Annotated in this window: 68 protein-coding genes and 1 tRNA gene (1 of these 69 running past the window's edge); 50 read left to right on the forward strand and 19 right to left on the reverse strand. The window is 60.6% G+C overall.

The window, feature by feature from the left end; all coding sequences use genetic code 11:
* From ACR0BA_RS17520 to ACR0BA_RS17585, 14 genes are all read left to right on the forward strand, one after another.
* Window positions 1–184: EF-Tu C-terminal domain-related protein (locus ACR0BA_RS17520; protein WP_480727422.1), on the forward strand; the 184-nt coding region annotated here is incomplete at its 5' end.
* Between the two features lie 235 nt (window positions 185–419).
* On the forward strand, window positions 420–1367 hold the full coding sequence (locus ACR0BA_RS17525) for an aldo/keto reductase (protein ID WP_480729207.1): 948 nt from the start codon (window positions 420–422) through the stop codon (window positions 1365–1367).
* Between the two features lie 222 nt (window positions 1368–1589).
* Complete coding sequence (gene rpsJ, locus ACR0BA_RS17530; protein ID WP_008756422.1) at window positions 1590–1904, forward strand: 30S ribosomal protein S10; 315 nt, start codon at window positions 1590–1592, stop codon at window positions 1902–1904.
* 18 nt (window positions 1905–1922) lie between these two features.
* A complete protein-coding gene (gene rplC, locus ACR0BA_RS17535; RefSeq protein ID WP_170343454.1) occupies window positions 1923–2648 on the forward strand; it encodes a 50S ribosomal protein L3 in 726 nt (241 codons plus the stop codon).
* Window positions 2645–3262, forward strand: a complete 618-nt coding sequence (gene rplD / locus ACR0BA_RS17540; protein WP_170436561.1) for a 50S ribosomal protein L4 — start codon at window positions 2645–2647, stop codon at window positions 3260–3262. The genes rplC and rplD overlap by 4 nt, the downstream gene beginning before the upstream one ends.
* Window positions 3259–3555, forward strand: a complete 297-nt coding sequence (locus ACR0BA_RS17545; RefSeq protein ID WP_093965341.1) for a 50S ribosomal protein L23 — start codon at window positions 3259–3261, stop codon at window positions 3553–3555. The genes rplD and ACR0BA_RS17545 overlap by 4 nt, the downstream gene beginning before the upstream one ends.
* A 197-nt stretch (window positions 3556–3752) precedes the next feature.
* Window positions 3753–4706 (forward strand): hypothetical protein, encoded by a 954-nt coding sequence (locus ACR0BA_RS17550; RefSeq protein WP_170526384.1) that lies wholly within the window; start codon window positions 3753–3755, stop codon window positions 4704–4706.
* Between the two features lie 234 nt (window positions 4707–4940).
* The gene (rplB, locus tag ACR0BA_RS17555) at window positions 4941–5783 is read left to right on the forward strand and encodes a 50S ribosomal protein L2 (protein ID WP_093965344.1); all 843 of its coding nucleotides are present in this window, start codon (window positions 4941–4943) and stop codon (window positions 5781–5783) included.
* Between the two features lie 3 nt (window positions 5784–5786).
* Window positions 5787–6065: a 30S ribosomal protein S19 gene (gene rpsS, locus ACR0BA_RS17560; RefSeq protein WP_005980699.1), complete on the forward strand. Its 279-nt coding sequence runs from the start codon at window positions 5787–5789 to the stop codon at window positions 6063–6065.
* Window positions 6066–6068: 3 nt separating this feature from the next.
* Window positions 6069–6449 carry a 50S ribosomal protein L22 gene (gene rplV / locus ACR0BA_RS17565; protein ID WP_039538267.1) on the forward strand — a complete coding sequence of 127 codons (381 nt, stop codon included), beginning with the start codon at window positions 6069–6071 and terminating at the stop codon, window positions 6447–6449.
* Window positions 6449–7159 (forward strand): 30S ribosomal protein S3, encoded by a 711-nt coding sequence (gene rpsC, locus ACR0BA_RS17570; RefSeq protein ID WP_093965346.1) that lies wholly within the window; start codon window positions 6449–6451, stop codon window positions 7157–7159. The genes rplV and rpsC overlap by 1 nt, the downstream gene beginning before the upstream one ends.
* A gap of 12 nt (window positions 7160–7171) precedes the next feature.
* The gene (gene rplP / locus ACR0BA_RS17575) at window positions 7172–7585 is read left to right on the forward strand and encodes a 50S ribosomal protein L16 (RefSeq protein ID WP_005980704.1); all 414 of its coding nucleotides are present in this window, start codon (window positions 7172–7174) and stop codon (window positions 7583–7585) included.
* 126 nt (window positions 7586–7711) lie between these two features.
* A complete protein-coding gene (locus tag ACR0BA_RS17580) occupies window positions 7712–8113 on the forward strand; it encodes a YybH family protein (RefSeq protein WP_170392163.1) in 402 nt (133 codons plus the stop codon).
* A gap of 75 nt (window positions 8114–8188) precedes the next feature.
* Window positions 8189–8809, forward strand: a complete 621-nt coding sequence (locus tag ACR0BA_RS17585) for a 2OG-Fe(II) oxygenase family protein (RefSeq protein ID WP_170445966.1) — start codon at window positions 8189–8191, stop codon at window positions 8807–8809.
* Window positions 8810–8825: 16 nt separating this feature from the next.
* Here the strand turns inward: ACR0BA_RS17585 and ACR0BA_RS17590 are convergent, their stop codons facing one another.
* Window positions 8826–9461, reverse strand: a complete 636-nt coding sequence (locus tag ACR0BA_RS17590) for a thermonuclease family protein (protein ID WP_170343459.1) — start codon at window positions 9459–9461, stop codon at window positions 8826–8828.
* Window positions 9462–9723: 262 nt separating this feature from the next.
* On the opposite strand from ACR0BA_RS17590, the gene rpmC reads away from it, so the two are divergent.
* From rpmC to ACR0BA_RS17750, 32 genes are all read left to right on the forward strand, one after another.
* Window positions 9724–9930 (forward strand): 50S ribosomal protein L29, encoded by a 207-nt coding sequence (gene rpmC, locus ACR0BA_RS17595; protein WP_093965352.1) that lies wholly within the window; start codon window positions 9724–9726, stop codon window positions 9928–9930.
* Window positions 9931–9934: 4 nt separating this feature from the next.
* Window positions 9935–10165, forward strand: coding sequence for a 30S ribosomal protein S17 (gene rpsQ, locus ACR0BA_RS17600; RefSeq protein WP_170342963.1), 231 nt, complete (start codon window positions 9935–9937; stop codon window positions 10163–10165).
* A 76-nt stretch (window positions 10166–10241) separates the two neighbouring features.
* On the forward strand, window positions 10242–10610 hold the full coding sequence (gene rplN / locus ACR0BA_RS17605; RefSeq protein ID WP_005621870.1) for a 50S ribosomal protein L14: 369 nt from the start codon (window positions 10242–10244) through the stop codon (window positions 10608–10610).
* A 2-nt stretch (window positions 10611–10612) separates the two neighbouring features.
* Window positions 10613–10924 carry a 50S ribosomal protein L24 gene (gene rplX, locus ACR0BA_RS17610; RefSeq protein ID WP_093965356.1) on the forward strand — a complete coding sequence of 104 codons (312 nt, stop codon included), beginning with the start codon at window positions 10613–10615 and terminating at the stop codon, window positions 10922–10924.
* Window positions 10917–11477, forward strand: coding sequence for a 50S ribosomal protein L5 (gene rplE / locus ACR0BA_RS17615; RefSeq protein WP_093965358.1), 561 nt, complete (start codon window positions 10917–10919; stop codon window positions 11475–11477). The genes rplX and rplE overlap by 8 nt, the downstream gene beginning before the upstream one ends.
* 19 nt (window positions 11478–11496) lie before the next feature.
* Entirely contained in the window at window positions 11497–11802 is a 306-nt protein-coding gene (gene rpsN, locus ACR0BA_RS17620; RefSeq protein WP_093965360.1) for a 30S ribosomal protein S14, read from the forward strand.
* 13 nt (window positions 11803–11815) lie between these two features.
* Window positions 11816–12208 (forward strand): 30S ribosomal protein S8, encoded by a 393-nt coding sequence (gene rpsH / locus ACR0BA_RS17625; RefSeq protein ID WP_093965361.1) that lies wholly within the window; start codon window positions 11816–11818, stop codon window positions 12206–12208.
* 11 nt (window positions 12209–12219) lie between these two features.
* Window positions 12220–12753, forward strand: coding sequence for a 50S ribosomal protein L6 (gene rplF, locus ACR0BA_RS17630; protein WP_093965363.1), 534 nt, complete (start codon window positions 12220–12222; stop codon window positions 12751–12753).
* A gap of 11 nt (window positions 12754–12764) precedes the next feature.
* Window positions 12765–13124, forward strand: coding sequence for a 50S ribosomal protein L18 (gene rplR, locus ACR0BA_RS17635; protein ID WP_170361687.1), 360 nt, complete (start codon window positions 12765–12767; stop codon window positions 13122–13124).
* A gap of 114 nt (window positions 13125–13238) precedes the next feature.
* On the forward strand, window positions 13239–13802 hold the full coding sequence (rpsE, locus tag ACR0BA_RS17640; RefSeq protein WP_093965365.1) for a 30S ribosomal protein S5: 564 nt from the start codon (window positions 13239–13241) through the stop codon (window positions 13800–13802).
* Between the two features lie 12 nt (window positions 13803–13814).
* The gene (gene rpmD / locus ACR0BA_RS17645) at window positions 13815–14003 is read left to right on the forward strand and encodes a 50S ribosomal protein L30 (protein WP_093965366.1); all 189 of its coding nucleotides are present in this window, start codon (window positions 13815–13817) and stop codon (window positions 14001–14003) included.
* A 235-nt stretch (window positions 14004–14238) separates the two neighbouring features.
* Entirely contained in the window at window positions 14239–14574 is a 336-nt protein-coding gene (locus tag ACR0BA_RS17650; protein ID WP_170342961.1) for an ArsR/SmtB family transcription factor, read from the forward strand.
* Window positions 14567–15022, forward strand: a complete 456-nt coding sequence (locus ACR0BA_RS17655) for an SRPBCC domain-containing protein (RefSeq protein ID WP_170361684.1) — start codon at window positions 14567–14569, stop codon at window positions 15020–15022. The genes ACR0BA_RS17650 and ACR0BA_RS17655 overlap by 8 nt, the downstream gene beginning before the upstream one ends.
* Before the next feature lie 150 nt (window positions 15023–15172).
* Window positions 15173–15388 carry a DUF1127 domain-containing protein gene (locus tag ACR0BA_RS17660; protein WP_170343462.1) on the forward strand — a complete coding sequence of 72 codons (216 nt, stop codon included), beginning with the start codon at window positions 15173–15175 and terminating at the stop codon, window positions 15386–15388.
* Between the two features lie 184 nt (window positions 15389–15572).
* The gene (locus ACR0BA_RS17665; RefSeq protein ID WP_244952485.1) at window positions 15573–16403 is read left to right on the forward strand and encodes a hypothetical protein; all 831 of its coding nucleotides are present in this window, start codon (window positions 15573–15575) and stop codon (window positions 16401–16403) included.
* A gap of 148 nt (window positions 16404–16551) precedes the next feature.
* The gene (gene rplO / locus ACR0BA_RS17670; RefSeq protein ID WP_170342955.1) at window positions 16552–17025 is read left to right on the forward strand and encodes a 50S ribosomal protein L15; all 474 of its coding nucleotides are present in this window, start codon (window positions 16552–16554) and stop codon (window positions 17023–17025) included.
* A 109-nt stretch (window positions 17026–17134) separates the two neighbouring features.
* Window positions 17135–18499 carry a preprotein translocase subunit SecY gene (gene secY / locus ACR0BA_RS17675; protein WP_093965375.1) on the forward strand — a complete coding sequence of 455 codons (1365 nt, stop codon included), beginning with the start codon at window positions 17135–17137 and terminating at the stop codon, window positions 18497–18499.
* The gene (locus ACR0BA_RS17680) at window positions 18496–19140 is read left to right on the forward strand and encodes an adenylate kinase (protein ID WP_170343464.1); all 645 of its coding nucleotides are present in this window, start codon (window positions 18496–18498) and stop codon (window positions 19138–19140) included. The genes secY and ACR0BA_RS17680 overlap by 4 nt, the downstream gene beginning before the upstream one ends.
* Before the next feature lie 199 nt (window positions 19141–19339).
* The gene (gene rpsM, locus ACR0BA_RS17685) at window positions 19340–19708 is read left to right on the forward strand and encodes a 30S ribosomal protein S13 (protein WP_093965378.1); all 369 of its coding nucleotides are present in this window, start codon (window positions 19340–19342) and stop codon (window positions 19706–19708) included.
* A gap of 15 nt (window positions 19709–19723) precedes the next feature.
* Window positions 19724–20113: a 30S ribosomal protein S11 gene (gene rpsK / locus ACR0BA_RS17690; protein WP_008757289.1), complete on the forward strand. Its 390-nt coding sequence runs from the start codon at window positions 19724–19726 to the stop codon at window positions 20111–20113.
* A gap of 117 nt (window positions 20114–20230) precedes the next feature.
* The gene (locus tag ACR0BA_RS17695; RefSeq protein WP_170342951.1) at window positions 20231–21247 is read left to right on the forward strand and encodes a DNA-directed RNA polymerase subunit alpha; all 1017 of its coding nucleotides are present in this window, start codon (window positions 20231–20233) and stop codon (window positions 21245–21247) included.
* A gap of 118 nt (window positions 21248–21365) precedes the next feature.
* Window positions 21366–21791 (forward strand): 50S ribosomal protein L17, encoded by a 426-nt coding sequence (rplQ, locus tag ACR0BA_RS17700; protein ID WP_093965383.1) that lies wholly within the window; start codon window positions 21366–21368, stop codon window positions 21789–21791.
* A gap of 171 nt (window positions 21792–21962) precedes the next feature.
* The gene (locus tag ACR0BA_RS17705; protein WP_480729213.1) at window positions 21963–23348 is read left to right on the forward strand and encodes a trypsin-like peptidase domain-containing protein; all 1386 of its coding nucleotides are present in this window, start codon (window positions 21963–21965) and stop codon (window positions 23346–23348) included.
* A 4-nt stretch (window positions 23349–23352) separates the two neighbouring features.
* A complete protein-coding gene (locus ACR0BA_RS17710) occupies window positions 23353–24666 on the forward strand; it encodes a replication-associated recombination protein A (RefSeq protein WP_480729215.1) in 1314 nt (437 codons plus the stop codon).
* Window positions 24667–24762: 96 nt separating this feature from the next.
* A complete protein-coding gene (locus ACR0BA_RS17715) occupies window positions 24763–25569 on the forward strand; it encodes a crotonase/enoyl-CoA hydratase family protein (protein WP_480729216.1) in 807 nt (268 codons plus the stop codon).
* A gap of 133 nt (window positions 25570–25702) precedes the next feature.
* Window positions 25703–26746, forward strand: a complete 1044-nt coding sequence (locus ACR0BA_RS17720; RefSeq protein ID WP_480729218.1) for an RluA family pseudouridine synthase — start codon at window positions 25703–25705, stop codon at window positions 26744–26746.
* Window positions 26743–27414, forward strand: coding sequence for an HAD-IA family hydrolase (locus tag ACR0BA_RS17725; protein WP_480729220.1), 672 nt, complete (start codon window positions 26743–26745; stop codon window positions 27412–27414). Before ACR0BA_RS17720 ends, ACR0BA_RS17725 begins: the two co-directional genes overlap by 4 nt.
* A 4-nt stretch (window positions 27415–27418) precedes the next feature.
* Window positions 27419–28126: an ATP12 family chaperone protein gene (locus ACR0BA_RS17730; protein WP_170408093.1), complete on the forward strand. Its 708-nt coding sequence runs from the start codon at window positions 27419–27421 to the stop codon at window positions 28124–28126.
* Between the two features lie 210 nt (window positions 28127–28336).
* Complete coding sequence (locus ACR0BA_RS17735) at window positions 28337–29353, forward strand: amino acid ABC transporter substrate-binding protein (protein WP_093965393.1); 1017 nt, start codon at window positions 28337–28339, stop codon at window positions 29351–29353.
* A gap of 126 nt (window positions 29354–29479) precedes the next feature.
* Window positions 29480–30712: an amino acid ABC transporter permease gene (locus ACR0BA_RS17740; RefSeq protein WP_170361668.1), complete on the forward strand. Its 1233-nt coding sequence runs from the start codon at window positions 29480–29482 to the stop codon at window positions 30710–30712.
* A gap of 3 nt (window positions 30713–30715) precedes the next feature.
* Window positions 30716–32014: an amino acid ABC transporter permease gene (locus ACR0BA_RS17745; protein WP_170342939.1), complete on the forward strand. Its 1299-nt coding sequence runs from the start codon at window positions 30716–30718 to the stop codon at window positions 32012–32014.
* Between the two features lie 12 nt (window positions 32015–32026).
* On the forward strand, window positions 32027–32818 hold the full coding sequence (locus tag ACR0BA_RS17750) for an amino acid ABC transporter ATP-binding protein (RefSeq protein ID WP_170361666.1): 792 nt from the start codon (window positions 32027–32029) through the stop codon (window positions 32816–32818).
* A 49-nt stretch (window positions 32819–32867) separates the two neighbouring features.
* Here the strand turns inward: ACR0BA_RS17750 and ACR0BA_RS17755 are convergent, their stop codons facing one another.
* The 15 genes from ACR0BA_RS17755 to rpmH all read right to left on the reverse strand — a co-directional run bounded on the left by ACR0BA_RS17755 (window position 32868) and on the right by rpmH (window position 46116).
* A complete protein-coding gene (locus ACR0BA_RS17755; RefSeq protein ID WP_170361664.1) occupies window positions 32868–33365 on the reverse strand; it encodes a SixA phosphatase family protein in 498 nt (165 codons plus the stop codon).
* Window positions 33362–34075 carry a ferredoxin gene (locus tag ACR0BA_RS17760; RefSeq protein WP_480729222.1) on the reverse strand — a complete coding sequence of 238 codons (714 nt, stop codon included), beginning with the start codon at window positions 34073–34075 and terminating at the stop codon, window positions 33362–33364. Before ACR0BA_RS17760 ends, ACR0BA_RS17755 begins: the two co-directional genes overlap by 4 nt.
* On the reverse strand, window positions 34012–34806 hold the full coding sequence (locus ACR0BA_RS17765) for a sterol desaturase family protein (protein ID WP_480729223.1): 795 nt from the start codon (window positions 34804–34806) through the stop codon (window positions 34012–34014). Before ACR0BA_RS17765 ends, ACR0BA_RS17760 begins: the two co-directional genes overlap by 64 nt.
* A 52-nt stretch (window positions 34807–34858) precedes the next feature.
* Window positions 34859–35722, reverse strand: a complete 864-nt coding sequence (gene argB, locus ACR0BA_RS17770) for an acetylglutamate kinase (protein ID WP_170361663.1) — start codon at window positions 35720–35722, stop codon at window positions 34859–34861.
* 156 nt (window positions 35723–35878) lie between these two features.
* Window positions 35879–37282, reverse strand: coding sequence for a PepSY-associated TM helix domain-containing protein (locus ACR0BA_RS17775; RefSeq protein WP_480729224.1), 1404 nt, complete (start codon window positions 37280–37282; stop codon window positions 35879–35881).
* Window positions 37283–37348: 66 nt separating this feature from the next.
* The gene (locus ACR0BA_RS17780) at window positions 37349–37705 is read right to left on the reverse strand and encodes a DUF2946 family protein (RefSeq protein WP_480729225.1); all 357 of its coding nucleotides are present in this window, start codon (window positions 37703–37705) and stop codon (window positions 37349–37351) included.
* An 8-nt stretch (window positions 37706–37713) separates the two neighbouring features.
* The gene (gene yihA, locus ACR0BA_RS17785) at window positions 37714–38367 is read right to left on the reverse strand and encodes a ribosome biogenesis GTP-binding protein YihA/YsxC (RefSeq protein WP_480729226.1); all 654 of its coding nucleotides are present in this window, start codon (window positions 38365–38367) and stop codon (window positions 37714–37716) included.
* Window positions 38364–39101, reverse strand: a complete 738-nt coding sequence (locus ACR0BA_RS17790) for an MOSC domain-containing protein (RefSeq protein ID WP_480729228.1) — start codon at window positions 39099–39101, stop codon at window positions 38364–38366. The genes yihA and ACR0BA_RS17790 overlap by 4 nt, the downstream gene beginning before the upstream one ends.
* On the reverse strand, window positions 39098–40924 hold the full coding sequence (gene yidC, locus ACR0BA_RS17795) for a membrane protein insertase YidC (protein WP_480729230.1): 1827 nt from the start codon (window positions 40922–40924) through the stop codon (window positions 39098–39100). Before yidC ends, ACR0BA_RS17790 begins: the two co-directional genes overlap by 4 nt.
* 116 nt (window positions 40925–41040) lie before the next feature.
* Window positions 41041–42378, reverse strand: a complete 1338-nt coding sequence (locus ACR0BA_RS17800; RefSeq protein ID WP_480729231.1) for a putative bifunctional diguanylate cyclase/phosphodiesterase — start codon at window positions 42376–42378, stop codon at window positions 41041–41043.
* Window positions 42379–42659: 281 nt separating this feature from the next.
* Window positions 42660–43553 (reverse strand): tRNA 2-thiocytidine(32) synthetase TtcA, encoded by an 894-nt coding sequence (gene ttcA / locus ACR0BA_RS17805; protein WP_480729233.1) that lies wholly within the window; start codon window positions 43551–43553, stop codon window positions 42660–42662.
* Between the two features lie 42 nt (window positions 43554–43595).
* Window positions 43596–45218, reverse strand: a complete 1623-nt coding sequence (locus ACR0BA_RS17810; protein WP_480729234.1) for an acyl-CoA dehydrogenase family protein — start codon at window positions 45216–45218, stop codon at window positions 43596–43598.
* A 78-nt stretch (window positions 45219–45296) separates the two neighbouring features.
* Window positions 45297–45536: a membrane protein insertion efficiency factor YidD gene (gene yidD / locus ACR0BA_RS17815; RefSeq protein WP_170366389.1), complete on the reverse strand. Its 240-nt coding sequence runs from the start codon at window positions 45534–45536 to the stop codon at window positions 45297–45299.
* Entirely contained in the window at window positions 45533–45955 is a 423-nt protein-coding gene (rnpA, locus tag ACR0BA_RS17820) for a ribonuclease P protein component (protein ID WP_170342922.1), read from the reverse strand. Before rnpA ends, yidD begins: the two co-directional genes overlap by 4 nt.
* A 26-nt stretch (window positions 45956–45981) precedes the next feature.
* Window positions 45982–46116 (reverse strand): 50S ribosomal protein L34, encoded by a 135-nt coding sequence (gene rpmH, locus ACR0BA_RS17825; RefSeq protein ID WP_005980833.1) that lies wholly within the window; start codon window positions 46114–46116, stop codon window positions 45982–45984.
* Window positions 46117–46411: 295 nt separating this feature from the next.
* Here rpmH and ACR0BA_RS17830 point away from each other — a divergent pair, with 295 nt between their 5' ends.
* The 4 genes from ACR0BA_RS17830 (at window position 46412) to ACR0BA_RS17845 (ending at window position 50107) form a co-directional block, all read left to right on the forward strand.
* Entirely contained in the window at window positions 46412–47143 is a 732-nt protein-coding gene (locus tag ACR0BA_RS17830) for a TVP38/TMEM64 family protein (protein WP_480729235.1), read from the forward strand.
* A gap of 3 nt (window positions 47144–47146) precedes the next feature.
* Complete coding sequence (locus ACR0BA_RS17835) at window positions 47147–48565, forward strand: dihydrolipoyl dehydrogenase family protein (protein ID WP_480729237.1); 1419 nt, start codon at window positions 47147–47149, stop codon at window positions 48563–48565.
* An 18-nt stretch (window positions 48566–48583) separates the two neighbouring features.
* Entirely contained in the window at window positions 48584–49966 is a 1383-nt protein-coding gene (locus tag ACR0BA_RS17840; RefSeq protein ID WP_480729239.1) for a sensor histidine kinase, read from the forward strand.
* A 64-nt stretch (window positions 49967–50030) separates the two neighbouring features.
* Window positions 50031–50107, forward strand: a tRNA-Arg gene (locus ACR0BA_RS17845).
* Between the two features lie 111 nt (window positions 50108–50218).
* Here ACR0BA_RS17845 and ACR0BA_RS17850 read toward each other — a convergent pair.
* From ACR0BA_RS17850 to ACR0BA_RS17860, 3 genes are all read right to left on the reverse strand, one after another.
* Window positions 50219–50596 carry a hypothetical protein gene (locus ACR0BA_RS17850; RefSeq protein ID WP_170342917.1) on the reverse strand — a complete coding sequence of 126 codons (378 nt, stop codon included), beginning with the start codon at window positions 50594–50596 and terminating at the stop codon, window positions 50219–50221.
* 496 nt (window positions 50597–51092) lie between these two features.
* Window positions 51093–52247, reverse strand: a complete 1155-nt coding sequence (locus ACR0BA_RS17855; protein WP_480729241.1) for a Gfo/Idh/MocA family protein — start codon at window positions 52245–52247, stop codon at window positions 51093–51095.
* Window positions 52247–53159 carry the 3' portion of a sugar phosphate isomerase/epimerase family protein gene (locus ACR0BA_RS17860; protein ID WP_480729243.1) on the reverse strand. The gene runs 143 nt beyond the window's last position, so 913 of the gene's 1056 nt are visible here — the last part of the coding sequence; the start codon falls outside the window, past its right edge; the stop codon is at window positions 52247–52249. Before ACR0BA_RS17860 ends, ACR0BA_RS17855 begins: the two co-directional genes overlap by 1 nt.

Raw genomic sequence — 53159 nt, forward strand, 5'->3', positions numbered from 1 at the left:
TACGACTGACGTGACCGGCACCGTGACCCTGGCCGAAGGCACCGAGATGGTCATGCCCGGCGACAACGTGTCGTTCGGCGTCGAGCTGATCGCCCCGATCGCCATGGAAAACGGTCTGCGCTTCGCCATCCGCGAAGGCGGCCGCACCGTCGGCGCAGGCGTCGTGTCCAAAATCATCGAGTAAGGCGCGCCTGTCGCGCCGGGTTGCGGCAGGCGGTTATCCAAAGCGAAGCCAGCCGAAAGCAACTCGGTGAGAAACCGAAGAAGGCCGTCCCAATCCGGGGCGGCCTTTTTCGTTAAATCCCCAAAACATTGGTTGCACACATCTTGGTGTTGCACGCGAATACGCCAAGCTTGCGTTGAGTGGCGCCCCTCGACACAATTGCAGTCAGAAATGTCCTGTAGGGGAGGATAATGGGATGACCAAGCATGTTGAGATCGGCCGGACTGGGGTCAGGTTGCCGCAAATAGGGTTCGGTTCAACAGGGCTGGGAAGCATTCCACAGATATATGGATACGAAGTAGACGAAAGCCGTGCACTGGATACCATCAGGACAATTCTCCAACGTCCGGATGGCTTCATTGATACAGCGCGCGGGTATGCGTTGGGCCGAAGCGAAGAACGTATCGGGCAAGTCATTCGTGAGCTGGGCGGGTGGCCCGAGGGCCGGGTTCTGTCCACGAAACTGGACCGCGACATGGAGAGCAACAGGTTTGATGCGACACAAGCGCGAAGGTCGCTTGAAGCAAGCCTTGAAGCCCTTGGCGTCGACCAGGTGGATGTTCTTCACCTTCATGACCCTGAATACGCCGCAGATCTTTCCGAAGTGACCGGCACGGGCGGCGCGCTTGATGAGCTGTTTCGGATGAAGGAAGAGGGCTTGGCCAAAGCTGTGGGGCTTGCCGGTGGTCGAATTGACGTCCTGATGCCTATGCTACGCGATCGTGAGTTCGACGTCCTTCTGACGCACAACAGGCATACAGTCGTCAACATGAATTCCGCTCCGTTGATTGAACTTGCGCGTTCCAAGGGAGTGACCGTTCTGAATGCGGCGCCTTATTCCGGAGGAATATTGGCCAAGGGAAGTTCCGCTCATCATTTCTACGTATATCAGCCTGCAACCGAAGCTGTTCTGGGCCCGGTTCGTGCGGTCGAGAGTATCTGTTCCCGCTACGATGTCCCGTTGGGGGCGCTAGCGTTGCAATTCTCGGTCAAAAACGCAGATATAGCTTCGACAATCTGCGGCGCGACATGGCCGCAGCACGTGGACCAGACATTCGAATGGGCCGACTGGTCTATCCCGGGTGCGGTCTGGACAGAGCTGGCGGAATTGGGGAAATCCCAAATGGATCCTGAAGCCGGGTAGGGTCTTCAAGATTCAGCGCGGCGGCCTATCACTTGTTGGACAATCCGCATTTGGGGCTTGGTGGCATTTCCCCCTTGCCAAACAGCGCCAACCCCACTAAACCGCGCGAGTTCTCGGTGAGAACGTGAAGGCGGGGTGATTCCCGCCTTTTGGGTTCGATGAGGGTTGGCGATGAGCGCCCGTCCTCCTCTCAACTCCAACGCCTGAAAAAAGGCTGTTAATATGCAAAGCCAAAACATCCGTATTCGGCTGAAGGCATTTGACTATCGCGTCCTGGATGCCAGCACGCAAGAGATCGTCAACACTGCAAAGCGGACCGGCGCGAACGTGCGCGGCCCGATCCCGCTGCCGAACAAGATCGAGAAGTTCACGGTTCTCCGTGGCCCTCACGTTGACAAGAAATCCCGCGATCAGTTCGAGATCCGTACGCACAAGCGTCTCTTGGACATCGTAGATCCGACCCCCCAGACCGTGGACGCGCTGATGAAGCTCGACCTGGCCGCTGGTGTGGACGTCGAGATCAAGCTGCAGTCGTAAGATCGGAGGGTATTGATGATGCGCTCTGGTATTATCGCAAAAAAAGTCGGCATGACCCGCCTGTTCATGGAAGACGGCAAGCAGATCCCTGTGACCGTTCTTCACCTGGACAATCTGCAGGTCGTTGCACAGCGTACCGCTGACAAAGACGGCTACACCGCCGTTCAGCTGGGCGCCGGTGCCGCCAAGGCAAAACGCACCTCGAAGGCCATGCGCGGCCACTTCGCCGCCGCCAAGGTCGAGCCCAAGCGCAAGCTGGCCGAGTTCCGCGTGTCGGAAGACGCGCTGATCGAAGTGGGCGCCGAGATCTCGGCAGATCACTTCCTGGCTGGTCAGAAAGTTGACGTTTCGGGCACCTCGATCGGTAAAGGCTTTGCCGGTGCAATGAAGCGCCACAACTTCGGTGGTCTGCGCGCCTCGCACGGTGTTTCGATCAGCCACCGTTCGCACGGTTCGACCGGTCAGTGTCAGGACCCGGGCAAGGTGTTCAAAGGCAAGAAGATGGCCGGTCACATGGGTGCTGCCCGTGTTACCACCCAGAACCTCGAGGTTGTCAAAACCGACGCCGACCGTGGTCTGGTCTTCATCAAAGGCGCCGTTCCCGGACCGAAATCGGGCTGGGTTACCGTCAAGGACGCCGTCAAGAAGAAAGCACCGGAAGGCCTGCCTTTCCCGGCTGCTGTGAAATCGGCTGCAACCGAAGCACCTGCGGAAGAAGCACCCGCGGAAGGTGGTGAAGCATGAAACTTGATGTAATCAAACTGGACGGCAAGAAAGCCGGCAACATCGAGCTGGATGCGGACCTGTTCGGCCTGGAGCCGCGCGCGGACATCCTGCACCGTGTGGTCCGTTGGCAGCGCAACAACGCGCAGGCTGGCACCCACAAGGTGAAGACCCGCTCGGAAACCAGCTACTCGACCAAGAAGATCTATCGCCAGAAGGGCACCGGTGGCGCACGTCACGGTGACCGCAACGCGCCGATCTTCCGCAAGGGTGGCATCTACAAGGGTCCGACCCCGCGTTCGCACGGCCACGACCTGCCGAAGAAGTTCCGCAAGCTGGGCCTGCGCCACGCACTGTCGGCCAAGGCCAAAGCCGGTGAGCTGGTCGTGATCGAAAGCGCCGAAGCCGAAGGCAAGACCGCCGCACTGGCCAAGCAGGTTGCAAACCTGGGCTGGAAGCGCGCTCTGGTCATCGACGGCGCCACCGTGAACGAAGGGTTCGCCCGCGCAGCCCGCAACATCGAAGGTCTGGATATCCTGCCGTCGATGGGCGCAAACGTCTATGACATCCTCAAGCGTGACACCCTGGTGCTCACCAAAGCGGCTGTCGAAGCACTGGAGGCTCGACTGAAATGAGCGCGAAGGCAGAACACTACGACGTGATCCGCAAGCCGATCATCACCGAGAAAACGACCATGGCCTCTGAGAACGGCGCGGTTGTCTTTGAAGTGGCGATCGACAGCAACAAGCCGCAGATCAAAGAGGCCGTCGAGGCGCTGTTTGGTGTGAAGGTCAAGGCGGTGAACACCACCGTGACCAAAGGCAAGGTCAAGCGATTCCGCGGCCAGCTGGGCAAGCGGAAAGACGTCAAAAAGGCCTATGTGACCCTGGAAGAGGGCAACACCATCGACGTGACCACCGGTCTCTGATCGGATCCGTCTTTGGAGAGAGATGAAGCCCCCGCCGAAAGGCGGGGGTTTTTTTGTGTATGCAAATGTATCTTCCGGTTTGAAAAAATCCTGGTTTTCGTGCATTCGAGCATTGTGCGTCAAACTGACAAAGTTTTACGTCGTAAACGACTCGGGTGTGTGAAGAGGCACTTTGGTGTCAGAGAAAATTGGCAGGCATGGACATAACCCGGAAAACAAAAGTAGTTTTCTTGCATCGCAAAGGGCAGACCGGTGCCGGGTCAAAAATCATGCGTTGCGACCAGTTGAGCGAAATGTGCCGGCAACACTTAGGGGACGCATTTGAGTTTTCCGTAGTTTCACAGCGCCCGCTGCGCAACGACGCAGCGATCCGGGAGACATGCAAGGCGTTAAATGACTGCATAGTTATCCTGCTGAAAGGCACTGCCAGCATGTTTGGCGAAGAAGGAATGTATAAACTCAGCCGAAATGCCCGAGCCGTTTGCATAGACTATGTAGATGCGGATATTTCTGGAAGCTTCTCCAAGTTTGCGGATGTGCATATTGGGGCATCTAGGGTGGGGTGCCAGATGCTGCAGCGCATGCTTGACAAGTGCGGGGGTGAGGCCAGCGGTGGGCAAGTCATGCACTTGACCCATCACACGGATCCTCGACTGCTGGGCAGGAGGTGCCGCCGGTTGGATAAAGTGAGCGCGGGGTATCTTGGACACTCCGCCAATGTGTATCTCCCTGGAGAGGTGAAAAAGCGGGTTCGCGTCTTAGACTACGCGCGCGACAGCAAAATCGGCGATACATTTGACGCTTTGTGCGACTTCAACATGCACTATTGCGTCAGACCACCGGCTCGACGACGGCGAACATGGCAAATAGCCAAGCCATTCACAAAAGGCTTCACTGCCGCAGCATTGGGCGCTGTAGTAATAACATCGCGGGACACGGATGACGCAGTACATTATCTGGGCGAAGACTATCCGTTCCTTCTTGAGTCTTTGGACGAGGCCGAAATTATCGAGGCTTTTGACAAGGCTGACAGCCTGCTTGGAACCTTGACATGGAAGGAGGCCTTAGATCGGATGGAATTCGTGCGCTCCAGATCGTCTCCGGAGTGGATCATGCAGGAAATGCGTCGGATTCTTTCTACGTTCACCTAGTCCGATCCGCTAACTAATTTTAATATGGTCGAACACGTTGTCTGATTGAGTGTCCCCTCTAGACACCCACCCCCAACCCTGCTAAACGCACCCAATCTTGCGGCCTCGGATTCGTTCCGGGGCCTCTGATATTTGCAACCGGGGACCTTCGGGGCCCTATAACCTGGGCACCTACGGGGGCCTCTCACATAGCGGGGATTGATCCTCGCGCTTGCTAAACGGAAGACAGAAAGCATGGCACTCAAGTCGTACAAACCGACGACGCCGGGCCAGCGCGGGCTGGTGCTGATCGACCGTTCGGAGCTTTGGAAAGGACGTCCGGTCAAGTCTCTCACTGAGGGTTTGACCAAATCGGGCGGCCGGAACAACACCGGACGGATCACTTCACGCCGCCGTGGCGGTGGCGCAAAGCGTCTCTACCGGATCGTTGACTTCAAACGGAACAAACTGGATGTGGCGGCAACCGTCGAGCGGATCGAATACGACCCGAACCGGACCGCATTCATCGCACTGATCAAATATGACGACGGCGAGCAGGCCTATATCCTGGCGCCGCAGCGTCTGGCGGTTGGCGACAAAGTCATCGCTTCGGCCAAGGCCGACATCAAGCCCGGCAACGCGATGCCGTTCTCGGGTATGCCGATCGGTACCATCGTGCACAACATCGAGATGAAGCCCGGCAAGGGCGGTCAGATCGCGCGTGCAGCGGGCACCTACGCCCAGTTCGTCGGCCGCGATGGCGGCTATGCCCAGATCCGTCTGAGCTCGGGCGAGCTGCGCATGGTGCGCCAAGAATGCATGGCCACCGTCGGTGCCGTGTCGAACCCCGACAACAGCAACCAGAACCTCGGCAAAGCCGGTCGTATGCGCCACAAGGGCGTGCGTCCGTCGGTCCGTGGTGTTGCCATGAACCCGATCGATCACCCCCACGGTGGTGGTGAAGGCCGGACCTCGGGTGGCCGTACGCCGGTTACGCCTTGGGGTAAGGACACCAAGGGTAAGCGTACCCGCAACAAGAACAAAGCGTCCCAGAAGCTGATCATCCGCTCGCGGCACGCCAAGAAGAAAGGGCGTTAAGACATGTCTCGCTCTGTTTGGAAGGGTCCTTTCGTCGACGCTTACGTGCTGAAAAAAGCCGAAGCTGCGCGCGAGTCGGGCCGCAACGAAGTCATCAAGATCTGGTCGCGTCGTTCCACCATTCTGCCCCAGTTCGTGGGTCTGACCTTTGGTGTGTACAACGGCCAGAAGCATATCCCGGTAAACGTCTCGGAAGACATGATCGGTCAGAAGTTCGGTGAGTACTCGCCGACCCGGACCTATTATGGCCATGCCGCAGACAAAAAAGCGAAGCGGAAGTAAGTCATGGGCAAGGAAAAGAACCCCCGCCGCGTGGCTGAAAACGAAGCAATGGCAAAAACCCGTATGCTTCGCACCAGCCCGCAGAAACTGAACCTGGTTGCGCAAATGATCCGCGGCAAGAAAGTCGAGAAGGCTCTGACCGACCTGACTTTCTCGAACAAGCGTGTCGCGCAGGACGTAAAAAAGTGCCTGCAGTCCGCAATCGCGAACGCCGAAAACAACCACAACCTGGACGTGGACGAGCTGATCGTCGCCGAAGCATGGGTTGGCAAGAACCTGGTCATGAAGCGCGGTCGTCCGCGTGCCCGTGGCCGTTTCGGCAAGATCATGAAGCCGTTCTCGGAGATCACCATCAAGGTGCGTCAAGTTGAGGAGCAAGCCTAATGGGACATAAAGTCAATCCGATCGGCATGCGCCTTCAGGTCAACCGCACCTGGGACAGCCGTTGGTACGCAGATACCAAGGACTACGGTGATCTTCTGCTGGAAGACCTCAAGATCCGTGAGTTCATCAAGAAAGAGTGCAAGCAAGCCGGCATCGCCCGTGTGATCATCGAACGCCCGCACAAGAAGTGCCGCGTCACGATCCACACTGCGCGTCCCGGTGTCATCATCGGCAAGAAAGGCGCGGACATCGAAGTTCTGCGCAAGAAAATCGCGCAGATGACCGACAGCGAACTGCACCTGAACATCGTCGAAGTGCGCAAGCCGGAACTCGACGCGCAGCTGGTTGCCGAGTCGATCGCTCAGCAGCTGGAGCGCCGCGTTTCGTTCCGTCGCGCGATGAAGCGGTCGGTTCAGAACGCCATGCGCATGGGCGCCCTGGGTATCCGGGTGAACGTCGCTGGTCGTCTGGGCGGCGCCGAAATCGCACGGACCGAGTGGTACCGCGAAGGCCGCGTGCCTCTGCACACCCTGCGTGCCGACATCGATTACGCACATGCCGAAGCGATGACTCCCTACGGGATCATCGGGATCAAGGTCTGGATCTTCAAAGGTGAGATCATGGAGCACGATCCGCAGGCACGTGACCGTAAAGCACAGGAACTCCAGGACGGCCCTGCACCTCGTGGTGCTGGTGGCGGTCGTCGCTAAGGAGGGAAAGATATGCTTCAACCAAAGCGTACAAAATTCCGCAAGATGCACAAAGGCCGGATCAAGGGCGAAGCCAAAGGCGGCTCTGATCTGAACTTTGGCACCTACGGTCTGAAGGCCCTGCAGCCCGAGCGCGTGACTGCACGCCAGATCGAAGCTGCTCGTCGTGCCATGACCCGTCACATGAAGCGTCAAGGTCGCGTCTGGATCCGGATCTTCCCGGATACCCCCGTGACCTCGAAGCCTACCGAAGTCCGTATGGGTAAAGGTAAAGGCTCGGTCGACTATTGGGCAGCCAAAGTGAAGCCCGGTCGCGTGATGTTCGAGATCGACGGCGTCAACGATGAAATCGCGCGCGAGGCTCTGCGCCTGGCTGCGATGAAGCTGCCGATCAAGACCCGCGTGGTGGTCCGCGAGGACTGGTAAACCGGTCTTGCCAAGACTTCAGAAAACCCCGCCGAACCGGCGGGGTTTTTTGTTTTTCGGATGGTTTGGGTTAGGCTCCGCTTCAGCTTTTGATATTTTGGAAAAGCCTAGAACAGGGGGCCTCAAATGGTTTCGACGTCAGAGATAGAAAAGATTGACGACGGCTTCTTTGCCGCACTGAACGCTATGTTCGAGGGTGACGTTGTACCGATGGAGGCGCTGTGGTCGCATGCGGACGATGTCATCTATATGGGGCCGTCACCCGATCTGTTCCACGTTGGGTGGAAAGTCACGGATCAGGATTGGATCGCGCAGGGTCGGACGCATCTGGGCGGGTCGATCAAAGTGCTGAACCGGCATGTTGTGGTTGGGGATACGCTTGCCACTGTGCATCATGTCGCCGAGGCATCGGGGCAGGGCGATGGGGCCGGTATCCGGATGCGCGGCACGAATGTCTATCGCCTTGAAGGTGGAGCGTGGAAGCTGATCGCGCATCACAGCGACCCGTTGCCCTATATTGACTTGTGACAGCAGCAGGGGTTTTCCAAATTCGAAGAAAGTTCCTCTATCGCGCCTGGGCGTCGAATAGGGTAATGGACGCCCATGGCACAGATTGAATCACTCTTCGTTACCCGTCTCTACCGCGCCGCTCTGTCTGAGTTCGATCCAAGGATCGATCCGGAGGAGCTGGAGAACTCGTGCCTTGTCATTGCTGAGGATGACGAGGCCGGGCAGGAGTGGTGCGAAAAAAACGGCTATCCGGGTTACACCAGCTATGCCTCGTTGACTGATCTGCCCTGGCGGTTTCCGATCTTTCAGGACTTGGTGAAGACTTTGGATCAGCACGTGGCTGCATTCGCAAAAGACCTTGAGTTTGATCTCGATGACCGGGAATTGAAGCTGGAGGATCTTTGGATCAACATCCTGCCCGAGGGTGGAATGCATGCCAGCCACATCCATCCGCACAGTGTGATTTCTGGAACGACATATGTGTCAATGCCGGAAGGCGCCAGCGCGCTGAAGCTGGAGGACCCCCGCTCGGGCCGCATGATGGCCGCGCCGGTGCGCCACAAGGGCGCCCGACGCGAATTGCAGCCCTTCATTTATATGAAGCCGAAGGTCGGCGACGTTCTGCTGTGGGAAAGCTGGCTGCGCCACGAGGTGCCCATGAACATGGCCGAAGAAGAACGGATTTCGGTGAGTTTTAACTATAAGTGGGAGTGAACTCCTTGGGTCGTATTCAACTGCCGGCATTGTGCCGGTTTGATCTGCGCCCATAGGCGACGACTGTCGTCGTCCTGCGAACCGAAATCGATGCGTGACCGAAAGCCCCATTCCGCAGCCGTTCTCTGGCGCCGGTCGGTTCGAGATGCCTATACCTTCCCTGTGAAAATAAAGGCAGGTCCAGCGCAAGCCCCCTTTTGATCAGCTCCGCGCCGATGTCCTGCCCATTGGGTAGGTATGCAATTCCAACTAACCGGTCATAGGATGTTTCGCCGTTCAGCTTGACGGTAATCTCCTGACCCTTGCAGATTTCGACCATCGTCCACTTTGCCTTTAGGCCCCATGGCATGTCCAGCTCGGGCGCATCAATGCCGGCTAGACGGATCTTTGTTCCACGGACAATGATTGTGTCGCCATCGATCACATAAGCGCGCCCCGTCAGAACGCGGTTGGAGGGAACAACACTCGGCTGTTGTCGCGGGATTGCGCGGTTCCGTGTGGAGGCTTGCGGAGGTTTTTGATGGCCTCTATGACGGGCGACAAGGCGTGGCTTTCTTGATTTTAAAACAACTAGAAGTGCCGCAAACCCAATTAGGACAACCAGTTCCATTTTTTCCACCGTTCCTAAGTCAGCGGGATAAAGATACTTCAAGGGTTTCACGTGTCTTTTGAGTTTCGGCCAAACCCGTTTCCACAGAAGACAACGCGCAAGTGGTCAGGTTCTGACGTGACCCGTTGGTTGCCCGGTTCTGGTTGCAAAACTTCCTCTTGCCACCAACCCACCAAACCCTTATACGGCGGCATCCTGCGGTCTCCCGGCGTTGTCGGGCGATTCGCATGTCTATCATTCATCCACCAGGTCCAAGGTGACCCGTGTACGGGGCCTTCTGGTGTTTTGAGCAAAGGAAAAGGCGATGAACGCCCAAGAACTGCGTGAAAAGACCCCGGACCAGCTCCGCGAGGAACTGGCCAACCTGAAGAAAGAAAGCTTCAACCTGCGCTTTCAACAGGCCACCGGTCAGCTGGAAAACACTGCTGGTATCAAAGCGGCCCGCCGCAATGCTGCCCGCGTCAAAACCATTCTGAACGAAAAGGCCGCTGCCGCGGCATCCGAGGAGTAATCAGATGCCCAAGCGTATCCTGCAAGGCACCGTGACCAGCGACGCCAACGAACAGACCATCACTGTTCTGGTCGAGCGCCGTTTCAAGCACCCTCTGCTGCAGAAAACCGTTCGTAAGTCCAAGAAATACCGGGCTCACGACGAAAAGAACGCCTTCAAGGTCGGCGACACCGTACGCATCATCGAATGCGCGCCGAAATCGAAGACGAAACGTTGGGAGGTTCTGGAGGCCTAAGCCTCCGGGATTTTTCCATTTGTCGAAACCCTGGGGGATTTAACAAGACCAGCCCCCACAGGTCGGGAGAAACCACATGATCCAGATGCAGACCAATCTGGATGTCGCTGACAACTCTGGCGCCCGCCGAGTTCAGTGCATCAAGGTCCTGGGTGGTTCCAAGCGTAAATACGCCTCCGTCGGCGACATCATTGTCGTCTCGGTGAAGGAAGCCATCCCGCGCGGCCGCGTGAAGAAAGGTGATGTCCGCAAGGCCGTCGTCGTGCGCACCGCCAAAGAAGTCCGTCGCGAAGACGGCACCGCGATCCGCTTCGATCGCAACGCCGCCGTCATCCTGAACAACAACAACGAGCCCGTCGGCACCCGTATCTTCGGCCCCGTTGTTCGTGAACTGCGCGCGAAGAACTTCATGAAGATCATCTCGCTGGCTCCGGAGGTGCTGTAATCATGGCTGCTAAACTCCGCAAAGGCGACAAGGTCGTCGTGCTGGCCGGCAAGGACAAGGGCAAAGAGGGGACTATCACCTCGGTCGACCCCAAAGCCGGCAAAGCTGTCGTTGATGGCGTGAACATCGCCATTCGCCACACCCGCCAGTCGCAAACGTCGCAAGGTGGCCGCCTGCCCAAAGCTCTGCCGATCGACCTGTCGAACCTGGCCCTGCTGGACAAGAACGGCAAGGCAACCCGCGTCGGCTTCCGCATGGAAGGTGACAAGAAGGTTCGTTACGCCAAGACCACGGGGGACGTGATCGATGCTTGATGCTGCAACCTACACCCCGCGTCTGAAAGCTCAGTACGCTGAAACCATCCGTGCCGCTCTGAAAGAAGAGTTCGGCTACAAGAACGATATGCAGATCCCCAAGCTGGAGAAGATCGTTCTGAACATCGGCTGTGGTGCCGAGGCGGTGAAGGACTCGAAGAAGGCGAAAGCCGCGGTCGAGGATCTGACGGCGATCGCCGGTCAGAAGGCCGTTTCGACCAAGGCGAAGAAGTCGATCGCGGGTTTCCGCGTCCGTGAAGACATGCCGCTGGGCGCCAAGGTGACCCTGCGCGGCGACCGGATGTACGAATTCCTGGACCGTCTGATCACCATCGCGATGCCTCGCGTACGTGACTTCCGCGGTGTGAAACCGTCCTTCGATGGCCGTGGCAACTTTGCCATGGGCATGAAAGAGCACATCGTGTTCCCGGAAATCGACTTCGACAAGGTCGACGAGGTCTGGGGCATGGACATCGTAATTGCCACCACAGCGAAAACCGACGCTGAAGCAAAGGCACTGTTGAAAGCTTTCAACATGCCGTTCAACGCGTAAGCGCCGGGAGGATTGAGACATGGCTAAAAAAGCAATGATCGAACGCGAGAAGAAGCGCGCACGCCTGGTGGCACAGTATGCCGAAAAGCGTGCGGCTCTGAAAGAGATCGCGAATGACGAGAGCAAGCCGATGGAAGAGCGTTTCAAAGCGCGTCTGAAACTGGCGAAACTGCCGCGCAACAGCTCGGCTACCCGTCTGCACAACCGTTGTCAGCTGACCGGTCGTCCCCACGCTTACTACCGTAAGCTGAAGGTCAGCCGTATCGCGCTGCGCGAGCTGGGTTCTGCTGGTCAGATCCCCGGCATGGTGAAATCGAGCTGGTAAGGGAGAGACAGATATGAACGATCCTATCGGCGATATGCTCACCCGCATCCGCAACGCGCAAATGCGCGGCAAGTCCACCGTGATCACTCCGGCGTCGAAACTGCGCGCCTGGGTTCTGGACGTGCTGGCGGACGAAGGCTATATCCGCGGCTATGAAAAGACGACCGGTGAAAACGGTCATCCGGCTCTGGAAATCAGCCTGAAATACTACGAAGGCACCCCTGTCATTCGCGAACTGAAGCGGGTCTCGAAGCCCGGCCGTCGCGTATACATGGGCGTCAATGACATCCCGCAGGTTCGTCAGGGCCTGGGCGTGTCGATTGTCAGCACTCCGAAAGGTGTGATGTCGGACGCAAACGCTCGCTCCAACAATGTTGGCGGCGAAGTGCTCTGCACCGTCTTCTAAGGAGGTCTGCAATGTCTCGTATTGGTAAGAAACCGGTCGAGCTGCCCAGCGGCGTTACCGCCTCTGTGTCGGGTCAGACCATCGAAGTCAAAGGTCCGAAAGGCACCCGCAGCTTCACCGCAACCGATGACGTCACCCTGACGGTCGAAGACAACGTGGTCAAAATCGACCCGCGTGGTTCGTCCAAGCGTGCTCGTCAGCAGTGGGGCATGAGCCGCACCATGGTCGCCAACCTGGTGACCGGTGTGACCGAAGGCTTCAAGAAGGAACTGGAAATCCAGGGTGTGGGTTACCGCGCTCAGATGCAGGGCAACACCCTGAAGCTGAACCTGGGCTACAGCCACGATGTTGATTTCGTTGCTCCGGAAGGTGTCACCATCACCGCGCCAAAGCAGACCGAGATCGTTGTGGAAGGCATCGACCAGCAGCTGGTGGGCGAAACCGCGGCGAAAATCCGCGAGTGGCGCCGTCCCGAGCCGTACAAAGGCAAAGGCATCCGCTACAAGGGCGAGTTCATCTTCCGCAAGGAAGGCAAGAAGAAGTAAGGACGAACACAATGGCAAACAGCAAAAGAACCCTGTTTCTGAAGCGCCGCCTGCGCGTTCGGAACAAACTTCGCAAGGTCAACGCGGGTCGTCCGCGTCTGTCCGTACACCGTTCGAACAAGAACATCTCTGTTCAGCTGATCGACGACGTACGTGGCGTGACCCTGGCCTCGGCCTCGACCCTGGAAAAGGATCTGGGCGTTGTCGGCAAGAACAACATCGAAGCGGCCACCAAAGTGGGCGCAGCCATCGCCGAGCGGGCCAAGAAGGCCGGCGTCGAAGAGGCTTATTTCGATCGTGGTGGCTTCCTGTTCCACGGCAGGGTGAAGGCAGTTGCCGACGCCGCGCGTGAAGGTGGCCTGAAAATCTAAGACCTGTGGGCGGGTTTCGATCCGCCCCGATGATCCGGGGGCCTCGGCGTCAGTCGAGGCTCACTTGGATTGAAGAAAACGGCGCCAAGCGCCACATGAGAAAAGGGATGCCAAATGGCAGAACGTGAAAACCGTCGGGGCCGTGGCCGCGACCGTGAAGAAGCACCGGAATTTGCCGATCGTCTGGTCGCAATCAACCGCGTGTCGAAAACCGTAAAAGGTGGTAAGCGCTTTGGCTTCGCCGCTCTGGTGGTTGTTGGCGATCAGAAAGGCCGCGTGGGCTTTGGAAAAGGTAAAGCGAAAGAAGTACCTGAAGCCATCCGCAAGGCGACCGAGCAAGCCAAGCGTCAGATGATCCGCGTGCAGCTGCGCGAAGGCCGGACCCTGCACCACGACATCGAGGGCCGTCACGGCGCCGGTAAAGTGGTCATGCGCACCGCGCCGGAAGGTACCGGTATCATCGCCGGTGGTCCGATGCGTGCTGTGTTCGAAATGCTGGGCGTGAAGGACGTTGTGTCCAAGTCGCTGGGCTCGCAGAACCCGTACAACATGATCCGCGCCACCATCGACGGCCTGAAGAAAGAACAGAGCCCGCGTTCGGTTGCCGCGCGTCGTGGCAAGAAGGTCGCCGATATCCTGCCCAAGCGGGATGAAGCACCGGCTGAAGCCGAAGCGTAAGGAGAGCGAGCAATGGCAAAAACCATCGTCGTCAAGCAGATCGGTTCCCCGATCCGTCGCCCCGCCGAACAGCGCGCAACCCTGATCGGTCTGGGCCTGAACAAGATGCACAAGACCCGCGAATTGGAAGACACTCCGTCGATCCGCGGCATGGTCAACAAGATCCCGCATCTGGTTGAGATCATCGAAGAGCGCGGCTAAGCGCCAACTTCGAAAGCCTAATGAACGCCTCCGATCTGATCGGGGGCGTTTTCATTTTTGGCCGTCGCTTGTGCGGAATTTCGGAAGACCGCCTTTTGCGGTGAACTTGGCCAAGGCCTGGTCAGGAACTCGCAGGTAGACACCTTTTTGCCCTCTGTCCTGACCTAAAAATTAAAACATAGCCAAACGGCTAACTTTTTCTTGACGTGGGCGGTGCGTTGAAATACTTAGCCTTATGGCTAACAAACTCGATACATTTTTTTCTGCGCTGGCCGATCCGACCCGGCGTGCTGTGATCGAACGGCTGATCACTGGCCCAGCGGCCGTGTCAGAGCTGCACGAAGCGCACGACATGGCTCTTCCTTCGTTTCTGAAGCATCTCGGCAAACTGGAATCCGCGGGAATGATCCGTTCGGAGAAGATCGGTCGGGTTCGCATGTTGCATATCGAAGCCGCCCCGATCGCCGAGGCGGAAGGTTGGTTGAAACAACAACGTCACCTCTGGGAAGGCCGGCTGGATCGCCTGTCTGCACTTGCCGAGCAAATTGAGAAGGAATCCGATGATGGCTGATTACGAAACTTTGATCCTGGAACGCGAGATTGCCTGCGCTCCCGACCGGCTGTTTCAGGTGTTGACCGACCGCGAGTTACGCCAGAAATGGGCCGCACCAGACGATGAAAGCGTAGTTCTGATTGATGTGTTCGACTGTCGACCCGGAGGCCGTGAGGAAACGCGGTGTGGACCGAAAGAAGCGCCCGAGTTCAATACGACCAGCCTGTTCCACGTGGTCTCGCCGGAATTTCTTTCATTGACTGAAACACTGGTCATTCAGGGAGAGTTGGTCTCGGTCTCGCTGTGCGGACACGAAATCATGCCGAATGGCCAAGGCAGTACGCTGCGCGTCACGTTGCAGATCACAAGCCTGGCCGGGCCAGAACTATTTCAGGACTACAAAGGTGGCTGGTCTGCTGCTTTGGACAACCTGTCCCGGCTTGCGGCCGGTAGCGGTCACTCCTGATTTGCGCCGCTATGCCAAAAATGCATAGCGGCCAGTCCAAAACCATCGTTGTTAGCGATAACTGAACTCCCTATCTCAACCCTGTCCAAGACAGGAACCAAGTAAGTGACATCGGGGAATACGCCCCGACATTCGAAAGGAAATAAGATAATGGCACACACAGCGACACTGACACATGGCGGCTTCAACCTGACCGCCCGTATCGCAAACCTGATCGAGCGCGTGAAAGAAAACCGCGCCCGGGCCAGCGAATACACCCGCACGTATACCGAGTTGCAGCGTCTGAGCGACCGCGAGTTGAACGACATCGGCATCCGCCGGTGCGACATCGCCGACATCGCCCGCGAGCACGCCTACTGCTCGTAAGATACGGGACGACAACATATGAAGCAGAGGCGCCCAAGTGGCGCCTCTTTTGTGTTTACGGATCCCACACGGGCAGGAAAATAGTTGCTACCACAACTGCGACGTTGCGCGGCGCCGGGAATTGGGTCACTCCAATGCAGGCAAGCCGTCAAGGCATGAACACATTGGGCAGAGAGGGCAGAACATGGCACGGGACTTCCAGATTGCAATGCTGTGGGTCGAGGGGCCGCTCAGCTTTTTGGAACTGCTGTGCATCCAGTCTTACCTGGATATGGGCCACAGCGTGCGGCTTTATACCTATAGCAATGTGACGAACATCCCCGAGGGTGTCGAGCACCGTGATGCCCGCGAGATCCTGCCGGATTCCGAATTTATCACTCATGAGCGTACCAATAGCCCCGCGCCGCATTCCGACAAGTTCCGCTACCGGATGCTGGCTCAGGAGCCCGACCTGATCTGGGCCGACACCGATGCCTATTGCCTGAAACCCTATTCAACGGCGAATGGTCATTACTATGGGTATCTCGAGGGTGAGGTGGCGATTGGGGTTCTGGGCCTGCCGCAGGACAGTGAAACTCTGGCCAAGCTGATCGAGTACACGAATGATCCCTACCTTATTCCTCCTTGGTTACCGCCGCGCCACCGCCGACCGCTGGAAGAGGCGCGGGACGCCGGGAACCCGACCAACGTTCCCGAGGTGTTGTGGGGCGTGTGGGGGCCAAAGGCATTCACCTGGGCGCTGAAGGAAACAGGCGAGATAAAATACGCCCTGCCAGAGCATGTTTTTTACCCGATCAACTTTTCGCGGCGCCGGGCCCTTGCCCGGCCGAACGAAAATCTTGACCGGTTTTTTCACGAGGATACCGTCTCGATCCATCTATACGGGCGCCGGATGCGGGCGATCATGCGCAAGAACCACGGTGGAATACCACATCCCGACAGCCTGGTCGGGCGACTTGTGGCCAAACATGGAATTGTGCCCCAAGATGCGCCCATTGCTGGCCGCGACGACTGAGCCGCTGCTGCCGGGCAATCAAAACTTGCAACTCGGGGCGCGAGGCTGTACTGCGCTCCGGTGGCGTGTTTGCCACGAGAATCAAACCAAGAAATGCCGTGTTTGGCCCATCACGCTTCGGGGTCATATCCGGCTTAGGAGAAGCGACATGAAACTGCACGAATTGCGCGACAATCCCGGCGCCGTCAAGAAACGCACCCGCGTTGGCCGTGGTCCCGGCTCTGGCAAGGGTAAAATGGGTGGCCGCGGTATCAAAGGCCAGAAATCTCGTTCGGGTGTGGCCATCAACGGCTACGAAGGCGGCCAGATGCCGCTGTATCAGCGCCTGCCCAAGCGCGGCTTCAACAAGCCGAACCGCAAAGAATTTGCCGTCATCAACCTGGGCCTGATCCAGAAATTCGTCGACGCCGGCAAACTGGACGTTAAATCGGCCATCACCGAGGACGCACTGGTCGCCTCGGGTCTGGTGCGCCGCAAGCTGGACGGTATCCGCGTTCTGGCCAAAGGCGAAATCAGCGCCAAGCTGAACCTGGAAGTGACCGGCGCCTCGAAAGCGGCGATCGAAGCCGTGGAAAAAGCGGGCGGCTCACTGAAGGTCACAAAAGCCGCTGCGGCAGAGTAAGCGCTTGTGAGCGGGCGCCGACCCGCTTACATAGACCTCAGAGTTTTCCAAGACGCCGCCCGAGCCGGAAAACGGTTCCGGGCGGCGTTTTCATAAGAGAGACCGATTTATGGTATCAGCAGCAGAACAAATGGCAGCCAACACAAGCTGGGCTGCTCTGGGCAAGGCCACCGATCTGCGCAACCGCATCCTGTTCACGCTGGGTTTGCTGATCGTCTATCGTCTGGGCACCTTCATTCCGGTGCCGGGGATCGACGGTCAGGCGCTGCGCGAGTTCATGGAACAAGCGGGGCAGGGCATCGGTGGGATGGTTTCGATGTTCACCGGCGGGGCGCTTGGGCGGATGGGTATCTTTGCCCTCGGCATCATGCCCTATATCTCGGCATCGATCATCGTACAGCTGCTGACCTCGATGGTGCCCGCGCTCGAACAGCTCAAGAAAGAGGGCGAGCAGGGCCGCAAGAAGATCAACCAGTACACCCGTTTCGGAACCGTCGCGCTGGCCACCGTTCAGGCCTATGGCTTGGCGGTTTCGCTGGAATCGGGCGATTTGGCTACCGATCCGGGTCTGTATTTCCGCCTGTCGACGATGATCACTCTGGTCGGTGGCACCATGTTCCTGATGTGGCTGGGTGAACAGATCACCGCGCGCGGCATCGGCAACGGCATCTCGCTGATCATTTTCGTCGGCATCATCGCCGAGGTTCCGGCCGCGCTGGCCCAGTTCCTTGCCTCGGGCCGTTCGGGCGCGATCAGCCCGGCCGTGATCGTCGGCGTGATCGTGATGGTGATCGCCGTTATCACCTTCGTGGTGTTCATGGAACGCGCGCTGCGCAAGATCCACATCCAGTACCCGCGCCGCAATGTCGGCATGAAGGTCTATGAGGGCGGCTCGAGCCACCTGCCGGTCAAGGTCAACCCGGCCGGCGTGATTCCGGCGATCTTCGCCAGCTCGCTGCTGCTGCTGCCGGTCACGATCTCGACCTTTTCGTCGGGCGCTGCAAACGGACCGATCATGTCGTGGCTGCTGGCCAATTTCGGACCGGGACAGCCGCTTTATCTGCTGTTCTTTGCGTCGATGATCGTGTTCTTTGCCTACTTCTACACGTTCAACGTGTCGTTCAAACCGGATGACGTGGCGGACAACCTGAAAAAGCAGAACGGCTTTGTGCCCGGCATTCGCCCTGGCAAAAAGACCGCCGAATATCTGGAATACGTGGTCAACCGCGTGCTGGTGCTGGGTTCGGCCTATCTTGCGGCGGTCTGCCTGCTGCCTGAAATTCTGCGCGGCCAGTTCGCCATTCCGTTCTATTTCGGCGGCACCTCGGTTCTGATCATCGTCTCTGTGACCATGGACACGATCCAACAGGTTCAGAGCCACCTGCTGGCGCATCAATACGAAGGGCTGATCGAAAAGTCTCAGTTGCGCGGTAAAGGCAAGAAACGCGGCAGGAAGGGACCCGCTCGTCGATGAATATCATTCTTCTGGGCCCCCCGGGGGCAGGCAAGGGTACGCAAGCACGTCACCTGGTTGAAACGCGGGGCATGATTCAGCTCAGCACCGGTGACATGCTGCGCGAGGCCCGCAGCTCGGGAACCGAGATGGGCAAGAAGGTGGCCGCGATCATGGACGCGGGAAAGCTTGTCACCGACGAGATCGTGATTGGCCTGATCGAAGAGAAACTGACCACTGAAAAGGGCGCAGGCTTCATCTTCGACGGCTTCCCGCGCACCTTGGCCCAGGCTGACGCCTTGTCGGCCCTTCTGACCAAGCTGGGCCAGTCGCTGCACACCGTGATCGAAATGCGCGTGGATGACGAGGCCCTAGTTGATCGGATCACTGCCCGGTCGACCTGTGGCGGTTGCGGCGAGGTCTACAATGACAAGACCAAACCGATCCCGGCCGATGGTAAATGCACCAATTGCGGCAAGGAAAACGATTTCGTCCGTCGTGCCGACGACAACGAGGAAAGTCTGCGCACCCGGCTTATGGAGTATTACAAGAAGACCTCGCCGTTGATTGGCTATTACTATGCCAAGGGCGATCTTCGGCCGGTGAACGGGCTGGCGGACATCAAGGAAGTCCGGGCCTCGATCGCAGCCATATTGGGTTAAGCTTGCAAAGGGCTTGACGCCAAGCGCAAAAGCCCATATCGACCCCCATCCCTTTGGGGAATCAATCGCGCACGCGGGATTCGCTCCGCTTGTATAGACCACCTCGAATAATGCTGAACCCTCTGGCCACACTGCCACGGTTAGGCGTTGTGAAAAAAGGTTCTGGAACTACGGAACCGCAACGAAAGGAAAGTGACACGTGGCACGTATTGCCGGCGTAAACATCCCGACTGCAAAGCGGGTACCAATCGCCCTCACATATATCACCGGTATCGGCAACACCTCGGCCAAAGCGATCTGCGAAGCCGTTGGCATCGACACGACCCGTCGCGTCAATGAACTGTCGGATGCCGAAGTTCTGGCCATCCGCGAATACATCGACGCGAACTTCACTGTCGAAGGTGACCTGCGTCGCGAAGTTCAGATGAACATCAAGCGTCTGATGGACCTGGGCTGCTATCGCGGTCTGCGTCACCGCCGCAACCTGCCGGTTCGCGGTCAGCGTACCCACACCAACGCTCGTACCCGCAAAGGCCCCGCAAAGGCCATTGCTGGTAAGAAGAAATAAGGGAGGGTCTGACTGATGGCACGTGACAAGACTCGCGTTAAGCGCAAAGAGCGTAAGAACATCGCATCGGGCGTCGCCCATGTGAATTCGACCTTCAACAACACCAAGATCCTGATCTCGGACGTGCAGGGCAACGCCATTTCGTGGTCGTCGGCCGGTACCATGGGCTTCAAGGGATCGCGGAAATCGACCCCCTACGCCGCTCAGATGGCTGCAGAAGATGCAGGCAAGAAGGCGCAGGAACATGGCGTCAAGACGCTGGAAGTCGAAGTTCAGGGCCCCGGTTCGGGTCGTGAATCGGCTCTGCGTGCGCTGGCTGCCGTGGGCTTCAACATCACGTCGATCCGCGATGTGACCCCGATCGCCCACAATGGCTGCCGCCCGCCGAAGCGCCGCCGCGTCTAACCGATCGAATTACCAGGCTGGGGCCGTGTTTTTTACACGGCCCCGGTTCGCCGTTTTGAAACCTCGGGCGTCTGCACCTGATTGGTCATGGGGCGCAGACAGGAATGGAGGGATTACATGATCCACAAGAATTGGGCAGAATTGATCAAGCCGACCCAACTGGAAGGCAAGCCGGGCAACGATCCCGCGCGGCAGGCAACCCTGGTTGCGGAGCCGCTTGAGCGTGGCTTTGGTCTGACCCTGGGCAACGCGCTGCGCCGTGTTCTGATGAGCTCGCTGCAAGGCGCCGCCATCACCAGCGTCCAGATCGACAACGTACTGCACGAGTTCAGCTCGGTCGCAGGCGTTCGTGAAGACGTCACCGACATCATCCTGAACCTCAAGCAGGTCGCTCTGCGCATGGAAGTCGAAGGGCCCAAGCGCCTGTCGATCAATGCCAAAGGCCCCGCAGTTGTCACCGCCGGTGATATCAGCGAAAGCGCCGGCATCGAGGTTCTGAACCGTGATCACGTCATCTGCCACCTGGACGATGGCGCCGAGCTGTTCATGGAACTGACCGTCAACACCGGCAAAGGCTATGTCTCGGCCGAGAAGAACAAGCCCGAAGATGCACCCATCGGCCTGATCCCGATCGACGCGATCTACTCGCCGGTCAAGAAAGTCGCCTATGACGTTCAGCCGACCCGTGAAGGCCAGGTTCTGGACTATGACAAGCTGACCATGAAGATCGAAACCGACGGCTCGATCACGCCCGAGGACGCGCTGGCCTTCGCCGCCCGCATCCTGCAGGATCAGCTGTCGATCTTCGTCAACTTCGACGAGCCGGAATCGGCCGGTCGCCAGGACGAGGACGATGGTCTGGAGTTCAACCCGCTGCTGCTGAAGAAAGTGGACGAGCTGGAACTGTCGGTCCGTTCGGCAAACTGCCTGAAGAACGACAACATCGTCTACATCGGCGACCTGATCCAGAAGACCGAAGCCGAGATGCTGCGCACCCCGAACTTCGGCCGCAAGTCGCTGAACGAGATCAAGGAAGTGTTGTCCGGCATGGGTCTGCACCTCGGCATGGATGTCGAGGATTGGCCGCCCGACAACATCGAAGATCTGGCCAAGAAATTCGAAGACGCGTTCTAAACGCGTCTTCGCCAATGCCCGGGCTGCCGGGGACCGTATGGGCATTTCCGCCCCAAGGAGAGCCGGTGACACGCATCGCCGGCCAGACAAAGCAAAACGCGAAAGAAGGAATTGAAAAATGCGTCACGCACGTGGTTACCGCCGCCTGAACCGTACTCATGAGCACCGCAAGGCCCTGTTCTCGAACATGGCCGGCTCGCTGATCGAGCACGAACAGATCAAGACGACTCTGCCCAAGGCAAAAGAACTGCGCCCGATCGTTGAAAAACTGATCACCCTGGGCAAGCGCGGCGACCTGCACGCCCGCCGTCAGGCCGCAGCTCAGCTGAAGGAAGACAAGGACGTCGCCAAGCTGTTCGAGGTTCTGGGCCCGCGCTACAAGGACCGTCAGGGCGGCTATGTCCGTATCCTGAAAGCTGGCTTCCGCTATGGCGACATGGCTCCGATGGCGATCATCGAATTCGTTGATCGTGACATCGACGCCAAAGGCGCAGCCGACAAGGCCCGCGTCGCCGCTGAAGAAGTGGACGTTGACGAAGAATAAGAACCGGCTGCATTGCCGTTTCATGGCCCCTGTCCGGATGTCCCGGTCAGGGGCTTTTTCTTATGGATCGCCACGCTTGCGGCGGACATGGCAGCGGCAAGGTTTCGCGTGCTCTATTGCATTCGCGTGCCGACCTCCGCATATCTTCGGCGGATGATGAACGGAGCTGTCATGATACGCACGATCCTGGCCGTATGCCTGATGACACTGGCCACCCATGCCGGTGCCGAGACACGGGTTCCTCAGTCACAGGTCGAGATTTCCATGGGTTTTGCCCCGGTGGTCAAAAAGGCTGCCCCGGCGGTGGTGAACATCTATGCCAAGATCGTCCGGCCTGGGCGCAGCAGCCCGATTTTCACGGATCCGTTCTTTCGCGACTTTTTCGGCGGTGGGTTCGGTGCACCGCGGCCGCGGGTTCAAAACTCGCTGGGGTCGGGCGTCATCCTGACCGAGGACGGCTATGTCGTCTCGAACTATCACGTTGTCGGCACCGCGACCGAGATCCGGGTCGTGACAACGGATCGTCGCGAGTTCCAGGCCGAGGTCGTTCTGGGCGACGAGGAAAGCGACATCGCCATCCTGCGCCTGCAGGATGCTCAAGGACTGCCGTTCCTGCGTCTGCGGGATTCTGACCTTGTCGAGGTGGGGGAGTTGGCCTTGGCCATCGGCAACCCGTTCGGCGTCGGGCAGACCGTGTCGTCTGGCATCATCTCGGGGCTGGCGCGGTCTGGCACCGCCACCGGCAATGCACGGGGCTATTTCATCCAGACAGACGCGCCCATCAACCCGGGCAATTCCGGCGGTGCCCTGATCGACGTGAATGGTGACCTGATCGGCATCAACACCTCGATCCTGACGCGGTCGGGTGGGTCCAATGGGATTGGCTTCGCCATTCCGGCCAATCTGGTCGCAGAGTTTCTGCGGCAGGCCCAGGAAGGAAACGAAGGTTTCGTCAGCCCTTGGGCGGGTATGGCCGGACAGACCATGAGCGCAGACATCGCCGAATCCCTTGGGCTTTCGCTGCCGCAAGGCGTTGTGATCTCGGATCTCCATCCGCTTAGCCCGTTGGCCGAAGCCGGCTTGCGGGTTGGCGACATCGTCACGCATGTGGACGGCGAAGAGGTGAATTCTCCGGCTGAGATGAAGTTCCGCATGTCTGTGGCGGGTGTTGGCGGGACATCCGTTCTGACCCGGCTCCGCGGCAGCGAGCGCGCTGAGGTCGCCGTCCATCTGGTGCCCGCGCCCGAGACGCCTCCGGCCGAGGAAACCACTCTGGACGATCGCACGGTTCTGCCGGGTATGACGGTTGCGCGCATCAACCCGGCAATGATTGCCAAGATGGGCCTGCTTCTGTCGCAGACCGGGGTGGTCGTGGTCGACCCCGGCCCATATGGTGCTCGGGCCGGCTTGCGGCCCGGCGATGTCATTAATGCCGTGAACGGGCGACAGGCTGAACGCCCGCGCGACATCGTTCGGGCGCTGCGCGACCCGGGGCGGCGGGTGCAGATCGATCTGGTGCGCGGTGGCAAGCCTGTGTCGTTGCGGTTCAGGCTCTGACGGCATGAGTGACCTGTTCGACACCGAAGACCAGTCCTCCGAGCCGGCCCCGAACCGCCCGCTGGCCGACCGGCTGCGGCCCCAGGCGTTGTCCGAGGTGATCGGACAGCAACAGGTTCTGGGCCCAGAGGCGCCGCTGGGGGTGATGCTGGCGTCGGGCAGCCTGTCCAGCCTGATCTTCTGGGGGCCGCCGGGGGTGGGCAAGACCACCATCGCGCGGTTGCTGGCCAAGGAAACCGACCTTCATTTCGAACAGATCAGCGCGATCTTCACCGGCGTTCCCGACCTCAAGAAGGTGTTCGAGGCTGCCAAGTTGCGGCGGCGGAACGGCAAGGGGACGCTGTTGTTCGTGGACGAGATCCATCGCTTCAACAAGGCCCAGCAGGACGGGTTCCTGCCGCATATGGAGGACGGGACGATCCTTCTGGTGGGCGCGACCACGGAAAACCCTTCGTTCGAGTTGAATGCCGCCGTGCTCAGCCGCGCGCAGGTGCTGGTGCTGGAACGGCTGGGGCTGGCCGATCTGGAACGCCTGACGCAGCGTGCCGAAAAAGAGCTGGGCAAGGCGCTGCCTCTGACCCCCGCCGCCCGTGATGCGCTTCAGGAAATGGCGGATGGAGACGGTCGGGCGCTGTTGAACCTGATCGAACAGATCGCGGCCTGGTCGGTGGACGCGCCGCTGGACCCCGACGCGTTGGCCAAGCGCCTGATGCGTCGCGCCGCGAAATACGACAAGTCGGGGGACGAGCACTACAATTTGATCTCGGCGCTGCACAAATCGGTGCGCGGGTCCGACCCGGATGCGGCGCTGTACTGGTTCGCCCGGATGCTGACCGGGGGCGAAGATCCGCGGTACCTGGCTCGCCGCATCACCCGGATGGCGGTCGAGGATATCGGTCTGGCCGACCCGCAGGCCCAGTCGATCTGCCTGCATGCCTGGGAGGTGTACGAGCGGCTCGGGTCGCCCGAGGGTGAGTTGGCGCTGGCGCAGGCGGTCGTCTATCTGGCGCTGGCGCCCAAATCCAACGGGGCCTATGTGGGCTACAAGGCCGCGATGCGCTTGGCCAAACAGTCGGGCAGCGAGCCGCCGCCCAAACACATCCTGAATGCGCCGACCAGATTGATGAAGGATCAGGGCTATGGCGCGGGCTATGCCTATGATCATGATGCCGAGGACGGGTTCTCGGGGCAGAACTACTTTCCCGAGACCATGAAGCGGCCAGTTCTGTACCAACCGGTCGAACGCGGGTTCGAGCGCGAGTTGAAAAAGCGTCTGGACTACTTTTCGAAACTGCGCAGTCAACGCAAGGGGTCGTGACGCAAGGTCAGATCAGGCCGTGCCGTCGCGTTTTGCGCGACACTCAAGGTGGGCCCGGGTTTCCCTGAGGTAACATGCCGCCAGGGAGGAGCGCAGATGACCGTTTCCATCGACAAGACAGACGACGTGTGGACCATCATCCACGACCGGTCCCAGGCCAGAAACGCCGTGGATGCCGAACATGCAGCCGCCTTGGCCGAGGCCTTCATTGCCTTCGAGGACAGCGCGGCCAAAGCCGCCGTGTTCTGGGGCAAAGGCGGTAATTTCTGCGCGGGCTGGGACCTCAAGATGGCAGCCACGCTGTCCGACCCGGACCTGCGCGAGCCGTATTTCGACAAGCACTCCTTTCCGATCGGGGCAGCGCCGTCGTTGCTGGGGCCGATGGGCCCATCGCGGCTGGAGCTGTCAAAGCCGGTCATCGGCGCGATCGAAGGCGCCGCTGTTGCCGGCGGCATGGAACTGGCCCTGTGGTGCGACATCCGGGTGATGGCCGAGGACGCCTATATGGGCGTCTATTGCCGCCGCTGGGGGATCACGCTGATGGATGGCGGTTCGGTGCGGCTGCCACGGCTGGTCGGGCAGGGCAAGGCGCTTGAGATCGCGCTGACCGGGCGCAAGGTCAAGGCTGACGAGTGCGAACGGATCGGGCTGGCCGAGAAAATCGTGCCGCAGGGTGATACCCGCAAGGCGGCCGAAGCGATGGCGCACGCGATTGCCCGGTTCCCGCAGGAGGCCGTCCGCGCCGACCGCCGCTCGATCATCGAAACCCGGGGGATGCCGATGCGCGAGGCGTTGAAGGTCGAATGGGCCAACGGGCTGGACGCCATCCGCCGCGAGGGCACATCCGGCGCGGCTCGGTTCCGCGATGGGACCGGGCGGCACGGGGATTTCACCGATATCTGAACGGCCTTGGCCCGCGAACCCGTGAGCCTGCTTGACTCTTGCCTTGCGGCGCGCGACAGACGCGGATGTTTTCTGAGGCACTGACACGGGCGATTTTCCGGGCGCGCAGCATCCGGTCGCAAGGGGTATTGGCATGAGCGGCGTACAGATGATCACGGTCGAGCCGGGCGACGGCGACCAACGGTTGGACCGCTGGTTGCGGCGCCTGTTCCCGCATGTGAGCCAAGGCCGGATCGAAAAGATGTGCCGCAAGGGCGAACTGCGCGTGGACGGCGGGCGGGTCAAGGGCTCGACGCGGTTGCAGGCGGGGCAGGTGGTGCGCGTGCCGCCCCTGCCGGACCCGGATCACAAACCGGCCCCGGCCCGCCCCCGCGTGACCGATGCCGATGCGAAAATGATCCAGTCCTGCGTGATCTATCGCGACGACCACGTGCTGGCGCTGAACAAACTCCACGGCCTGCCCGTTCAGGGCGGCAGCGGTCAGGCCCGGCATGTGGATGGCCTCGCCGAGGCACTGCGCTTTGGCTATGACGAGAACCCGCGGCTGGTGCACCGGCTCGACAAGGACACCTCGGGCGTGCTGCTGATGGCGCGTACGCGCGAAGCGGCCAAGGGGCTGACCGCCGCCTTCCGGCATCGCAACACGCGCAAGATCTACTGGGCACTGGTGGCCGGCGTGCCGACGCCGTATCTGGGCGAGATCAAGACCGGGCTGGTCAAGGCCCCCGGTCATGGCAAGCAGGGCGAGGGCGAAAAGATGATCGCCGTCCACCTGAACGAGATCGACAGCACGCCGGGTGCCAAGCGGGCGCACACGCTTTATGCCACGCTGTATCGGGTGGCGGGGCGCGCATCTTGGGTGGCGATGGAGCCCGTCACCGGCCGCACGCACCAGCTGCGCGCGCACATGGCGGCCATCGGGCACCCGATCATCGGTGACGGGAAATATGGCGGCTCGGGCCAGGAGAACCTGGGCGATGGCTGGGGCGCGCAATTGGGCGGGGTCATCAGCAAAAAGCTGCACCTGCACGCCCGAACCGCGTCGTTCAAGCATCCGATAACCGGCAAGCAGGTCACGATCAACGCTCCGCTGCCACCGCACATGAAGGACAGCTGGGATACCTTGGGCTGGACCGAGGACCTGGCGGCTGCAGATCCGTTTGAGGAGTTGCAATGACCGCGCCTCTGCGCCTGGTTCTGTTCGATGTCGACGGCACGCTGGTGGACAGCCAGGCCAGCATCGTGTCGGCCATGACCGCCAGTTTTCAGGCTCTGTCCCTTCCGGTGCCGGATCGCGCGGCGATACTGTCGATCGTGGGGCTGTCCTTACCGATTGCAATCGCACGCCTCGCGCCGGATCAGTCACAGGCAACTCAAAACCGGTTGGTCGAGGGTTACAAAGAGGCGTATCACGCTCATCGGCTTGAGATGGGGGCGGCAAGTTCACCGCTCTATCCCGGCGCGCGCGAGGTTATCGGATTGTTGCAGGCCGTGCCCGAGATCCTTCTGGGCGTGGCGACGGGTAAATCGCAGCGGGGGTTGGATGCCTTGCTCGAGGCGCACGGGTTGGATTCTGTCTTCGTTACCCGTCAGGTGGCGGACCATCATCCATCCAAGCCGCATCCCTCGATGATCGAAACGGCGCTTTTTGAAACAGGGGTTTCGGCCGGTGATGCGGTGATGATCGGCGACACCAGCTTTGACATGGAAATGGCGCGGGCCGCCGGGGTTGCGGGGATCGGCGTAGGCTGGGGCTATCATGATCGGTCGCAGCTGAGAGCGGCGTCAGCGGTGATCGACCGGTTCGAGCAGCTGCCCGGCGTCCTGACCGCAGTCTGGGGATAACGATATGAGTGAGTGGAAACCGAAACGCTTTTGGACAGCCAGTGCCGTGGTCGCGACCGATAGCGGTTTTACCGTCGAGTTGGATGGCCGCCGGGTGCGGACACCGGCCAAGGCTGCTCTGGTCCTGCCCACCCGGGCCATGGCCGAGGCGGTGGCCCGCGAGTGGGACGCGCAGGAAAAGGAAATCGATCCGGCGGCGATGCCCTTCACCCGCTCGGCCAACGCGGCAATCGACAAGGTGCAGCATCAGCACGCGGAAGTTGCCGACATGTTGTCGGACTATGGCGATTCGGACCTGCTGTGCTATCGCGCAACCCACCCGAAAGCCCTGATCGAACGTCAGCGCCGCGAATGGGACCCCGCGCTGGACTGGGCCGCGGAAACGCTGGGCGCCAGACTGATCCCGGTCGAAGGCGTACGGCATCAGCCTCAGGCCCCCGAGGCACTGGACCGGCTGCGTCGGCAGGTTCACGACCTGGACGCGTTCCGTCTGGCGGCGTTTCACGACCTTGTGAGTCTGTCGGGTTCGTTGATTCTGGGTTTTGCTGCTGCCCAAAACTGGCGCAACCCGGACGAGATATGGCGCATTTCTCGGCTGGATGAATCGTGGCAGGCCGAGCAATGGGGCGATGACGACGAGGCGGTCCAAGCCGCCGAACTGAAGAAGATCGCCTTTTTGCACGCGAAAACCTTCTACGATCTATCGGTTTGAGCCTTTCTGGTCCTGATTTGAGAGGCTTGGGCAGTTGCCTTGCCGGGAACATATCGTTTTCACTGATCCGACCCTTGACGTTTGTTTATGAATGCGCCCAAACTCGGGCGCACTAAAGGGGAGACACCTTTGGGGTAACCTATCCGGCTACCTTTGTGTGTCGGACAAGATCCGTCCCGGGATGGGGCGGGAAATCAGGAAGAGGTAAAAATGAAAAAATCCGTAATCTTGGGCGCGGCGACGATTGCCGGTCTTGCTGCCGGCGCGGCCGCGGCAGGAACCATGGACGACGTCAAAGCGCGCGGCAAGCTGAACTGCGGTGTAACCACCGGTCTGGTTGGCTTTGCTGCACCTGACGCGAATGGCGAATGGCAGGGCTTTGACGTTGCTGTATGCCGCGCAGTAGCCGCCGCCGTTCTGGGTGACGCGAACGCTGTTGAATTCGTTCCCACCACCGGCAAGACCCGCTTTACCGCTCTGGCTTCGGGCGAAGTTGACATGCTGGCCCGCAACACCACCTGGACCTTCAGCCGCGACGTCGACCTGAAGTTCGAATTCGTGGGTGTGAACTACTACGACGGTCAGGGCTTCATGGTTCCCAAGGCACTGGGCGTCAGCTCGGCCAAGGAACTGGACGGCGCCACTGTCTGCATCCAGACCGGCACCACCACCGAGCTGAACCTGGCGGACTTCTTCCGCTCGAACAACATCAGCTACGAGCCGGTTCCGATCGAAACCAACGCCGAAGCGCAGCAGCAGTACCTGGCAGGTGCCTGTGACGTTTACACCACCGACGCTTCGGGCCTGGCCGCAACCCGCGCCACGTTCGAAAACCCCGGTGATCACGTTCTGCTGCCCGAAATCATCTCGAAAGAGCCGCTGGGCCCGCTGGTCCGTCACGGCGACAACGAGTGGGGCGACATCGTTCGCTGGACCCTGAACGCCCTGATCTCGGCCGAAGAGCTGGGCATCACCTCTGCGAACATCGACGAGATGGCTGCAGGCACCGAGAACCCGGAAATCAACCGTCTGCTGGGTAGCGAAGGCACCCTGGGCGAGATGCTGGGTCTGGACGCACAGTGGGCCATGCGCGCCGTCAAGGCGGGTGGTAACTACGGCGAAGTGTTTGCCAAGAACATCGGTGAGGAAACCCCGATCGGTCTGGCACGCGGTCTGAACGCACAGTGGACCGATGGTGGTCTGCTGTACTCGCCGCCGTTCCGCTAAAATCCACGGAAAAGGGCGCAGGGTAACCTGCGCCCTTTTTCGCAGAACAGAATGCTACGGGCTGCTCGGGAGCGGGGAAAACCCTGCCGGGAAGGAAGCGTCCGAAAAGCACGGGGATCCCAAAATATGTCGACTATGACTGACCCACCGAAGGCTGACTTTCGGTTGTCGATGCTCATAAACGATACACGCTATCGCTCTCTTACATTTCAGGTGATCGCGGCAATCGTTATTGCGCTCAGCATCTGGTATCTTGGTAACAACCTGATCCAGAACCTTAGGGCCGCAGGGCTCAACATTTCCTATTCTTTCCTGGGCGATCCGTCCGGGTATGACATCAACCAGCGTTTGATCGAATATGACAGCCAGTCCTCGCATGGGCGTGCGGCTGTCGTCGGCATTCTCAACACGCTTTTGGTTGCATTCCTGGCTTGTATCACTGCGACGGTGTTTGGCGTGATCGCAGGTGTTTTACGCCTGTCAAACAACTGGCTCGTATCCAAGCTGATGGCGGTCTACGTGGAAATCTTCCGGAATATTCCGGTTCTGATCTGGATCATCATCATCTTCACGATCATGACAGCCGTTCTGCCGGGACCGAGGGAGTTCCGGGGCGATAACCCAACATCCAGCATGCTGTTTGATCTGTTCGCCTTTACCAACCGCGGCGTCTATGTCCCGCGCCCCGAGTTTGCGAATGGGCTGTTCGGTTCGACCTTTCTGAATTGGCTGCTGGTCATCGCGGTTTTGGTCGCTTCCTGGTTTGCGTCTCGTGAAATTGAGAAACGCGCCACGCTCAAACAGGAACAGACGGGCGAGCGTCCAAAGACCGGCCTTGTGAAACTTGCAGTTTGGCTCGTGCCTTTTGCACTGCTGATGATTTTGATGGGCCTGACCTGGGATGTCCCCGCTCTGAAAGGTTTCAACTTCAGCGGTGGTATCAAGGTCGGCGGTCCGCTGATCGCATTGTGGTTCGCTTTGTCGATCTATACCGGCGCCTTCATCGCAGAAAACGTACGTGCGGGTATTCAGGCGATTTCAAAAGGTCAGACCGAGGCTGCGGCCGCGCTGGGCCTGCGTCCCGGTCGGATCATGAATCTTGTGATCCTGCCTCAGGCGCTGCGGGTCATCATCCCGCCGTTGATCTCGCAATATCTGAACATCACCAAGAACTCGTCTCTGGCGATTGCAGTCGGCTATGCGGATATCACCGCAACGCTGGGTGGCATCACGCTGAACCAAACCGGTCGCGCGATCGAGTGCGTCTTGCTGCTGATGCTGTTCTATCTGACAGCCTCGCTGCTGATTTCGATGGCGATGAACATCTACAACGCATCCGTCAAGTTGAAGGAGCGCTGAGCCATGGCTGATCAAACAACAAATCCGATCGCATTTGTGGCCGACGGCACCATTCCTCCGTCGCCTCCGCCGGCAAACCAGACGGGTATCGTCAAATGGCTGCGCGAGAACCTGTTCTCGGGCGTCACAAACACGATCCTCACCCTTCTGTCGATTCTGCTGATCTATGTGCTTCTCAAGAACACCTTGCCGTGGATTCTGAACGGCGTTTGGAATGCGGACTCTCTGGCGCAATGCCGCGAGATTCTGGACGGCAAGACCGGGGCCTGTTTCGCAGTTCTGACCGAACGCTGGCATCAACTGATCTACGGGTTCAAATATCCAGTAGAAGCGTATTGGCGCCCGAACTTGGCGTTTGTGCTGATGCTGGTCGCTGTGGCACCTGTTCTGTTCTTCGACCTGCCTCGTAAGTTGCTGCTGTTTACGGCGCTCTACCCGTTTATCGCTTTCTGGCTGATTTGGGGTGGAACCATCATGGTGCCCATCGTGGCCCTGCTGGGCTGTGTCGCGGCAGGCGTGGTGTTCCAGAAATTTGGCCGCAACAGCTTTGCAGCCGGGTTCTTTGGGGCCATTGTCGTGGCGCTGGTCGTGTGGAATGTCGGCGGGGCACTCATTCCCGAAGACGCCAACGAAGGTGCGCTGCTGACTGCGGTGCCCAGCCGTGACCTGGGTGGTTTTATGCTGAACCTGATGCTGGGCGTGACCTGTGTGTCACTGTCCTTGCCCTTGGGTATTGCACTGGCTCTGGGTCGTCAGTCCGATATGCCGCTGATCAAGTGGGTTTGCGTCATCTTCATCGAATTCATCCGTGGCGTGCCTTTGATCACGCTGCTGTTCGTGGCTTCGGTGATGCTGGCTTATTTCTTCCCGCCTGACAGCACGGTCGACCTGTTCCTGCGCGTCGTGATCATGATCACCATGTTCTCTGCCGCCTACATCGCCGAGGTGATCCGCGGCGGTCTGGCGGCGCTTCCGCGCGGTCAGTATGAGGCAGCAGACAGTCTGGGTCTGGACTACCCGCAGGCGATGCGTCTGATCATCCTGCCGCAGGCCTTGAAGATCTCAATCCCTGGTATCGTGAACGTGGCCGTTGGTCTGTTCAAAGATACAACGCTGGTTTCGGTCATCTCGATGTTCGATCTGGTGGGCATGATCCGGGGTCCCATCCTGGCGTCGACCGAATGGAACGGCGTCTATTGGGAGCTTCTGGGCTTTGCCGCGCTTCTGTTCTTCGTCGTCTGCTACGGCATCTCTCAATATTCCCAGTGGCTCGAGCGTCGCCTTGCCACGGACCATCACTAAGGAGTTCAACACATGTCTGAACTTGCAATCGACCGCGAAATTGACCGCTCTAAAATGCAGGTGAGCGACGAGGTCGCCATCGAAATCACAAACATGAACAAGTGGTACGGGTCCTTCCACGTGCTGCGCGACATCAATCTGACCGTCAATCAGGGCGAGCGGATCGTGATCGCGGGGCCGTCGGGGTCGGGCAAATCCACTCTGATCCGCTGCCTGAACGCGTTGGAAGAACACCAGCAGGGCAAGATCGTGGTGGACGGCACCGAGTTGTCGAACGATCTGAAAAACATCGACAAGATCCGGTCCGAGGTTGGCATGGTGTTCCAGCACTTCAACCTGTTCCCGCATCTGACCATTCTGGAGAACTGCACGCTGGCCCCGATCTGGGTGCGTAAAACGCCCAAGAAAGAGGCCGAAGAGCGCGCGATGCATTTCCTTGAGAAGGTGAAGATCCCCGATCAGGCGTTGAAGTATCCGGGACAGCTGTCCGGTGGTCAGCAACAGCGTGTGGCGATTGCCCGCTCGCTGTGCATGATGCCGCGGATCATGTTGTTCGACGAGCCGACATCGGCGTTGGACCCCGAGATGATCAAAGAGGTGCTCGACACGATGATCGAGCTGGCCGAGGAAGGCATGACCATGCTCTGCGTGACGCACGAGATGGGCTTTGCCCGCCAGGTGGCGAACCGCGTGATCTTCATGGATGCCGGTCAGATCGTTGAACAGAACGAGCCGGAAGAGTTCTTCAACAACCCGCAGAGCGAACGCACCAAGCTGTTCCTCAGCCAGATTCTGGGTCACTGAGGCGGGTTGAAAGCGACGTTGGAAAGGGCGGGATCACCCCGCCCTTTTTTCATTCCAGCAACGCGCGCGGCGTGACGAATTCGATCACCTGGCCGCCGTGCCAACCTATTCCGGACCAGTCCGACAGATCAAAACGAAGAACCGTGGTCGCACAGGTCGGATAGTCGAGGAACCGCGGGTGCTTCGGTGCAAACTGAGCAATACGTTCCGCGAATTCCGCGATCCCCGGATTGTGGCCCAGCAGCAGGACCGTTTGACCCGTTGCCCTGTACAGCGCCTGCCGGATCTGATCGGGCGAGGCATGATAGAGTTCGGAGAGGAACCGGATGTTGGACGCACTCAGCCCCATCCGAAGCCAGGTCTCACGCGTGCGTTCGGATGAAGAACTCAGGACCTCGTCTGGCAAGTACCCCTTGCGCCGCAGCCAATCGCCGATGGCGGAGGCGGAGGCTCGGCCGCGCTTGTTCAACGGTCGGTCATGATCGGGCAGGCCGGGATGGTCCCAACTGGATTTTGCGTGGCGGGTCAGGATAAGCGTGCAGGTCATTCCGGGTGAAAGGCTTTCATGTGATGGGCGGATTGCTCGGCCCGACGTCCGGCCCCCGCGCTGAGCGGACAGGCCAGCCGGGCCGCGCATCCCTGTGTCTTGCAGGCCTGACCAGGCGGAGTTCTCAAGTAGCCGTGGCAGGCGTCGACGTCGTAGAACGTCTTAGCGTTCAAGGCCCCAACCGGGCAGGCCGATGCGCAGGGCGCAGGGCAATTGATACATGGCGACCGGTTGTCTGCGACAGGAATGTCGAACTCGTGATCAAAATGCAGGGCTCCACGCAATGAAATCATCATTCCAACCGTGTCATGCACCAGCGCGCCCACCGGGCTTTGAAACGTACGTCCCGATTTCAACGCCCAATCTATGAATGGCGCATACGGGGGGCCGCCGAATGGATACCACGCCTGGGCGCGCAGGTTTTCTGCAAGAGTGCCGACCACTCGGAGCGACCAACGGTCGACCGGATCCGGCTTGCCGTCCAACCACTCGGCCGAAGCGGTGAGGACCGGCCAAAAGCTGCTGCCTGCCCCGAGCAGAATAAGCGTGCCACCATTTAATTGTTTGGCGCCACTTACGTGCGGGTGTTGCGCGCCCATAACGATCAGGCCCGCGGTCTCGGATGTGGCCACCACTTTATCATAGGTCACTTGCGCCGAAACGGCAGAGCGAGGCTCCACCCCAGCTTCGTCGGTCGATCGTCCTGCCATTCCAGCCCCACCGTCATGTCGTCGTGGCCGGCCTCGGGCTGTGCCACATACGTCCCCATCAAACGATCCCAGATGGATAATGCAAAGCCATAATTGCTGTCATGTTCCCTGCGCAGCACCGAATGGTGGACCCGGTGCATGTCCGGTGTGACCAGTATTCGGCGCATGGTGGCATCCACGGCGGAGGGCAGGCGGATGTTCGAATGGTTGAACAAAGCGGTGCCGTTCAGCAGGACTTCGAACAGGATGACCGCCAGCGCGCTGGGTCCCAGCAGGTAGACGAGACCGATCTTCAGACCCATCGACAAGGCGATTTCGACCGGATGAAAGCGAACGGCCGTGGTGACATCCATATCCCGGTCGGCGTGGTGCACACGATGAAGACGCCACAGGATCGGTACCTTGTGGGTGATCAGATGTTGCGCCCAGATGGCGAAATCCAGCACCAGGACACAAAAGGTGACCTCGACCCATTTGGGCCAGTCCAGAGTGTTGAAAACTCCGACGCCCAACCGGCCGGCATCCAAGGCCGCCCCGACCGCCAGCAAAGGGAACCCGATCGCCATCGCCCGCAGTGTCAGTGTGTTCAAAAGGGTGACCGACAGGTTGGTCAGCCAGCGGCGCGATCGAGGCACGCGTAGCGGGCGGCGCGGGGCAAGCCTTTCGGCCAACGCGAAGGTCAGAAACAGCGTCAGAAAGATGCCCAAGCGGATGATGAGTTCACGCTCCATGCATTCAAACCTAAGCATGTGAATGTGAACTGCAAGGGCGGGCTTGCTCGCTTCAGTCGGGGCGGATCAGAGACCCCGCACCATGTTCGGTGAACAATTCCAGCAGCACGGCATTGGGGGCACGGCCGTCCAGAATGACCACGGCGCGCACGCCGCTGTGCAGCGCGTCCAGCGCGGTTTCGGTCTTAGGGATCATACCGCCGGCAATGGTGCCGTCGCGGGTCATTTCCCGGATCTGGCCCGCCTTCAGTTCGGTCACGACCTCTCCGGCGGCGTTCTTGACGCCCGATACGTCGGTCAGCAGCAGCAGGCGGTCGGCCTTCAGCGCCGAGGCAATCGCTCCGGCAGCGGTATCACCGTTCACGTTGAACGTCTCGCCATTGCGGCCCGCTCCCAGCGGAGCGATCACCGGGATTACGTCGTGCGAGAACAGGTCGTGCAGGATCTTGGGGTTCATTTCGGCGGGCGTGCCGACATAGCCCAGCGACGCATCGGTCTGCTCACAGGTCATCAGGTTGGCATCCTTGCCCGACAGGCCGACGGCCGTTCCACCCTGGGCATTGATGGCCTGCACGATGCGCTTGTTGACCACGCCGGACAAAACCATCTCGACCACTTCGACCGTGGCGGCATCGGTGACGCGCTTGCCGTTCACGAAGTCCGACTGGATGTCCAGCTTGTCCAGCATCGCGTTGATCATCGGCCCGCCGCCATGCACGACCACCGGGTTCACGCCGACCTGACGCATCAGCACCACGTCGCGGGCAAAGCTCTCCATCGCTTCGTCGCTGCCCATGGCGTGCCCGCCCAGCTTGATCACGACGATCGCCCCGTCATAGCGCTGCAGATAGGGCAGGGCGCTGTTGAGCGTGGCGGCGGTGGCTATCCAATCCCGGTTCATGTCCTGTTTCTTCATGGCTGTCGTCCCTCTGGCCTTCCCTGTTAGGGCCTTTGGCCGGACCTGCCAAGCCCGGAACGGGCTGGCCACAGGTTTTGTTGCGTGGCGCGCCAAAAGGGGGACGCTGTCGCGCCACGCAGACGGGCGGCACCACAGGGGCACCGCCCGAAACGGTCAGTTGAATGCGCGCCGAACCGCGGGTATGTTGCTGAACACCAGCAGGTCGACGGCCAGCACCGCAAGCAGCGTCAGCCCGACCAGCGGAAAGGCCATGGCCGTGAACAGCCCGACCAGCACCGCGCCCTTCCACAAGGGCATCTCGGCCGGCATCGGCGGCGCCGCCAGACGGCTGGCGCCGGAGGGCCGCCGCTTGATCCACATGACCACGCCGGACACGCAGACAAAGATCACCGACAGGCAGAACACCACGTTCAGGACAAAGTTCCACAGACCCGCCAGACCCATATGCAGAGGAATGCCCACCGCCATTGCCTTGCCCATCAGCGAGTAGTCCTGAAACCGCACGTCGGCCAGGATCCTGCCGGTGTACTGGTCGATATGGACGGTGCGATCCTCGGTGGCGTCGGTCGAATCGCCGCTCATGCTGTCGCGGTTCAGGGTCCAGACGCCCGTGTCACCGTTGGGATAGGCGACGCGGAACCGGTTCTGCATGCCCAGGGACTCACCCAGCGCAACCATCGCATCGATATTGACCGGAACGCCCGCCGGTACCCCGGCCACGCCCGACTCCGAGCCCGAGGCCGGCATCGGCGTCTGTTCCAGCGCCCAGGGCACGTCGTTCTGGCTGCCGTGGTTCATGCTGGCATGCAAATCGTCCGACAGTGGGACGTCGTCCCATTTCTCGGCCGGAAAGCTGCTCCAGGCCTGTACGAATTTGCCGCCCCAGATCCCGGTCCAAGACATGCCCGAGATCAGGAACCCGACCAGCAGCAGCGACATCCAGAACCCGGTGACCGCGTGCAGCGATTTCCACAGGGCCCGGCCCCGCGCCCGCAGGTCAGGCAACAGGGCCGCCACAACGTTCCCGCGCGGCCACCACATGTAAAGGCCGGTAAACACCAGCAGCAGCGCCATCCCGGCCGCGATTTCCAGAATGCGATCGCCGGTATCGCCCATCAGCAGGGTGGAGTGGATGCTGTCGGCCAGATCGTACCACCCCGCGCGACGGTCCCAGACCTGGATCACCTCGCCGGAATACTGGTCGATCGCCACCATGCGCTGGCCGGTTTCGGCCTTGACTCGGAACACGGTTGCCAGATCCGGCGCCTTGGGGCCGATCCATTCGACCACGCGGCCCGGAACGCGGGCCTGCACTAGATCGGCCATTTCGGATGCGGGCATCGCCTGGCCCGTGATCTCGACCGCGATCTTTTCTCCGTCGCGGCCATCGGATTGGGTAATGAACATCATCATCAGGCCAGTCACCGCCAGGATGATCAGGAAGGGGACAACAAAAAGCCCCGCATAGAAGTGCCACCGCCAGGCGGCCCTATAGAATTTTTGCGCGTGCTCGCGCCGGGCCGCCTGCGCGATCCCGGTTTGGCTGTCTTGTGCCATTTCAGTCTCCAGAAATTCGGAACATCCCCGGCCGGTCGGCCGAGGTTTCAGGTCTTGTTCACGGTTTCAGGAGAGGTGGGGCGGACCCCGGGCATCATACCGGGCGTGGAATCCGGCGCTGCGATGGGTGAACTCCACATGCGCCCAACGCGCAGAAATCGGCCAGTCGGCGGGCAACACTGCGCCAGGTTCGGGCAATTGGGTTGCCAGACTCACTCCGCCATAGGGGCAGGCGCTGCGTTCGTCGGTGTTGTCGTGGTCCGGGGCCTCCTCGCCCGGGTTGATCCAGCGCTCGACCGGGCCATCGCCGGTGCAGATCACCATCAGGATCGCCCCGTCCGAGTTGCGCGTGGGCATCCAGCCCATCGGGATTGCACCGGATACCATCACGGCAACCAGCGTCAGCACCGATATGACGCGCATCAGCAGCATCATTCCAGATTGGCGATGATCGAACGCAGCGTCGGGATGCCGTCGCCCTTCTCGGACGAGGTCAGCACGATCTCGGGATAGGCAGCGGGGTGTTTGGACAGGGCGCCCCGCACCTGTTCCAGAATCTTTTCGCGGTCCTTGGCCTTGACCTTGTCGGCCTTGGTCATCACGCATTGAAAGGTCACGGCGCTGGTGTCCAGCAGCTTCATGATCTCGTCATCCACGGGTTTCACGCCGTGGCGGGAATCGATCAGCACGAAGGCCCGGCGCAGGGTCTGCCGCCCGCTCAGATACTGTTTTAGCAGGCGTTGCCATTTTTCGACCACTTTGACCGGCGCATTGGCATAGCCATAGCCGGGCAGGTCAACCAGATACAGGTCGGGGCCCTGAGTGAAGAAGTTGATCTCTTGCGTGCGGCCGGGCGTGTTCGAGGCGCGGGCCAACCCTTTGGTGCCGGTCAGAGCGTTGATCAGGCTGGACTTGCCCACGTTCGAGCGGCCGGCGAAACAGACCTCAAGCCGGTCGGGGGCGGGCAGGCCGTTCATGGCCACGACGCCCTTGACGAATTCGGACGGTCCGGCAAACAGCTTGCGGCCGGCCTCTTTTGCCTGCTCGTCGGGATCGGCCGCCAGAGGAAATGGCAGAGCTGTCATAGAACCTGCACCTTGTCTCCGGGGCGGATCGTGCCTTGGCGAATGACTTCGGCGTATACTCCGAAATCCTGATGGTCCCAGCTGCGCAGAGCGCCTAGCGTATCCGCGTCCCGCACTCCGGTGTCGGGGTTCGCAGTCGTTGCCATGCAGCGCGTAATCCGTTCGCGGACGTGAAATACGGCCTCGCCGATCTGCACATCCTTATCCAGCCAATCGAATTCTTCCCACAGAGGAAGGCCATCGAACCAGATGTTGCCACGCCAGCGGCAGATCGACAGTTCGCGGCCCAGACGCTGCTCGACCGCCCGGTGCGAGGCCATGTTGCACAGGCTGACCGAGGGATAGTCACTGTCGGTCATACCACGGCCAGGAACCCGGACGATCCGTGCCGATGCGGCGCGGTCGGCGGGCATCAGCGGGCGGACCCACTCCAGAAACAGGTCTTGTTCTGTGTCCGGGTGGAAGGTCAGATCGGGCCGATCCGGGTGGCTGAGGGTCACGAGATCCCCGTCCAGAACGGCAGATATCGCCATCAGCTGGGGCGCCTTCGAGCCGCGGCTGAAATTGGCGCAGGGCGCCCACTCGGATCCGTCGGCCTTGGACATCTCATGCGCCACCGCCCAAACGCGATCCCCGGGCATGGTCTGCCCGGGGATAACGGTGGCTTCCTGCAGGAGTTCCCTGCCATGGCTTTTGATCGGATGGCGCCAGATCTGCGTGACTTGTCCGGTCATTTCTTGTCCGTCTTGGGGGTTTTCTTGAACCCCGACTTGATGTTGCCAAACACATCCGGCGTATAGCCCTGGCTGCGCATGATCAGGTATTGCTGGGTGAACGTGATGGTGTTGTTCGCGATCCAGTAAACGACCAGCCCGCTGGCAAAGCTGCCCAGCATGAACATGAATACCCATGGCATCCAGGCAAAGATCATGGCCTGGGTCGCGTCGGTGGGCGCCGGGTTCAGCTTTTGCTGCAGCCACATCGAGATCCCCAGCAGCAGCGGCAGGATGCCGATGAAAATCGTCGCCATCAGTGTGCCCGGCTCAGGTCCGGCCCACGGCAGCCAGCCGAAGAAGTTGATGATCGAGGTCGGATCCGGCGCACTCAGGTCCCGGAAAGGACCGAACCAGGGGGCTTGCCGAAGTTCGATGGTGACGAAGATCACCTTGTAGAGAGAAAAGAAGATCGGGATCTGCATCAGGATCGGCAGACAGCCGGCGGCCGGGTTCACCTTTTCCTTCTTGTACAACTCCATCATGCCCTGCTGCATCTTCTGGCGGTCGTCGCCAGCAGCTTCTTTCAGGGCTTCCATCTGTGGCTGCAGTTCCTTCATCTTCGCCATCGAGACGTAGGATTTGAACGCCAGCGGGAACAGGATTGCCTTGATGATCAGGGTCAGCCCGATGATCGACCAACCCATGTTGCCGATCAGGGCGTTGATGTTGTGCAGCAGCCAGAAGATCGGCTTGGTCAGGAAGAAGAACCAACCCCAGTCAATGCTGTCGATAAACTTCTGAACGCCCTGGGCCTGATACTCGCGGATGGTTTCCCATTCCTTGGCCCCGGCAAACAGCCGGGTGGTAACCTCGGCGGATTCGCCGGGGGCAATCGTCATCGTCGGCAACACCGTTTCCGCCTGATAGATCTTCCGACGCGCGTCATATTTCGCGGCCGCCTTGAAAGCCGACCCCGGATCGGGGATCAGCGTGGTCATCCAATAGTGGTCGGTAAAGCCGATCCAGCCGTTTTCCTTGACCTGATAGACCTCGGCCTGCGCCCGTTCGTTGGGGTCGATGTCGAAATCGCGGACATCGCCATAGTCCACCTCGGACAGGGTCCCGTCAGCCATGCCGATCACACCTTCATGCAAGATGAAGAAGTTCTTCAACCCCGGCAGATCGCCATCCTCGCCGATGCCGTGGCGGGCCAGAATGCCGTATGGGGCCATTCCGACCTCGGCTCCGGTGCCGTTTTCGACGGATTGGGTCACGGTGAACATGTAATCCGCATCCACACCGATCGTGCGGCGGAATGTCAGGCCTGCGCCATTTTCCCATTTCAGGGTTACGGGGCTGTCTACAGACAGGGTCTCGCCCTGTTCCAGCGTCCAGATGGTATTCGGGCCCGGCACTTCCGAGCCAGCCAAACCGGCACCGGGCGCCCACCCGTAGAGGGCGTAGTAGGCCGAATTGGACCCAACGGGCGACAGCAGTTCGACGATCGGCGCGCCTTCGTCGATCGAGACCTTGTAGTCCTTCAGGTACAGTTCGTCGATCCGTCCACCCGAAAGCGACAGGCTACCCGACAGACGCGGCGTGTCGATTTGAATCCGCGGCGCGGTGGCTTCCGGCAGGGTTTCCTCTGCGGTGGCGGTTGCCTCGCCGACGGTCGTGCTTCCGGCGCTGGGCGTCTGAATCTCTTCCCCCTCCGAGGCGCTGATTTCAGCCTGCTCAGGTGTTGTGGTCGGTTCCGGTGGGGGGAACAGCACAAACCAGACCAGGATCACAAGGAAACTAAGCGCGGTTGCAAGGATGAGATTCTTGTTCTGATCGTCCATCTGGGACAGCCACCTTGAGCAGTGAAAGACACCGCAGGGTTCAACAGAGTGCAGCCCAAAAGGTCAAGCGGAATCGCCCCGGAAATCGTGAGTGTAGGGCAATCCAGTCCCCGAAATCAGGATTTCCGGCCCATTTCGCGGCCAATCCGCGGTGCGCCTTCCAGTTTAGCGCGGCGGTCCTTTATCCAGTCGAGCGTATGCTCGACCGGCATCGGCTTGCCGATCCCAAAGCCTTGCACATGGTGACACCCCAATTGCGCCATCAGCGCGTGCTCGCCGGGGGTTTCCACCCCCTCGGCCAGGGTTTCAAGGTTCAACCTCTCGGCCATCATCAGAATGGCGCTGACCATTTGCTGCTGGGACGGATCCCGGTCCGCATTGGACACGAAAGACCGGTCGATCTTGATGCGGGAGACATCAAAGCGTTTGATCGACGAAAATGATGCGTGACCAGTGCCGAAATCGTCCAGATCGATGCAACAGCCCAGCTTGGACAACTGGGTCACGTTGCGTGTGATGACATCATCGGGGCGGCGCGAAAAAACGGTTTCAAGGATTTCCACGGCCAGCCGGTCCGGCGAAAGGTCGAACTGGTCCAACTCCCATCGCACCCGGTCAACAAGTGAGGGGTCCCGCAATTCGTCCGACGAAAAGTTGATGCCGATCCGAGGAATGACGGCACCAGCGCAGTCCCAGTCACGCATCGCGCGAAAGGCGTGGTGGCGGATCGTCTGGCCCAGCTTGTCCATCAGCTTGGCCTGTTCGGCAAAAGGCAGAAACACCTGCGGCCCGACAACTCCCTTGGAAGGGTGCTCCCACCGAGCAAGGGCCTCAAACCCGGTGATGTCGCCGGTGTCCGTTGAAATCTGTGGCTGAAACCATGGGCGGATCTGACCGGTTTCCAGAGCGGTCTCCAACTCCTTGCGGAAATTGATATGGGCGACTGATCTGCGTCGCGTGGCCTCGGAGTAGGCGCGGATCGTGGAAGGCCCGTTCCGCTGTGCTTCGGCCAGCGCGGCCCGAGCAGCCTCGATCCAGCCGTCCGGCGCTTCATCGGCAACGGCAGAGTACAGGCAAAATCCAGCAGAGCAGGACAGATAGAGGCTGGCATTGTCCAAAGGGATCGGTTCCTCCACCGTGCTTTGTATGCGGCCCGAGGTTTGGATGCAGCTTTCTAGGTCCAGATGCCGTGAGGGCCGCAACCCGATCAGGAACGTGTTTCTAGATAGGCGTGTTGCAATATCCTCGCTTCGGATCACCGCCAGAATGCGGTCGCAGAAGCGCCCTGCCACATAGTCGGCTGCTGCAGTGCCGTGCAGTTCTTCGACATCGTCGAAATCATCCAGTGACACAACGATGCAGGCTGAATCCTCTCCGGTTGCCCGCGATGTGTTGTGCAGGTACTCCATCTCGGCGCAGAAAACATCACGTGGTAACAGTCCCCTGGGCCGCATGTGCGTCGCCGAACCAAGACCTGCACCCGGTTGAAGCCGTTGGGCAGCCGAAAACAAGAGAGGCAATCCCAGGGCAACAACAACCAACGCAGTCTCGCCGCCAAGCCAGAAAGCAGCCAGGCATGATGCGGGTACAAATGCCAGTACCTGCGGCATTGCGAGAACGGTCAGCAGAGCATTTTGAAATCTCTGGAGTGAGAACCTTTTCAGCATCGATTCCGGCCTTCCAATTGGGCGAACTGCGTCCAATCGGAGGCTAGGAAATCATTCTGAGTCAGACGTTAACGCAGAAGCGGAATTTCATCCGAATTTTCGCCGTTTTTGCCGGGGTCCAGCATCAGGCCTGCGAAATCGAACAGCTTGGGATCCAGCAAGTGCGAGGGCCGGGCATTGGTCAGCGCGCGGAACATCACCTGCCGCCGGCCGGGGCTGTTCTTTTCCCATTGGTCCAGAATCTGTTTGACCTGCTGGCGTTGCAGGCCGTCCTGACTGCCGCACAGGTCGCAGGGGATGATCGGATAGTTCATCGCCTTGGCGAATTTCTCGCAGTCGGCCTCGGCGACATGGGCCAGCGGGCGACAGACGAACAGGTCGCCTTCTTCGTTCACCAGTTTCGGCGGCATGGTCGCCAGACGGCCGCCGTGGAACAGGTTCATGAAGAAGGTTTCTAGGATGTCATCGCGGTGATGCCCCAGCACCACGGCCGAGCACCCTTCCTCGCGCGCGATCCGGTACAGGTTGCCGCGGCGCAGACGCGAGCACAGCGCGCAATAGGTGCGCCCCTGCGGCACCTTGTCGACCACGATGGAATAGGTGTCCTGATACTCGATCCGGTGCGGCACGCCCATGCGTTCCAGAAACTCGGGCAGCACGGTGGCCGGAAAGCCCGGCTGCCCCTGATCCAGATTGCAGGCCAGCAGGTCCACGGGCAGCAGGCCGCGCCATTTCAACTCGTACAGAACGGCCAGCAGGGTATAGCTGTCCTTGCCGCCGGACAGGCAGACCAGCCAGCGCGGCGGCTTGCCATCCTTGTCGTGGGCCGACGGGTCAACCATGCCGTATTGCTCGATCGCCTCGCGCGTCTGGCGCACGATGCGTTTGCGCAGTTTCTTGAACTCGGTGGTCGAGGGCGCACCGGCAAACAGCGGATGGATATCGTCGGCTTCGTCGAACATGCGCAGCCCCTACCGCAGATACGCCGACCGGGCAAGGCCCGCCTAGCCGGCCAGCCGGCCCAGCAGGGTGTCAGTGTCCAGCCCCGAGACTGATCCGGGTATGCGCCCGCTTTCGCCCAGAACCCGCGAGGCAATGTATCCATCGGCCACCGCACCGGGCGCCTGGCGCAACAGCAGTGCGGCGGTCAGCAGATGCGCGGTGGCCTCGGCGAACCAGCGGGCCTCGGCCTCGGGGGGCAGGGTCGGCCAACGGTCGCGATGCGCCTTCAGGGCGGCGTCATAACGGCGGTCGGCTCCGGTTGCCGCGTCCAGTTCGGCCTGCACGGTCTGGGCGGCCAGCGGGTCGCGCGCAAGGCTGCGCAGAATGTCCAGGCAGATCACGTTGCCAGACCCCTCCCAGATGCCGTTCAGGGGCGCTTCGCGATAGATCATCGGCATCGGCGTGTCCTCGACATAGCCCATGCCGCCCAGCACCTCCATCGCCTCGACCGCCACGACGGGGCAGCGTTTGTTCGACAGGAACTTGGCCAGCGCCACCCCGATCCGGGCAAAGGCGCGGTCTTCGGCGGTGTTTCCGTCAAAGGCGCGGGCCACGCGCAGGCCCAGGGTCAGCGCGCCTTCCCAGTCCAGCACCAGATCGGCCAGAACGGCGCGCATCAGAGGCTGGTCGATCAGGCGGCGCTGAAAGGCGCTGCGGTGGCTGACCCAGTGATGCGCCTCGGACAGGGCCGCGCGCATCAGGCCGGCGGGTGCCATCGCGGTGTCGAGCCGGGTGTGATGCACCATTTCGATGATCGTGCGCACGCCGGCCCCCTCATCCCCCAGCTGATAGGCCAGCGCGTCATGGAACTCGACCTCGGACGAGGCATTGGCGCGGTTGCCCAGCTTGTCCTTGAGGCGCATCAGATGGATGGCGTTGCGCTCGCCTTCCAGCCATCGGGGCAGCAGAAAACAGGTCAGCCCGCCCGGCGCCTGCGCCAGCGTGAGGAACCCGTCGGACATCGGGGCCGAGCAGAACCATTTGTGGCCGCGCAGCCGCCAGGCATCGCCGTCGCGGGTGGCGGTGGTGGTATTGGCGCGCACGTCCGAGCCGCCCTGTTTTTCGGTCATCGCCATGCCCAAGGTCGCCGAGCGTTTTTCTCCGATCGGGCGGGGGGCTGGGTCATAAGTGTCGGCGGTCAGTTTCGGGCGCCAGATTTCGGCCAGTTCGGGATTGGCGGCCAGCGCCGGCACGGCGGCATAGGTCATGGTCAGCGGGCAGCAATGGCCCGACTCGACCTGGCTGGCCAGATAGACCATCGCGGCATGGGTGGCGTGACCGCCCGGCGCTCCGTCCCAGGCAAGTGCGGCATAGCCGGCCGATTGGCTCAGATCCATCATGTGATGATAGGCCGGGTGGAACCGCACCTCGTCCAGACGGCGGCCGCCCCGGTCGAACAGGCAGAGTTCGGGCGGGTGCAGGTTGGCGTCGCGCCCGGCGTCGCGCGTTTCGGCTCGGCCCAGAGCGGCCCCGTAGGCGGCCAGCGGGGCCGCCCGTGCCCCGGCGCGCGTGGCGCAATCGCGCAGAACCGGATCAGAGGCCCACAGGTCAACGTCGCCGTGCTCGGGCGGTTGGTTCGTCACCTCATGCGTGGGCAGAGACTGGCGGGCGTTGGATCTGGACATGGGCGCCTCGGAGAGTTGTTGCTGAAACCGATGTTCAGCGGCGCACCCCCCTTGGGTCAAGCGTGACGGGGTGTCAGATCAGGGCGCGTCGGGGGTGTCGTCGGGCACCGGGTCATAGCCGTCGCCGCCCCAGGGATGGCAGCGCCCGATGCGGCGCGCGGCCAGCCATGCGCCCTTGATCGGGCCGTGCTTTTCCAGCGCTTCCAGCGCATAGGCCGAGCAGGTCGGCTGATAGCGGCAGTTGAACCCCACCCACGGGCTGAAGATCAGCCGGTAAGCCCGGACGGGCAGCGCGAGGATATGGGCAAGCAGGGTCATTTGCGCGGGCTGTGGATCTTGCGCAGGGCCTGGCGCAGATCGTCCAGCAGGGCGTCAAAAGGGCGGGCGGCGGTCACCTCGGCCCGTCCGATCAGGACATAGTCCCACCCGTCCCGGCCGTGGTCCGGCAGAACGGCGCGGGCCGCCTCGCGCAGGCGGCGCTTGGCCCGGTTGCGGGCTACGGCATTGCCGACCTTTTTTGAGCAGGTGAATCCGACACGAATGCCCTCGGCCTCATCCGGGGCGCGCTTGCGGGCCTGCACCATCATGGAAGGCGTGCCCTGTCTGCGCGCCCGTGCGGCCCTGAGGAAATCGCTGCGCTTGCGCAGCACCGACAGGGCAGGCGCGCAAACGGACGCCGCCGGGGGCATATCCCCGGGGTGGTCAGTGCCATCCACAGGGGCCTCCGGCGGCGTCATGTTCAAAACCTGAAAGGTCGCGCGGTTTATGCGCTCAGCGACTTGCGGCCGCGGGCACGGCGTGCGTTCAGGATCTTGCGGCCGGCCTTGGTGGCCATGCGCGCGCGGAAACCGTGGCGGCGTTTGCGAACCAGGTTCGAAGGCTGATAGGTGCGTTTCATCGCTCCGTCTCCAATCTTTGGCGGTCGGGTGCGGCGCGGATTCGCCTGCCCGTGGTGTTCGAAGCCCGTCCTCTACTGGGAACCGGCGGGCAAGTCAAACCCCATCGCATGGGTTTTCGTGCCTTTTGCAACAATTCTGTCGGGCGACCGGGCAAAAGTTTCAGAATCAGCCCGAGGATGGCGGATTTCTCACATTGAACCGGTGCGTGTTCAACCCGGCGTGAGGACCCTGTTGCACAGAGGGTCAAGTGCGCATCTTGTGGGGCAGATGAAGCATTCGAACCCGGACGACGAAATGACCGAAACCACCCAGGTGTCGCGCAGCGGGCTGGCACGACATATTCCCCTGATCGTGATCCTGACGGTTGCCGTCGTCGGCTTTTTTGCGCTGGGCGACTACCTGACCTTTGAAACCCTACGCGACAATCGCGAGGCGCTGTTGGCCTGGCGCGATGCCAATTACTGGTCGTTGGCGGGCGTTTTCATCCTGGTTTACGTCCTGATCGTCACCTTTTCTTTGCCCGGTGCGGCCGTGGCCTCGATGACGGGCGGGTTCCTGTTCGGGCTGTTCGCGGGCACCGTGTTCAACGTATTTGCCGCAACCGTGGGGGCCTCGGCGATCTTTCTGGCGGCCCGTTGGGGGTTGGGTGAGACGTTGACGGCGCGGCTGGAGGCTTCGGAAGGCACCGTCAAGCGAATCAAGGACGGGTTGCGCGAGAACGAGATCCCGGTGCTGTTCCTAATGCGGCTGGTGCCGATGGTGCCGTTCTTTGTCGCCAATCTGGTGCCGGCGCTGGTGGGGGTAAAGTTCCGGAACTTTCTGCTGACCACGGCGCTGGGCATCATTCCGGGCGGCATCGTCTATACTTGGATCGGCGTCGGTCTGGGTGGCGTGTTCGACCGGGGCGAGACGCCGGACCTGTCGCTGCTGACCGAGCCTTTCGTGATCGGCCCGATCCTGGGGCTGTGTGCGCTGGCGGCTTTGCCTATTCTCCTCAAACTCATTCGCGGCCGAAGGGGCCTTTGATCCATGCAAGAGCTCAAGACCGACATCCTGGTAATCGGGGCCGGGTCGGGCGGCCTGTCGGTGGCTGCCGGGGCCAGCCAGATGGGCGCCGACGTGATCCTGCTGGAAGGGCATAAGATGGGTGGCGACTGCCTGAACTATGGCTGCGTCCCGTCCAAGGCCCTGCTGGCCAGCGCCAAGCTGGCCCATGCGCAGAGCCATGCCGCGCCGTTCGGCGTTGCCGACCACGCGCCGCAGGTGGACTATGCCGCCGCCAAGGATCATGTGCGGGACGTGATCGCGCAGATTGAGCCCATGGACAGCCAGGAACGGTTCGAAGGTTTCGGCGTGCGCGTCATTCGCGACTGGGGGACCTTTCTGTCGCCCAGGCAGGTTCAGGCCGGCGATTTCGTCATCACCGCCCGTCGCGTGGTGCTGGCCACGGGCTCGTCCCCGCTGGTGCCGCCGATCCCGGGGCTGGATGGCGTGCCGTTTGAGACCAACGAGACCATCTTCGACCTGCGCGACAAGCCCGACCACCTGCTGATCATCGGCGGGGGACCCATCGGCATGGAAATGGCGCAGGCCCATGTCCGGCTGGGCTGCAAGGTGACGGTGATCGAAGGCGCGCGGGCGCTGGGCAAGGATGACCCCGAGGCGGCCGCAGTGGTATTGGAGGCTCTGCGCGCCGAAGGGGTCGAAATTCTGGAACATGCAATGGTGGCCCGGGTGCGCGGGAAGGCCGGGGCGGTCGAGGTCGTCACCGAGGACGGCGCGGTCCATGCGGGCTCACACCTGCTGCTGGCGGTGGGACGCAAGGCCAACATCGACCGACTGAACCTGCAGGCTGCCGGCATCGACCAGACGCGCACGGGCATCAAGGTGGATGACAGCCTGCGCACCACCAACCGAAAGGTCTATGCGATCGGCGACGTCGCGGGCGGGCTGCAGTTCACCCATGTGGCGGGGTATCACGCCGGGGTCATCATCCGTTCGGCCCTGTTCGGGCTGCCGTCCAAGGCCAGGACGGTGCACATCCCCTGGGCGACCTATACCGACCCCGAACTGGCCCAGGTCGGCCTGACCGAGGCGCAGGCGCGCGACCGCCACGGCGACAGGGTCGAGATCGCCCGGTTCGACTACGCCCATAACGATCGCGCCGTGGCCGAGCGCAAAACGACCGGGTTCATCAAGGTCATGGTCGTCAAGGGGCGCCCGGTGGGGGCCACAATCGTGGGTCATCAGGCGGGCGAACTGATCAACTTGTGGTCTCTGGCGCTGGCCAATAACCTGAAGATGAGCCAGATCGCGGCGATGGTGTCGCCCTATCCCACGATCGGAGAGCTTAACAAACGGGTGGCGGGCGCCTATTTCTCGCCAAGACTGTTTGAGAATCAGATGGTTGAACGAGTGGTCAGGCTGGTCCAGCGCTGGATCCCCTGATCGGGAAAGGAGCGCCACTTGAACTCGCTGTCGGGTCGTTTCCTGATCTTGACGACGGTCTTCGTGATGTTGGCCGAGGTACTGATCTTCGTGCCGTCGATCGCGCGCTTCCGAGAGGATTTTCTTCTGAACCGGCTGGAACGCGCCCAGATCGCCTCGCTCGCGCTGCTGGCAGACGACATGCTGGCCGACGAGCTGGAGGCCGAGCTTTTGGCCAATGCCGGGGTCTACAACGTGGTGCTGCGCCGGGACGAGGTGCGCCAGCTGATGCTGTCTTCCCCTATCCCAGACCAGGTCGCCAAGACCTATGATCTGCGAGACGCCGGGCCCTGGGTTCTCATTCGGGACGCGATGATCCGTTTCTTCACGCCCGAGAACCAGGTCATTCGCGTCATCGGGCAGCCTGTGCGGGATGCGGGTCTGCTTATCGAAGTCACCATGGACAGCGCGCCCCTGCGTATGGCGATGATCGACTATGGCTTGCGCATCCTCGGCCTGTCCTTTGTCATCTCGATCATCACGGCGTTTTTCCTGTTCCTCGCGGTGCGGGTGGTTCTGGTGCGCCCGATCAAAAGCGTGGTGGGCTACATGCAGCGTTACGCCCGTGCACCCGAGGATGCGCGCGGCATCATCTCGCCCCAATCCAAGGTGACCGAACTGCGCGAGGCTGAAGAAGCCCTGCAGATGCTGCAGACCGACCTGACGCAGGCCCTGAAACAGCGCGAGAGGCTGGCTCAGCTGGGTGGCGCGGTGGCCAAGGTCAGCCACGATCTGCGCAACATCCTGACCTCGGCCCAGCTGTTCACTGACCGGATCGAAGCCAGCGACGACCCGCTGGTCCGACGGATGGCGCCCAAGCTGGTCAACTCGATCACCCGGGCGGTGTCCCTGTGCGAAAGTACGCTGGCCTTCGGGCGGGCCGAAGAGCCCGCGCCCACCCTGACCAAGGTGCGGTTGCGCGATATCGCTGCCGACGTAGCGTCCAGCGAGGCTCTGGCCGTAGACGGCGGCTGTATCGAAATCGCCAACGACGTTCCCGAAGACTTGGTCGTTCGGGCCGATCCGGAACAGATGTTCCGGGTCATCATGAACCTTGTGCGCAACGCACGCCAAGCACTGATGACATCCGGCCAACCAGGAAAAATCACGATTTCGGCCTGCGAAGATCAGGACGCATGGGTCATCGAGGTTCGAGATACCGGCCCCGGTTTGCCGCCACGAGCGCAGGAGAATCTGTTCACGCCGTTTCAGGGTGGTGTGCGCAAAGGTGGCTCGGGCTTGGGTCTGGCGATTTCGCAGGAACTGGTGCGCGGCCACGGGGGAGAATTGGTGCTGACCAGCACCGGCCCCGAGGGCACGGTCTTTGAAATAAGGCTCCCACGGGGGGAGATGGGTTTTTGAATTATTTTTGAAGAATCGGGTTGCACGTCCCGAACGCCGGGTCTAAATACCGCCTCACCAACGCGGACCGATAGCTCAGCTGGATAGAGTACTTGACTACGAATCAAGGGGTCGGGGGTTCGAATCCTCCTCGGTCCGCCACTGGTAACTCCCGAAAAACAGTGTTTTCGTCAGTATGGCCCATGTGGTGAATCCGAGGTGTTCTGTCTCAAGACAACTTCGAGGCAACCGCGCTGGGTTTAATGGGGTGTTTCACCCCATTCCATATGGTCCGCCTTCCTGTAGTTCGCCGAATGCCGCCCAAACCTCGTGGCAGGCGCGTTCGAACGCCACATCATCTTTTGGGATGCTGGCCTTGAAATTGGGGTAAGACATATGGTTGCCCAAGTTCATCAGCACAGTCACGAGGTGGTTGCGCGGTATGAATGCCCGGTAACGGTAATCGCCGCCCGGTGTTTCGATCACCTGACCGTCCATGCCATAGTCGCGCAGCAATTCGGCGTCCTGTGCGCGGCGAAACCGCAGGCAGACGCGGGATCCCATGTGCGGCCCGCTGGTGTTGCCGTCTTCATCCTTGGCAACTGCTGAGAAAAAGCCCGAACCCTCGGGCGTCGAGAATGCTACCCACATCTGCAGGTCCTCCTATTTTTGGGAAAGGGCGCGCGGTCTATCAGAAAAAATACGGGGTCGTCAAATCGAGGGGGCTTCCGCGCTGGGTTGCTTGGCCTGGAGGCGCAAACCGAGACCTCAAAATCCGGCAGTGGATACGTGGTGGTTGGAGGCTATTCGTACCCATCCAGTTTTGCCTTAATCGCCTACTGTTGCAGCGATCGTTCTGACAGCGGTGGCTGACATCGTTGAGCTGCTGTGCTGAACAGACGCTCATACCGATGGTTCCTTTGTGGGCCGGTTCGGGCCATTTGTACTTGCCGGCCGCGTTGGTGGCTTCGTCCGCAGAGCGGCCATTGGTGGACGATGCGGCGAAGAGTTGCTTTGCCCGGCGGGCTATGATTTTGGCGGCCACAGAGTTTCAATACTGCGGCGAACTGGTGGTTGGACGAGCCGAGGGGCAGGGAAGGGTTGGCTGGCTCAGTATCCGGTGCCTACCCTATGCCCACAGCCAGACTTACTCCAACTTGACCCAAGCCGCGTTTCTGGACGAGCTTTGCACACAAGCGGCTACAAATTTGACGCCGTCTAGCCCGTCGTGCACGGTTGGGTAAACAACGGACGCCTGAGGTGAAATCCCATTTCGGAAAGCCTGGATCGCCTCAGCAGCCTCTCCGTAAATATTGGCGAACCCTTCAAGATATCCTTCGGGATGGCCCGGAGGAACTCTGCTCAAGCGATTGGCAGCGTCACCAGCTCCAGCGCCATTGCGGGTGATCAGACGCTTTGGTTCGTTGTAGGGCGTGAACCAGAGATAGTTCGGGTCTTCCTGAGCCCACTCCAGCCCACCTTTTTCGCCGTAGACCCGCAACCGAAGTGCGTTTTCGTTGCCGGGAGCCACCTGAGAGGACCACAGCATACCCCGTGCTCCGCCTTCGAAGCGAAGCAAGACATGTGCGTTGTCATCGACTTGGCGCCCCGGCACGAAAGCTTGCAGATCCGCCGCAAGGCTTTCCGCCCTCAGCCCGGTCACAAAACAAGCGAGGTTGTAGGCATGGGTTCCGATGTCACCGGTTGATCCGCCCGCGCCGGAGCGTTCGGGATCGGTTCGCCACTCCGCCTGTTTGAAATCCTGCTGCTCGGTCAGCCAGTCCTGCGGGTATTCAACCTGGACGACGCGGATTTTGCCAATATCGCCGTTGGCAACCATTTCACGCGCCTGCCGAACCATTGGGTAGCCCGTGTAGTTGTGGGTCAGTATGAACAGGGCATTCGCGCTTTCCGCCGCTTTGACCAGTTTTTTTGCATCGGCAAGGGTCGAGGTGAGTGGCTTGTCACAAATGACGTGAATCCCACGTTTCAGGAATTCACGCGCGGCGGCATAGTGGACGTGATTTGGCGTGACGATTGAGACCGCCTCGATCCCGGATTTGAGCCTGGCTTCCCGGATCGCCATTTGTTTGAAGTCTTCATAGACCCGTTCGAGACCCAATGCCCGGCCGCTTTCAATGGATTTTTCGGGCGTCGAAGACAAAGCGCCGGCAACCAGTTCGAACCTGTCATCCAATCGCGCCGCTATGCGATGAACGCCGCCTATGAAGGCGTCATTTCCGCCGCCGACCATGCCAAGCCGAATGCGACCCGAGGCTTCTTCACTGCGTCCAGTAACCATTATTCGATCCCCAGCATTTTGCGATTGGCGGCTTCGTCAGTGCCACCGTCCGCGAAATCATCAAAGGCTTTCTCGGTCACACGGATGATGTGATCCGACACAAACTGAGCGCCCTCACGCGCTCCATCCTCGGGGTGTTTGAGACAGCATTCCCATTCGACCACAGCCCAGCCATCAAAGTCGTTCGCCGCCATTTTTGAGAACACTGCCCCGAAATCCACCTGGCCATCACCAAGCGACCGGAACCGGCCGGCACGATCCACCCAGCTTTGGTATCCTGAATAAACCCCTTGCCGCCCGGTCGGGTTGAACTCGGCATCTTTGACATGGAACATCCGGATCCGATCCTTGTAGATGTCGATATTGTCCAGATAGTCGAGGCATTGCAGTACGTAGTGCGACGGGTCGTACAACATGCAAGCCCTTGGGTGATTGCCTGTCCGTTCGAGGAACATCTCGTAGGTCACGCCGTCGTGGAGGTCCTCTCCGGGGTGAATTTCATAGCAGACATCAACGCCGCATTCCTCGGCGTGATCAAGGATTGGCACCCAACGGCGGGCGAGTTCATCAAATGCCGTTTCGATCAAGCCGGCAGGGCGCTGCGGCCAGGGATAGACGTAGGGCCAGGCCAACGCGCCCGAGAATGTCGCATGCGCCGAAATGCCCAGGTTCTTCGAAGCGGACAATGCTTTTTTAACCTGGTCTACGGCCCATTCTTGCCGGGCTTTCGGGTTTCCTCTGACTCTCTCGGCGGCAAAGCCATCAAAGGCGCTGTCATAGGCCGGGTGAACGGCCACAAGCTGACCCTGAAGGTGCGTTGACAGTTCAGTGACTTCGACGCCATTTTCCTTGGCTTTGCCTTTGAAGTCATCGCAGTAACCGGTGCTGGACGCGGCCTGTTCAAGGTCGAAC

It is taken from the genome of Ruegeria sp. CI5, from assembly GCF_056536885.1.

Coding starts and splice junctions, on each gene's coding strand:
- ACR0BA_RS17680 (WP_170343464.1), top strand. CDS start 18,496: ATGAATATCATTCTTCTGGGCCCCCCGGGGGCAGGCAAGGGTACGCAA.
- rplN (WP_005621870.1), top strand. CDS start 10,242: ATGATCCAGATGCAGACCAATCTGGATGTCGCTGACAACTCTGGCGCC.
- rpsK (WP_008757289.1), top strand. CDS start 19,724: ATGGCACGTGACAAGACTCGCGTTAAGCGCAAAGAGCGTAAGAACATC.
- ACR0BA_RS17705 (WP_480729213.1), top strand. CDS start 21,963: ATGATACGCACGATCCTGGCCGTATGCCTGATGACACTGGCCACCCAT.
- ACR0BA_RS17800 (WP_480729231.1), bottom strand. CDS start 42,378: ATGCGGCCCAGGGGACTGTTACCACGTGATGTTTTCTGCGCCGAGATG.
- ACR0BA_RS17740 (WP_170361668.1), top strand. CDS start 29,480: ATGTCGACTATGACTGACCCACCGAAGGCTGACTTTCGGTTGTCGATG.
- ACR0BA_RS17655 (WP_170361684.1), top strand. CDS start 14,567: ATGGCTGATTACGAAACTTTGATCCTGGAACGCGAGATTGCCTGCGCT.
- ACR0BA_RS17650 (WP_170342961.1), top strand. CDS start 14,239: ATGGCTAACAAACTCGATACATTTTTTTCTGCGCTGGCCGATCCGACC.
- rpsE (WP_093965365.1), top strand. CDS start 13,239: ATGGCAGAACGTGAAAACCGTCGGGGCCGTGGCCGCGACCGTGAAGAA.
- rpmC (WP_093965352.1), top strand. CDS start 9,724: ATGAACGCCCAAGAACTGCGTGAAAAGACCCCGGACCAGCTCCGCGAG.
- ACR0BA_RS17750 (WP_170361666.1), top strand. CDS start 32,027: ATGTCTGAACTTGCAATCGACCGCGAAATTGACCGCTCTAAAATGCAG.
- ACR0BA_RS17545 (WP_093965341.1), top strand. CDS start 3,259: ATGAGCGCGAAGGCAGAACACTACGACGTGATCCGCAAGCCGATCATC.
- rpsQ (WP_170342963.1), top strand. CDS start 9,935: ATGCCCAAGCGTATCCTGCAAGGCACCGTGACCAGCGACGCCAACGAA.
- ACR0BA_RS17585 (WP_170445966.1), top strand. CDS start 8,189: ATGGCACAGATTGAATCACTCTTCGTTACCCGTCTCTACCGCGCCGCT.
- rplQ (WP_093965383.1), top strand. CDS start 21,366: ATGCGTCACGCACGTGGTTACCGCCGCCTGAACCGTACTCATGAGCAC.
- ACR0BA_RS17780 (WP_480729225.1), bottom strand. CDS start 37,705: ATGCGCGTCATATCGGTGCTGACGCTGGTTGCCGTGATGGTATCCGGT.
- ACR0BA_RS17550 (WP_170526384.1), top strand. CDS start 3,753: ATGGACATAACCCGGAAAACAAAAGTAGTTTTCTTGCATCGCAAAGGG.
- rpsC (WP_093965346.1), top strand. CDS start 6,449: ATGGGACATAAAGTCAATCCGATCGGCATGCGCCTTCAGGTCAACCGC.
- rplD (WP_170436561.1), top strand. CDS start 2,645: ATGAAACTTGATGTAATCAAACTGGACGGCAAGAAAGCCGGCAACATC.
- rplF (WP_093965363.1), top strand. CDS start 12,220: ATGTCTCGTATTGGTAAGAAACCGGTCGAGCTGCCCAGCGGCGTTACC.
- ACR0BA_RS17710 (WP_480729215.1), top strand. CDS start 23,353: ATGAGTGACCTGTTCGACACCGAAGACCAGTCCTCCGAGCCGGCCCCG.
- rpsJ (WP_008756422.1), top strand. CDS start 1,590: ATGCAAAGCCAAAACATCCGTATTCGGCTGAAGGCATTTGACTATCGC.
- ACR0BA_RS17720 (WP_480729218.1), top strand. CDS start 25,703: ATGAGCGGCGTACAGATGATCACGGTCGAGCCGGGCGACGGCGACCAA.
- ttcA (WP_480729233.1), bottom strand. CDS start 43,553: ATGTTCGACGAAGCCGACGATATCCATCCGCTGTTTGCCGGTGCGCCC.
- ACR0BA_RS17755 (WP_170361664.1), bottom strand. CDS start 33,365: ATGACCTGCACGCTTATCCTGACCCGCCACGCAAAATCCAGTTGGGAC.
- rplX (WP_093965356.1), top strand. CDS start 10,613: ATGGCTGCTAAACTCCGCAAAGGCGACAAGGTCGTCGTGCTGGCCGGC.
- rpsN (WP_093965360.1), top strand. CDS start 11,497: ATGGCTAAAAAAGCAATGATCGAACGCGAGAAGAAGCGCGCACGCCTG.
- ACR0BA_RS17660 (WP_170343462.1), top strand. CDS start 15,173: ATGGCACACACAGCGACACTGACACATGGCGGCTTCAACCTGACCGCC.
- ACR0BA_RS17580 (WP_170392163.1), top strand. CDS start 7,712: ATGGTTTCGACGTCAGAGATAGAAAAGATTGACGACGGCTTCTTTGCC.
- secY (WP_093965375.1), top strand. CDS start 17,135: ATGGTATCAGCAGCAGAACAAATGGCAGCCAACACAAGCTGGGCTGCT.
- rplE (WP_093965358.1), top strand. CDS start 10,917: ATGCTTGATGCTGCAACCTACACCCCGCGTCTGAAAGCTCAGTACGCT.
- ACR0BA_RS17855 (WP_480729241.1), bottom strand. CDS start 52,247: ATGGTTACTGGACGCAGTGAAGAAGCCTCGGGTCGCATTCGGCTTGGC.
- rnpA (WP_170342922.1), bottom strand. CDS start 45,955: ATGACGCCGCCGGAGGCCCCTGTGGATGGCACTGACCACCCCGGGGAT.
- ACR0BA_RS17835 (WP_480729237.1), top strand. CDS start 47,147: ATGCAAGAGCTCAAGACCGACATCCTGGTAATCGGGGCCGGGTCGGGC.
- rplV (WP_039538267.1), top strand. CDS start 6,069: ATGGGCAAGGAAAAGAACCCCCGCCGCGTGGCTGAAAACGAAGCAATG.
- ACR0BA_RS17665 (WP_244952485.1), top strand. CDS start 15,573: ATGGCACGGGACTTCCAGATTGCAATGCTGTGGGTCGAGGGGCCGCTC.
- argB (WP_170361663.1), bottom strand. CDS start 35,722: ATGAAGAAACAGGACATGAACCGGGATTGGATAGCCACCGCCGCCACG.
- yihA (WP_480729226.1), bottom strand. CDS start 38,367: ATGACAGCTCTGCCATTTCCTCTGGCGGCCGATCCCGACGAGCAGGCA.
- ACR0BA_RS17765 (WP_480729223.1), bottom strand. CDS start 34,806: ATGGAGCGTGAACTCATCATCCGCTTGGGCATCTTTCTGACGCTGTTT.
- ACR0BA_RS17790 (WP_480729228.1), bottom strand. CDS start 39,101: ATGACCGGACAAGTCACGCAGATCTGGCGCCATCCGATCAAAAGCCAT.
- rplC (WP_170343454.1), top strand. CDS start 1,923: ATGCGCTCTGGTATTATCGCAAAAAAAGTCGGCATGACCCGCCTGTTC.
- rplO (WP_170342955.1), top strand. CDS start 16,552: ATGAAACTGCACGAATTGCGCGACAATCCCGGCGCCGTCAAGAAACGC.
- ACR0BA_RS17775 (WP_480729224.1), bottom strand. CDS start 37,282: ATGGCACAAGACAGCCAAACCGGGATCGCGCAGGCGGCCCGGCGCGAG.
- ACR0BA_RS17525 (WP_480729207.1), top strand. CDS start 420: ATGACCAAGCATGTTGAGATCGGCCGGACTGGGGTCAGGTTGCCGCAA.
- ACR0BA_RS17850 (WP_170342917.1), bottom strand. CDS start 50,596: ATGTGGGTAGCATTCTCGACGCCCGAGGGTTCGGGCTTTTTCTCAGCA.
- ACR0BA_RS17715 (WP_480729216.1), top strand. CDS start 24,763: ATGACCGTTTCCATCGACAAGACAGACGACGTGTGGACCATCATCCAC.
- rpsS (WP_005980699.1), top strand. CDS start 5,787: ATGTCTCGCTCTGTTTGGAAGGGTCCTTTCGTCGACGCTTACGTGCTG.
- rplP (WP_005980704.1), top strand. CDS start 7,172: ATGCTTCAACCAAAGCGTACAAAATTCCGCAAGATGCACAAAGGCCGG.
- ACR0BA_RS17760 (WP_480729222.1), bottom strand. CDS start 34,075: ATGGCAGGACGATCGACCGACGAAGCTGGGGTGGAGCCTCGCTCTGCC.
- rplB (WP_093965344.1), top strand. CDS start 4,941: ATGGCACTCAAGTCGTACAAACCGACGACGCCGGGCCAGCGCGGGCTG.
- ACR0BA_RS17695 (WP_170342951.1), top strand. CDS start 20,231: ATGATCCACAAGAATTGGGCAGAATTGATCAAGCCGACCCAACTGGAA.
- ACR0BA_RS17730 (WP_170408093.1), top strand. CDS start 27,419: ATGAGTGAGTGGAAACCGAAACGCTTTTGGACAGCCAGTGCCGTGGTC.
- rpmD (WP_093965366.1), top strand. CDS start 13,815: ATGGCAAAAACCATCGTCGTCAAGCAGATCGGTTCCCCGATCCGTCGC.
- yidD (WP_170366389.1), bottom strand. CDS start 45,536: ATGACCCTGCTTGCCCATATCCTCGCGCTGCCCGTCCGGGCTTACCGG.
- ACR0BA_RS17745 (WP_170342939.1), top strand. CDS start 30,716: ATGGCTGATCAAACAACAAATCCGATCGCATTTGTGGCCGACGGCACC.
- yidC (WP_480729230.1), bottom strand. CDS start 40,924: ATGGACGATCAGAACAAGAATCTCATCCTTGCAACCGCGCTTAGTTTC.
- ACR0BA_RS17725 (WP_480729220.1), top strand. CDS start 26,743: ATGACCGCGCCTCTGCGCCTGGTTCTGTTCGATGTCGACGGCACGCTG.
- ACR0BA_RS17735 (WP_093965393.1), top strand. CDS start 28,337: ATGAAAAAATCCGTAATCTTGGGCGCGGCGACGATTGCCGGTCTTGCT.
- ACR0BA_RS17810 (WP_480729234.1), bottom strand. CDS start 45,218: ATGTCCAGATCCAACGCCCGCCAGTCTCTGCCCACGCATGAGGTGACG.
- rplR (WP_170361687.1), top strand. CDS start 12,765: ATGGCAAACAGCAAAAGAACCCTGTTTCTGAAGCGCCGCCTGCGCGTT.
- rpsH (WP_093965361.1), top strand. CDS start 11,816: ATGAACGATCCTATCGGCGATATGCTCACCCGCATCCGCAACGCGCAA.
- rpmH (WP_005980833.1), bottom strand. CDS start 46,116: ATGAAACGCACCTATCAGCCTTCGAACCTGGTTCGCAAACGCCGCCAC.
- ACR0BA_RS17830 (WP_480729235.1), top strand. CDS start 46,412: ATGACCGAAACCACCCAGGTGTCGCGCAGCGGGCTGGCACGACATATT.